This is a genomic window from Actinocrispum wychmicini, from assembly GCF_004345645.1.
Classification (GTDB): Bacteria; Actinomycetota; Actinomycetes; order Mycobacteriales; family Pseudonocardiaceae; genus Kibdelosporangium; species Kibdelosporangium wychmicini.
Genome location: NZ_SLWS01000005.1, coordinates 573858 through 630815 on the forward strand (window position 1 = coordinate 573858; position 56958 = coordinate 630815).

Sequence of the window (56958 nt, forward strand, 5' to 3'; positions counted from 1 at the left end):
AGTTCATATCTGTGAAACGACACAGAGACGAACTGCCCGTTCTCATGTCCGCCACCCGTTGTCCACACAATCGGCGATCAACCGAAAACGCTCCGTATTGTTCTCACGGAGCGCACATATACGACGACTCGACGTATTCATGTCGCGCAAATTATTCCGAAACGTTATCTGACCACTCACGGTCCGGTCATCGGATGCCTGACCCGGGCAGATGTGCCACGCTGGACCGGTGGCCAACGGCAACGACATCCCTGACAGCCCTGACGTGATCGCACTCGCCAACCGCGCCTTCGCCGCGGCCCGCGCCGGCCGGGCCGACGAGATCACCGCGCTGCTCGACGCCGGCGTTCCAGTCAACCTGTGCAACGAGTCCGGCGACACCCTGGTGATGCTGGCGTCGTACCACGGCCATCTGGCCACGGTGAAGACGCTGATCGACCGGGGCGCGGACGCCGGCCGCGCCAACGACCGCGGCCAGACCCCGATCGCGGGCGCGGTGTTCAAGGCCGAGGACGAGATCGTGGCGGCCCTCCTGGACGGCGGCGCGGACCCGTTCGCCGGCCAGCCCTCCGCGGTCGACACGGCCCGCATGTTCGGCCGCCACGAACTCCTGGCCCTGTTCGAGCGCAACGGTTGATGCCCCCGTGCGTGGTTTGCCGCGTTGGAACACAACGAACTACTCACGACCCCTGACCAGGGCGGGAACTCCGGGCCGGGTACGCGCGACTATGTAGGTATGGACTGTGGGACGTGCACGGAGGCCTTGTCCGCCCGGCTGGACGGGGAACCGGAGCCGGTGCCCGCCGCCGAGGTGGACGAGCACCTGGCGACGTGTCCGAAATGCCAGGCATGGCAGGCGGACGCGGTCTTGCTGCACCGGCGTGTCCGCGTACGCGCGGTGACGCCGACGCCGGACCTCGTCGGTGCCGTGCTCGCGCAGACCCGGCCGCGCCGCAAACCCCTGCTGCGCATGGCGCTCGGCGCGATCGGACTCCTGCAGCTGCTGCTGGGCGTGGCCCAACTGTTCGGCCCTGACCCGCACGTGCACAACGGCGGTGAGGTGCTGACAGGTCACCTGGTCAACGAGAGCGCGGCCTGGAACCTTGCCCTCGGCCTGGCGATGCTCGCCGTCGCGTGGCAGCCAAGGCGGGCTGCCGGGCTGTTGCCCGCCGTGGCCGTGTTCGTGGGCGTGCTCAGTGTCCTGTCCCTCGTGGACGTGGCCACGGTCGGTGTCCCCGGCACGCGCCTGTTGTCGCACGTCCCGCTGCTGTTCGGGCTGGCGTTGCTCTACCTCGTGCACCGCGAACACCGGCAGGGCCGGGATCCGGCCCCCACCGAGCGCGCCGGCGACGACATCACGCACGCCGTCGAACCCGACGAACCCGGCGAGGACCGTCGCGCCAAGTCGACCCGGCCCTGGCTACGCCCCGCCAGCCACCGCCGCGCGGCGTGACGCGATCGCCCGCTGGATCCACCAGACCGCTTCCACCAGCACGACTCCGATGGCGGCCCAGAGGATCGCCGTCCACGTGTAGCCCGCGTCACTCGTGTCCAGCTCGAAGAACTTCCGCGCGAACGGCAACACGAACAGCAGCACCGACCCCAGCGTCATCACGCCGATCAGCCCGATCTTCCACCACTTGTACGGCCGGGCCACGATCGCCAGCACCCACAACCCCACGATCATCAAGGTGATCAGCGCGGTCGTCCCTGCCTGCTGCGGTGTCGCCTTGCCGTGCACGAGCATGTACGACACGAATGTGACGGTCGCGATGACCGCCCCGGACGGGATGGCCAGTCTCAGCACTCGGCTCACGAAGCCGGTGCGGGCGCGTTCGTTGTTGGGGGCCAAGGAAAGGACGAACGCCGGGATGCCGATGGTGAACCACGCGATCACGGTCACGTGCCGCGGCAGGAACGGGTAATTGACCTGCGCGATGCCGACCATCAGGGCGAGCAGCACCGAGTAGACCGTCTTGGTGAGGAACAGGTTCGAGACCCGCTCGATGTTCCCGATCACCCGCCGGCCCTCGCCGACCACGTGCGGCAGGGTGGCGAACTTGTTGTCCAGCAACACGATCTGCGCCACCGACCGGGTGGCCGGGCTGCCCGCGCCCATCGCCACACCGATGTCCGCGTCCTTCAACGCGAGCACGTCGTTCACGCCGTCGCCTGTCATCGCGACCGTGTGTCCGCGTGACTGCAACGCGCCGACCATCGCGCGCTTCTGGGCCGGCGTGACCCGGCCGAACACCCCGCCGTTCTCGACGGTGTCGGCGAGTTCCTCAGAGGTTTCCGGGAGTGTCCGGGCGTCGACCGGGTTCTGCGCGTTCGGCAGGTCGAGCGACGCCGCGACCGCGCCGACCGAGACCGCGTTGTCGCCGGAGATCACCTTGACGGTCACGCCCTGCGAGTCGAAGTACTCGATCGTGCCCTTGGCGTCCGGCCGGACCTTCTGTTCCAGCATGACCAGGGCTTTCGGGGTGACGTTCCCGGGCGCGTCCGGGCTGTCGACCTGGACGTCGGTGTGCCCGAGCAGCAGCACTCGCAGCCCCTGCGCGCCGATCCGCTCGGCTTCGGCGCGTTCCGTGCTGTCCGGCGGCAGCAGCACGTCCGGCGCGCCCAGCACCCAGTGATCCCCGCCGAAGCTCGCGCCGCTCCATTTGCGCGCGGACGAGAACGGCGCCACGGCGGTCGCGGTCCAGCCTGGGTCCTCGGGGTACGCCTCGGCGATCGCCTGCAGGCTCGCGTTCGGCCGCGCCTCGGTCCGGGCCAGTGCGGCAAGCGCTTGCGAGACGTCTCCGTCGAACTGCCGGACCTCGGCCAGCCGCATCCCGTTCTCGGTCAACGTGCCGGTCTTGTCCGCGCACACCACGTCCACCCGGGCCAGGCCCTCGATCGCGGGCAGCTCCTGGACCAGGCACTGCCGGCGGCCGAGCCGCACGACGCCGACCGCGAAGGCCACGCTGGTCAGCAGGACCAGGCCCTCCGGGACCATCGGCACCAGGGCCGCGACCATCCCGCGCACCGCGTCCGCCCACGGCGCGTTGACGTTGAACAGCTGGTTGTAGATGGTCAGCGCGCCCGCCGGGATCAGCATCCAGGTGATGTACTTCAGGATCTTGTCGATCCCGGACCGCAGTTCGGACTTGACCAGGGTGAACTTGCTGGCCTCGTCGGCGAGCTTGGCGGCGTAGGCGTCCTTGCCGACCTTGGTGGCCCGGTACGCGCCGCCGCCGGCGACCACGAAGCTGCCGGACAGCACCTGGTCGCCGGGGTGCTTGACGACCGGGTCGGACTCGCCGGTGAGCAGCGACTCGTCCACTTCGAGACTGTCCGCGGCCAGCGTCTCGCCGTCGACCACGATCTGGTCGCCCGGCCCCAGTTCGATCACGTCGTCCAGGACGACCTCGTTCGGCGGCAGGTCACTGGCCACGCCGTCGCGCCGGACCCGGGGGCGCGCCTGCCCGACGATCGCCAGCTGCTCCAGCGTCCGCTTGGCGCGCAGCTCCTGGATCATGCCTATGCCGCTGTTGAAGATGATGAGCAGACCGAACAGGCCGTCCACGAAGTACCCGGTGGACAGGATGATCGCGAACAGCACGCCGAAGATCGCGTTGATCCTGGTGAACACGTTCGCCCGGACGATCTGGCCGACGGTTCGGCTGGCGCGGGCCGGCACGTCGTTGGTCTGTCCGGCCGCGACCCGCTGGGCCACGTCCGCGGCGGACAAACCGTTCTCGATAACGTCGTTTTGGGCGTTTACCGGCATGCCTCGACCTTATGTTGCCTGGTCGTGGCCCCGCGTCACCCCATGGGTTGACAGATCGATCAGGCCTTGGTCTTGACCGCGCGCGGGTTCGTACGACGTGAGATGGACCCGATGAGCATCAGGAGTACTCCGGCCGCCGCGTCCCAGAAGCCCTGCTTGAACTGGGACGCCAGCGCCTCGCTGTGCAACTGCTGCCCCAGGAAGACCGAGATGACGGCCAGCGCGACGAGCGTGCCGATCGCCATCACCCACTTCCGGCCGATGATCAACCCGAACAGCAGCAGCAGGACGGCGAGCAGCGTGCCCACGAACAGCGAGCCGAACATCCCGGTTGTGTTGGTGGTCACGCCGTTCCAGAGGTCCGACAGCGGGATCTGCCTGCCTTCCCGGTCCCGGTACCAGGGCTGGAACATGCCGTACATGACCGCGGCCGAACCCGCCACGGAGGCCAGAATCGCGATCAAGGTACGCATGGGACTTAGCATGCCAGGGTGGCGGAGTACCGGATCGACGACTTGGCCCAGGTGAGTGGAGTTTCCGTCCGCAACATCCGGGTGTACCAGGATCGCGGCCTGCTGCCGGCGCCGCTGCGGTCCGGCCGGGCCGCGATCTACACCGACGCCCACCTGTCCCGGTTGCGCCTGGTCACCAACATGCTCGGCCGCGGCTACGCGTTCGCCCAGATCGCCGAGATGCTCGCGGCCTGGGAGTCCGGCCGGAGCCTGGCGGACGTGCTCGGCCTCGAAGAGGCGATGGGCGCGTCGTGGTCGGCGGACCTGCCCACCCAGGTCAGCATCCGTGAGCTGCGGCAGATGTTCGGCGCGCAGCTCACCCCGGCCACCACCAGGAAGGCGTTGGACCTGGGGCTGTTGCGCCGGCAGGGCCTGGGGTTCGTGGTGCCCAGCCCGCAGCTGCTCGCGGCCGGGCGTGAGCTGGTTCGGCTGGGGGTGCCGCTCGCGGAGGTCCTCGATCTGGCCGCCGAGTTGCAGCGCGAGGTCGACCACGTGGCCGCGTTGCTGGTCGGTCTGGTGCGTCGGTACGTGCTCGACCCGAAGGGCCCGGACTGGCTGCCGACCGGGGACGAGGTGCCGTATTTCGCCGACGTGCTGCGCCGGCTGCCGCCCGTGGTGACGTCGGCGCTGACCGCGGCGGCGGCCCGGTCCACGGCCAGGGTGATCCCCGAGATGATGGGCGACCGGCTGGAGGCCCTACTCAAAGTAACCCCATTTGACCAGGCATAACATTCCTTGGCCATTGCACGATGACAATGCCGGTTGTAACGTTCGTTGCGGTCAGCGACGACGGGAGCGGCGATGCGGGTCGAGTCTGGAGACGTTTCTCTGGCCGTGTACGAGCACGGAGATCCGGCGAACCCGACCGTCCTGCTGATCCACGGCTACCCCGACGACCACGCCATGTGGGACGGCGTCGTCGACGCCCTGATCTCGCGCTATCACGTCGTCACGTACGACGTCCGCGGCGCCGGCGACTCAAGCCACCCGCGCGCGGTGTCCCAGTACCGGTTGGAGCACCTGGCGAACGACTTCTTCGCGGTCGCGGACGCGGTCAGCCCGGCCAAGCCGGTGCACGTGGTCGCGCACGACTGGGGGTCGATCCAGGGGTGGGAGGCGGTCACCGACCCGCGGGCGCCGGCCCGGGTGGCCTCGTACACCACGATCTCCGGGCCGAGCCTCGACCACATCGGGATGTGGATCCGTCGCCGGATGGCCAAGCCGTCGCCGCGGCACGTCGGGCAGTTGCTGAACCAGCAGCTGCACTCGTGGTACATCCTGTTCTTCCACACGCCCGTCGTGTCGGAACTGGTTTGGCGGCTGGGCGCCGGGAAGGTCGTCGCCCGGATCGAGGGCCTGAAGCACGCGCCTCGCGTCAAGAACGCCGTGCACGGCATGAAGTTGTACCGTGCCAATATCTTCCAGCGTGTCCGGGCGCCCAGGGAGCGGTCGACGGACGTGCCGGTGCAGGTGATCGCCCCGACCGGCGACCGGTACGTGACTCCGGCCCTGCTTGAGGATCTGCATCTGTGGGCGTCGCGGCTGTGGCGGCGGAAGGTGATCGGCCGGCACTGGGTGGCGACCGCCAAACCGGGAGTGATCGCGCGGATGGTGGACGAGTTCGTGTCCCATGTGTCCGGTTCGCCGGCGACGCATGCGTTGGAGCGGGCCAAATCCGGGCGTTCGCTCGTGGTGATCACCGGCGCCGGGAGCGGGATCGGGCGGGCGACCGCGCAGGAGTTCGCCGCACAGGGCGATTTCGTCATCGCCACGGACATCGACCTGGCCACCGCCCGGGAAACGGCCGACCAGATCGGCGGGGTGGCCTACCAGCTGGACGTGGCGGACGAGGCGGCGGTGAACGACCTCGCGAACCGGATCGCGGCCGAGCACGGTGTGCCGGACGTGGTGGTGAACAACGCGGGGATCGCCGTGGCCGGGCCGTTCATGGATACGTCCACAAAGGACTGGCAGCGGGTGCTGGACGTGAACCTGCTCGGCGTGATCCACGGCTGCCAGGCGTTCGGCCGGCTGATGATCGACGCGGCCGAAGGCGGCCACATCGTGAACATCTCCTCCGCGGCCGCCTACACACCGACAAGGTCCCTGCCCGCGTACGCGTCCTCCAAAGCCGCTGTGCTGATGCTGTCGGAGTGTCTGCGCGCGGAGTTGGCGCCGCAGGGGATCGGGGTGAGCGCCATCTGCCCCGGGATCGTCAACACACCCATCACCCGCGCGACCACGTTCGTGTCCGGGAACCAGGAACAGTTGCGGGAACGTACGGCCCGTGCCTACCAGCGGCGGAACTTCCCGGCCTCTGGTGTGGCCCGCGAGATCGTGGCGGCGGTCCGTTCGAACCGGGCGGTCGTCCCCGTGACGATCGAGGCAAAGGCCGGCCTGTGGGGCTCCCGCCTCACACCGGGAGTAATGCGCCGCTTGGCCAGAATCGGGGTGGGACAATGAACGTGAACTACGAACGCCGTGGTTCCGGCACGCCGTTGGTGTTGCTGCACGGGATCGGACACCGTTGGCAGGCTTGGGAACCAGTGCTGGACAAGCTGGCCGAGCACCACGACGTGATCGCGGTGGACCTCCCCGGCTTCGGTGAGTCACCGTCGCTGCCTGAGCCCTACTCGGTGCAGGCGGCCATCGACGCCACAGTGGACCTGTTCGGCGAGTTCGGCCTGAACCGCCCGCACCTGGCCGGCAACTCGCTCGGCGGCATGCTCGCCCTCGAACTGGCCTCCGCCGGCCACGCCAGCTCGGTGACGGCGTTGTCGCCGGCAGGCTTCTGGGCGACGGCGAAAGGCCGCAACTGGGCCCTGCGAACCCTGTCGATGATCCGCGCGACCGGCCGGATGTCCGAACGCACCAGAGCCGCAGTGATGAACACGAAGCCGCTCCGCCTGGTCAGCGGCAGTCTCCTGTTCGGCCACCCCTCCCGGGTGCCGGTGTCGGCGATGCTCGACGACCTGACCGCGATGGCCGCCGCGCCCGGCTTCGACGCGGTGGCCCGAGCGGGCCGCGACTACTTCTTCACCAGCCCGCCGCCCACGGTTCCGGCCACCATCGCCTGGGGCACCAGGGACCGGATCCTCTGGCCGGTCCAGGCCCGCCGCGCCGCCCAACTCCTCCCGGCGGCCCGCCACGTCACCCTGCCCAAGTGCGGCCACGTGCCGATGCACGACGAACCGGACCTGATCGTCCGAACGATCCTGGAAACCTCCGCCCTCGCCTCGGCGAAACCCGCGAAGGAAACCGCCTGATCGCTAGGAACCCGGCTTTCCGGTGATGATGTCGGCCTCGGTGTCCAATGGCTCCAACAGGTTGCTGCTCTTGCTCAGCAGGTCGCCGGTTTCCCGGAGGCGGGCCGACACGCGTTGCCGGAGCGTGGTCAGCTGGTTCACCTTCTGGTCCGCTTCGGCTGTTCTGCGGTTGGCGTCGGCGGTGGCGTCCGCGACCAGCTTGGCCGCTTTCTGTTCGCTCTCCGCTCGGCGGGCCGCCACTTCCTGGTCCAGTGCGGCTTTCCGGGTGGCCATCGACGCCGAGAACTCCTGCTCGACCAGTTGGTGTTGCTTGTCCGCCGCTTCGCCGAAGCGGTGCCGGCGGGCTTCGGCGTCCGCGGTCATCTCGGTGAGTTGGGCGCGCAGGTCCGCCATGGCCGCCGCGTGCTCGGCCTGCATCTGGGCCTGCTGGCTCTCCAGGTCGGCGACCAGGACCTCATAGCGGTTACGGAGGGTCGCGGCGGCCTTCTGCGCCGAGGCGAACGTCTTCTCGGCCGCCTCCTGGGCGCGGCCGGTGATCTGGGCGGCTTCCGCGCGCGTCACGTCGAGCATGGTCCGCAGCTCGGCGTGCACCGACTCGCGGCCGCCGGTCACCGGCATGGTCGCTTCCTGGCGCATCGCGTTCAGCTCACGGGTCAGTGCCGCGATCTCCGCTCTGGCGGCGTCCCGGTCGGCTGTGAGCAGCCGGAGGTTGGACTCCAGGGTGGTGATCTGCTGTTGCACCTGGGCGCGGTCGAAGCCGTGGCGGACCACGTCGAAACCGAGCGGGTGGGGGGCGTCGGCGGAAGCCATGGCGCGACCTTACCGACCGTGTCCAGATTCACCAGTGGAACCCACGGGTGAGCCGCATCAGCGCGGCGGCCGCCGCGGACAGCTGGCGCTCACCCTTGCCCAGCTTGGCCTTTCCGCCGCCGCCCGCCGCCGTGGAGTCCGGGAACACCCGATATCCCTGGTAGGCGACCGCGTCCACCAGACCGGGCGCCAGGGCGTACGCGACCTGGATGATTAACCCGGTCGGGGTGCCGACCTGCTTGGGACGGTCGCGCAGCGCTTCGATCACCATGTCCGCCGCCTGATCGGGTGATTTTGCCGGGAACGCGTCGTAGAGCTTCGTCGGCCGGATCATCGGGGTCCGCACCAGCGGCATGTGAACGGTCGTGAACGTGACCCCCGCGCCGTGCGTCTCCGTCGCCGCGATCCTGCTGAAATAGTCCAAAGCGGCCTTGGACGCGACATAGGCCGAGAACCGTGGCGCGATGCCCTGCACGCCGATGGACGACACGTTCACGATGTGCCCGAACCGCCGTGCGGCCATGTGCGGCAGCAGCGCGAGGATCAGCCGTACGGCGCCGAAGTAGTTGATGGCCATCGCGCGCTCGTAGTCGTGGAAACGGTCGTAGGACAACCTGATCGACCGCCGGATGGACCGGCCCGCGTTGTTGACGAGCATGTCGATCCCGTCGGGATGCTCCTCCAGCATCGCGGTGACCGCTTTGTCCACCGACTCGGCGTCGGTCAGGTCGCACGGGTACACGTACGCGTGCCCACCGGACGCCTGGATCTCCGACCGCAGTTCCTCCAGCTCAGCGGCACGCCTGGCGACGAGCAACGGGATCCCGCCCGCGGCGGCCACCTTGGTCGCGGTCGCCCGTCCGATCCCGGACGACGCCCCGGTGATCACCACCCGGCGCCCGTCCAGCGAGCCGTGCCGGCCGCCCCGACGCGCCCGGAACGGGTCAAGGTGCTCCCGCCAGTACCGCCACAGCACGTCCGCGTACGACTCCAGCTCCGGCACCGCCACCCCGTCCACCGGCGACGGGGTGAACTGGGCCGGGAAGGTCAACGCGGACAGCACGACCGGCGGGATACCCAGCCGGTCCAGCACCGCGTCCCGGGCGAGCGTGAACCCCGGCACGTACTCCGACAGCTTCGCCAACGACACCAACGGCCTGCTGACCCGCGAGTCCAGTTCCCACGTGATCCCGGGCGCGCCCGCGGCCCGCGCGAAGGCGTCGTACACCGACCGCGCCGACTGCGGCTTCGGGTTGACCAGGTGGAACGTCCGCCCGTCCAGGCCCGGCGAGTTCACCAGCCGGGTCAATGCGTCGGCCACATAATCGACCGGCACGATGTTGGTGTCGCCGATGTCCGGTGCCACGACGGGCACGTGCGGCAGCGCGGCGAGCCGGGACAGCGCCGGGAAGAAGTAGTACGGTCCGTCCACTTTGTCCATCTCGCCGGTGACCGAGTGACCGACCACGATCGCCGGCCGGTACACCCGCCACGGCACGGTCTCCTGTTCGCGCACCAACCGCTCGGACTCGAACTTCGTCCGGTGGTACGCGGTGACCAGGCGCTGCCCCACGTCGAACATGTCCGGCGTGAATACGCCCTCGTGATCACCCGCGACCGCGACCGAAGACACGTGGTGCAGGCAGCCCGCCTCGATGTCCTCGGCCAGTTCGATGACGTGCCGGGTCCCGTCGACGTTCGCGGCGACGCTCTCCTCGTCATCGGCCGTGACGTCGTACAACGCCGCCAGGTGCACGATGTGGTCGACGCGCCCGCGCAACGTGCTCAGGTCACGTTCCGAGATGCCCAGGCCGGCCTCGGCGATGTCACCGACGACCATGGTGACCCGCTGCGGCGCCGGCCACGTCCGGACCAGCCTGGCCAGCTTGTCCTGCGATCCGGCCCGGACCACCAGCCAGATCCGTTCCAGGTCGGTGCGGGCCAGCAGCCGCTGGACGAAGTGCCGCCCGATCAGCCCGGTCGCGCCGGTCACCAGATAGGTCGCCATGACCGTGATTGTGCCCCCGATCCGCCGCTTGAGCGGCACACCGGGGGCGGGAAATCAGCAGTCGCGCAGCTCAGGGGACTGGTTGAGGAGCTGCTCGCGCGGTGAGATGAACGCGCGGTAGGCCGCACTGTCCACAGCGGACGGCAGGAACGCGGCCACCCGGTGGCAGTTCTGGAACGTGAGCTTCACGCCGAAGTGCCGTTCGAGGCCGCCGCGGATGGCGTCCGACGCCAGCGCGCGCAGCAACTGGCCGCGCTCGGCCTCGCTGGGCGGCGGCGTGGTGTTGTCGGCGAACTCAGCGGCGCCCTCCTTGGCTCGACCGGCTACCTCGCTGATCAGGTCCCACGCGTACGGCAAGGACACCCGGACGCAGTTGACGAACTCGGCGTCGGTGACCTCGCCCCGCTCCGCCTTCTCCAGCAGCGCGGTTGGCACGTCCAAGGACATGAATACCTCCGTACTGATGCTCGATCCTGCAAGCAGATCTTCGGTGATCTGCGGTGGGGTTCCGTTAGCCAGCCTTGACGCCGGAGCCCGCGAGGGGGACCGCCCCAAGGGTGAACTCCGGGTCGACTTGCTCGGCCAGGTCGCGTCCGGTGCGCTCGTTGGCCCACGCCCGCGCGTTGCGCAGGTGGAACTCGACGGCCTGTGCCTGGTACTTGTCCCAGTCCTTGGCGGTGGCGTCGACAAGTGCGTGCATGGTGCGCAAACTGTCCCGGTTCGCCGGCTCGAAACCGTCGATCGGTCGCACGTCACCCCGTTCGGCGGCGCGTACGTGCTGGGATCGCGTGACCCACGTCAGCAGGTCCGCACCGACCTCGTGCCGCAGGAAGGCCAGGTCCTCGTCGTCGGACACCTTGTTGCCGACCACGGCGACCTGCACGCCGAAGTCCCGCGCGTAGCCCAGGTACTGCCGGTACACGCCGATGCTGCGCACGGTCGGCTCGCAGACCAGGAACGTCACGTCGAACCGGGTGAACAGGCCGGACGCGAACGAGTCCGCGCCCGCGGTCATGTCCACCACGACGTACTCACCCGGGCCGTCGACCATGTGGTTGAGCATCAGCTCGACCGCGCCGACTTTCGAGTGGTAGCACGCGACTCCCAGGTCGTCCTCGCCGAACGGCCCGGTGACGGCCAGCCGGACGCCGTCCACCGCGCGGACACAGGCGTCGTAGATCGGGTTGTCCTCGGTGACGCGCAGCAGGCGGGAGCCCCGGCCGGCCGGGGTCGTCTTGACCATCTCGGCGGTGTCGCCGATCCGCGGGTTGGTGCCGCGCAGGTAGTCCTTGATCAGCGGCAGGTGCTCACCGAGAGTGGGCAGCGTGACGGTCTCCGGCTCGGACGCGCCCAACGCGCCGGCCAGGTGCTGGTTGATGTCGGCGTCCAGGGCGAGCACCGGGCGTTGGGCCTCGGCGAGATGGCGGAGGAACAGCGAGGCCAGCGTCGTCTTCCCGCTGCCTCCCTTACCGACGAAGGCGATCTTCACTCCGACATTGATATCGGTTTTCATTATCCAAGCGCAAGCCAAGTCCCCGAAAAGTGTCATAACCCCAGCTCAAGAGGCCTGAACCGGCAACCGGCCGAGGTGTCGCGGCACCGTCCGCCCGAGCCGTGCCGGTCGGTGCCGACCACTCCATCACCAAGGTGGGCCTCGGGACCTTGCCGGCAGAGCGACCGTAGACGTACAGTATCTTGTACGTCGAAGGGAGGGTGCTGGATGAAGACCATGAGCTACTCCGAGTCTCGCGCGAAGTACGCCGAGACGCTCGACTCTGTGATCAACGATCGAGAAGAAGTCGTGATCACACGCGCCGGACACGAGTCGGTCGTGATCGTGTCCCTGGACGACTACCAGTCGCTGAAGGAGACCGCGTACCTGCTTCGTAGTCCGGAGAACGCGCGGCGTCTGGTCACTGCGATCGAGCGACTGGAGTCCGGTGGCGGAACGCAGCACGAACTCGAGGAATGAAGCTCATCTGGGACGAGTTGGCGTGGGATGACTACGTCTGGTGGCAGTCCGAGGATCGCAAGATCCTCAAGCGCGTCAACGCACTGATCAAGGACATCAGTCGCAACGGCAATGAAGGCATCGGCAAGCCTGAGGCGTTGAAACACGGCTTTCAGGGCTACTGGTCACGGCGCATCACCGACGAGCACCGGTTGGTCTACAAGGTGGCCGGCGATGAGATCCGAATCGCCGCCTGTCGTTACCACTACGCCAGGTAACCGCCGGCAGGCACACAGAAGCCGGGCCCTGACTCGCGGTCGGGACCCGGCTTCGCTTTCGGATAGGGCTTTATCGCTCGTTCAGTGCCCAGAGGAGACGCAGGATCTCCAGGTAGAGCCAGACGAGGGTGGTCATCAGGCCGAAGGCCGCGTACCAGGCCCACTTGGCCGCCATGCCCTGCCGGATCATCTGGTCGGCTTGGTCGAAGTCGAGCAGCAGCATGAACGCGGCGATGCCGATGACCACCAGGCTGAAGATGATCGCCAGCGGGCCGGCGCCGCGGATGCCCATGTTCACGCCGAACAGGCTGAGCACCAGGTTGAGCATCATCAGCAGGATGGCACCGCCGGCCGCGCCGATGATCCACTTGGTGAGCTTGGGGGTGACCTTGACCGCACCGGTCCGGTAGACGACCAGCATGATGCCGAACACCAGTCCGGTGCCGAGCAGCGCCTGCAGGCCGATGCCCTGGGTGGCCTTGAACGACTCGAGCACGCCGGTCAGCGCGCCGAGGAACACACCTTCGGCGGCTGAGTAGGTCAGGATCAGCGCCGGGTTCGGGGTCTGCCGGAAGATCACGATGAGGGACGTGACCAACCCGACAAGGAGCCCGATGATCAGCGGTGGGTAGGGGGAGATGCTGCCGTTCAGCACCATGATCGCCGTGATGATGCCGGTGAGCAGGGCGACGCCCAGCGTCATGGCGGTCTTCATCACCACGTCGTCGACGGTGATCGGCCGGTCGGCCTCGGACGGCGGGGCCTGATACGTGTTGCCGCCACCGTACTGCGGGGGCATGCCCGCCTGCGGGTTGCCGAAACCCGCGTAACCAGCGCCTCCGCGACCGGACAGATTGCGGAACGCGGGGTTGCTCGAAGAACGCACCTGATCCTCCTGGGGCCTGTTGTGGCCTTCACCGGGTACAACGGCCGACCGAGCCCGTAAGTTCCCGTCGGGTAAAGCCGACTTTACTCTTTGGGAATCGCGTGTCGATCCCTGGCCAGCCTAACGAGACGGTCACCTGGTTGAGCGTCTACCTTTTGGGCAATGGGGACACGGCGAGCGAGGAACTTGCGGCCGATCGGGCTGAGCCTGGCACTGGTCGTCACCTTCGTGGTGCTGCTCACCCTCGGCACCCAGCGCCCTGACCAGCAGGAACCCGCCGCGGCCGCGGGGGCGTCGGGCCCGACCGCGGACACCGCCGCGCACCCGCCTGACTGGATGCGCCGGCTCAACCCGGGGGAGAAGCCGCCGCAGTTCGTGCTGTTCTCGTTCGACGGCGCCGGCTCGCACGAGCACTGGCAGAAAATGCTCCGCATCAGCCACGACATCGGCGGCGCCCGGTTCAGCGCCTTCCTGTCCGGCATCTACCTGCTGACCGACGACCAGAAGTCGCAGTACATCGGCCCGGGGCACCCGGCCGGCAAGGCCTCGATCTCGTTCGGGGGGTCGGCCGAAGAGGTGAAAACCCGGATCGACGACCTGAACACCGCGAAGGACCGCGGCATCGAGATCGGCACCCACTACAACGGGCATTTCTGTGCGGGTGCCGAGCCCAGCGTCGGCCACTGGAACGCCCAGCAGTGGCGGCTGGAACTCGACCAGTTCGTCAAGTTCATGGCGCAGGCCCCCGGCCTGAAAGTCGACCCGGCCAGCGTCAAAGGCGGCCGCACACCGTGCCTGGAAGGCCAGTTCAACGCCCTGTTCGACGCCCTGACCAGCCGGAACATGACCTACGACTCCAGCAAGGTGGCCGACGGCGTCGCCTGGCCGACCAAGGACAACGGGATCTGGGAGTTCTGGATGCCCCAGGTCCGCGTCCCGGCCGTCGGCAACAAGAAGGTCGTGATGATGGACTACAACCTCTGGTACGCCTTCAACCGCGTGAAGGACGACAAATCCCGCCGCGACGAGTTCGCCCGCAACACCCTGGACGTCTACCGGGCCGCCTACAACGCCGCCTTCCAAGGCAACCGCGCCCCACTGGTGATCGCCAACCACTTCAACGACTGGGCGGGCGGCGGCTTCACCGACGCCACCGAGGCCTACTTCGCCGAAGTCTGCACCAAGCCGCAAACGGTCTGCGCCACCTATACCGAAGTGATCCAGTGGATGGACCTGCAAACCCCGGCCACCCTGGAAGCCCTGCGCAAACTCCCCAACGCCCAAACCTGATCAGCCGATCAGATCGAACACACACCTGGCGCCGGACGACGCGGCCAGCTTGGCGTCGCAGGTGATGAGCGGACTGTCGAGTCGCTCGGCGAGAGCCACATAGGCGGCGTCGTACGGAGTGATGTTGTCGCGTAGCTCCCACACGCGGTGCAGGAGGGGAGCTATTGGCGTTCGGCGGATGGGCAAGATGGCAAGGTTCTCCAGCGCTCCGGGAACCGACTTCCGGAGTTTCGTGTTCCCCATCGCCATGCCGCGTAGCGCTGAGACGACCTCCACATCCAGGTGGGCGGGCGCGAACAGGGTGTAGCCCGCGGACAGTCGGGCCGCGGTCTGCGGTTGGCGGCTGTCTTCAGACGCGTAGAACGTCGCGAGAACCGAGGCGTCCAGGACGGCACGGCTCACGACGCGTCCCGAACCTTGCGTACTGCCGCGACCGCGTCCTCCATGGAGATACCCGTGCCCCGCGGTGGCTGGTAGGACGCGACATAGTCGGACATGTGGAGGACTTCGGCAGCCTCGGCGAGTCGGTCCACCACAAAGGCGTTCAACGACTGCCGGTTGGCCTCAGCGGCCTCGGCCAGTGCGGTATAGACATCGTCGGGTATGTCACGCAGGTTCATCCGCCTCATGGTGCCATTATGGCGCCAAACACGCAAAACGAGGAGGCGCTGGAAATCCAGCGCCCCAGACGTGGAATTCCGGAAAATCAGCTCAGGCGTTCGAGGATCATGGCCATGCCCTGGCCGCCGCCGACGCACATGGTTTCCAGGCCGAACTGCTTGTCGTGGTGGTGCAGTGAGTTGATCAGGGTGGTGGCGATGCGGGCGCCGGTCATGCCGAAGGGGTGGCCGACCGCGATCGCGCCGCCGTTGACGTTCAGCCGGTCGATGTCGATGCCCAGGTCGCGGTAGGAGGGGATGACCTGGGCGGCGAACGCCTCGTTGATCTCCACCAGGTCGATGTCGCCGATCGCCATGCCCGCCCGAGCAAGTGCTTGCTTCGAAGCCTCGACCGGGCCGAGGCCCATGATCTCCGGCGAAAGCCCGGACACGCCGGTCGCGACGATCCGCGCCAACGGGGTGATGCCCAGTTCGGCGGCCTTGGTGGAGCTCATGACCACCAGGGCCGCGGCGCCGTCGTTCAACGGGCAGCAGTTGCCGGCGGTCACCCGCCCGTCCGGGCGGAACACCGGCTTCAGCTCCGACGTCTTCTCGTAGGTCACGCCGGGGCGGGGGCCGTCGTCGGTCGAGACCACGCGGCCGTCGGGCAGGGTGACCGGGGTGATCTCCTTGGCCCAGAAGCCGTCGGCGATCGCCTTCTCGGCGAGGTTCTGCGACCGGACGCCGAAGTGGTCCATGTCCTCCCGGGACACGTCCTTGAGCAGCGCCAGGTTCTCGGCGGTCTGGCCCATCGCGATGTAGGCGTCCGGGATCAGGTTGTCCTCGCGCGGGTCGTGCCATTCGTCGGCGCCGTGCTCGGCAGTGGCGACCGTGCGCGCCTCCGCGTCCTTGAAGAGAGGATTGTGGGTGTCCGGCCACGAGTCCGAACTGCCTTTGGCGAAGCGGGACACGGTCTCCACGCCCGCGCTGATGAAGACGTCGCCTTCGCCGGCTTTGATGGCGTGGAAGGCCATCCGGGTGGACTGCAGGCTGGAGGCACAGTAACGGGTGACCGTGCAGCCGGGCAGATGGTCGTAGCCGAGTTCGACGGCGAGTACGCGTCCCATGTTGAAGCCCTGCTCGCCGCCGGGCAGGCCGCAGCCGAGGATCAGGTCTTCGATCGACTTCGGATCCAGCTGGGGAACGCGGTCGAGGGCCGCCCGGACGATCTGCCCGGCCAGGTCGTCCGGCCGGATGTCGACGAGGGAACCCTTGCCCGCCCGGCCAATCGGGGACCTGGCGGCTGAGACGATGACGGCCTCGGGCATCACTACGCTCCTTCAGATGAGTTACTCGCCAGTAAGCTTCACACAGGGAAGCCGACCAACGCCACCTCAACGAAGCGCGGCACACAACGGCGCGAGCAAGATGTCCGCCGCGTGCCGGTAGCCGGCGCCGTTCGGATGGAACCGGTCCGGGCTGAACAGCTCCGAGTACCTCGTGTGGAACTCCGGCGACACCAGGTCCGCGATGGGCACCGCGACCCCGCCCGCCCGTTCGACCGCCTCCCGCTGCGCGCGGGCGAGCATCCGCCCCCAGTTACGCAGCACCCACCGCAACGGCTGCGGGACCGGCCGGATCGCGCCGAGGTCGGGGCACGTCCCCACGACCACCCGCGCACCCGTGTTACGCAGCCGCGCCACCTGGATCCGCAGCAGCGCGGCGGACGTCCGGACCCGCATCTTCCCGGTCACGTCGTTGCCGCCGATGATCAGCAGCACCAGGTCCGGTGGGTCGAGGACGGCCCTGTCCACTTGCGCCATCAGGGTTTTCGTGTTCGCCCCGACAACCGCGTACGTGGTCAGCCGCACGGGACGCCCGTACTCCTCCGCCAACCCGCGCGCCAACAACACGCCGGGCAACAGGTCTGTGCTCTCCGCGCCGAGGCCGGCCGCGACGGAATCGCCCAACACCGCGAACTTCAACGGGTTCACCCCGGGCGCCGGATGAAAGCCGTCCGCCTGGTGCGGGTCGTGGGTCGGCCGGCCGATCAACGACCTGGCCCGCTTGCCCTGCCCGCTCAACAGCCCGTACATCGCCCCGGACAGACCACCGACGGTGCCGACGGTCATGGCGGTGACACGAAGGGTACGCAAGACTCCCATGACCACCTCCCCCGGCGAACAGTGATCCAATTAAACACTGATCATGACAGGTGGCGCAGCCGGCATCGACCCCTAAATCGGGTCCCTTAGGGGCAGACCTTCGGACCGTGGGGTGGGTAACCGGAACGTCGGCAGCGGGTGGCGGGCCACGGCGACCTCCAACTCGAACGCGTGGATCCGGTCGATGTGGTGGGACAGCGTGACCTTGCTGAAGAACGGCAACGCGCCCGGCCCGGTGTAGGTCCCGATCGCGTACACGAACCTGGGTTCCCGGAACGGCACGAGCGGCCAGTTCGTCCGGTGCACGGCGGCCAGTTCCGTCCGGCAGTCCGGCCACTCCCGGTACCGCTTCGCGGTCGCGCTGCCACGCGCGAAGGACCGGCCGGTGAACACCAGGTCCATGTCCTCGGTCATCAGATCCGCGTGCCGGGCAAGGGAAACGAGCCGGGTCCGCTGCGCCAGTTCGGCGGTGACGTCCGGGATCCCGGCGAGCGCGCCTTCGAGGTGCTCCAGGTGTGCGCGGTCGACCAGGAACCAGCGGCCCTCGGCCAGCACGTAGAAGTCGCCGCGGTGGCGCAGTTCGTGCGCGTGGTCGGCTTGTTGCAGGCCGGTACGGATCCTGTCCTCGAGCGTGAGATCCAGTTGCGCCACCACGTTCGAGCCGGCCGGGACCGCGTGCAGGATGTCCAGCAACCGCACCTCCTCGCGGTACCGGGTGGCCAGGTAGCGGGAACGTAGCTCCGCCAACAGGTCCGGCACCGGCAGGTGGGTGTCGACGTGCACGATGTGCGACCCGGTCATGCCGCGCACCAGGCCGTCGTGCGCGAGCGCGCGGAACCATTCGTGGTCAAGGCCGATCGACGGCAGATAGCGCGAGTTGGCGGCGACCCGGATGCCGAAGTCCGGGACCAGCAGGTCCCGCCGCGGTGCGAGGCCTGTTTTGGCCGTCAGTGTTTCCTGCAACAGGTGCACGCTCAGTTTCATGCGCATCACCCCTTGTAGTCAAACCGTACGACGGGAACCGCCGGAGGTGAAGATCCAGAAGGGTGAAAGCGCTGGTACGTAAGGGTGCCCTGGGTAGGCTCGAGGTCATGACCGACGTACTGCGCGACTGGCATGCCGAACTCGGGCCGTGGCTGGCCGACTTCTACCGGGACCTGCATCGGCATCCGGAGCTGTCGCTGCGGGAGCATCGGACCGCCGGGAAGATCGCGGAAGCCGTCCAGGGCTTCGAGTTGACCACCGGTGTCGGCGGTACTGGCGTCGTCGGAGTGCTGCGCAACGGCGACGGGCCGACGGTCATGCTCAGGGCCGACATTGACGCGCTGCCAATGGCGGAGAAGACCGGACTTCCTTACGCCAGCACGGATCCCGAGGCGATGCACGCCTGTGGCCACGACATGCACGCGACCTGTCTCCTCGGCGCGGCGACGCTGCTGAACCGGGCAAGGGACACCTGGTCGGGCACGTTGCTCGTGGTGTTCCAGCCGGCCGAGGAGACCGCCCAGGGCGCTCGGGCGATGATCGCCGACGGCCTGTTCGAGCGGTTCGGCAAGCCGGACATCGTGCTGGGGCAGCACGTGGGCCCGCTGCCCGCCGGCATGGTCGGGTACGCCAGTGGACCCACGATGGCCGCGGTGGACGGGCTCAACGTGACCCTGCACGGCCGCGGCGGGCACGGTTCCCGACCACAGTCCACGGTCGACCCGGTCCTGATGGCCGCCCACGTGGTCACCCGGCTGCAGGGCATCGTCGCCCGGGAGGTGACACCGAGTGAGACCGCGGTGCTCACGGTCGGCAAGCTGCACGCCGGCACGAAGGACAACATCATCCCGGACACCGCCGAGTTGGGCGTCAACCTGCGCAGCTACTCCACGGAGACGCGGGACCTGATGCGGGCCGCGGTCGAGCGTGTCGTCCGCGCCGAGGCCGCGGCGAGCGGCGCGGTGAAGGAGCCGGAGTTCGACTGGTACATGTCCGCCCCCGTGGTGGTCAACGACCCCGAGGCGACCGCGACCACGGTGGCCGCCTTCACCGGGCACTTCGGCGCCGAGCGGATGTTGCCGATGCCCGTGGTCACCGGCAGCGAGGACGTGGGCATCTTCGGCGAGGCCGCGGGCGTGCCGACGGTGTTCTGGTTCTGGGGTGGCCTGGAACGCGACATGGTCCTGGCCGCGATCGCGAACAACACGATCAACTCGCTGCCCAGCAACCACACCAGCGACTTCGCCCCGCTGATCGAGCCGACGTTGCAGACCGGAGTGGAGGCGCTCGTCGTCGCCGCGCTGACCTGGCTGGGTAAGGGGTAGCCTGGCCGGGGTTCAGGGCGCCGGTTAAGGAGTTCCGCAGTGGAGTACGTCGAGCACGTCATCGATCTGATCGGCAACACGCCGCTGGTCAAGCTGAACGCGCTCACCGAGGGGCTGGCGCCGACCGTGCTGGCCAAGGTCGAGTACGTCAACCCCGGCGGCAGCGTGAAGGACCGGATCGCGGTCCGGATGATCGAGGCCGCGGAGAAGTCCGGCGAGCTGCTGCCTGGCGGCACGATCGTCGAGCCGACCAGCGGCAACACCGGCGTCGGCCTGGCCATGGTGGCCCAGCGCAGGGGCTACCGGTGTGTGTTCGTGTGCCCGGACAAGGTCAGCGAGGACAAGCGGAACGTGCTCAAGGCGTACGGCGCCGAGGTCGTGGTCTGCCCGACCGCGGTCGCGCCGGAGCACCCCGATTCGTACTACAACGTGTCTGACCGGCTGGTGCGGGAGATCGACGGCGCCTGGAAGCCCAACCAGTACGCCAACCAGCAGAACCCGCGCAGCCACTACGAGACCACCGGTCCCGAGCTGTGGCGCCAGACCGAGGGCCGGATCACCCACTTCGTCGCCGGTGTCGGCACCGGCGGCACGATCTCCGGCACCGGCCGCTACCTCAAGGAGATCTCCGGCGGGCGGGTGCGGATCGTCGGCGCGGACCCGGAGGGCTCGGTGTACTCCGGCGGCACCGGCCGCCCCTATCTGGTGGAAGGCGTCGGCGAGGACTTCTGGCCGGAGACCTACGACCGGGACATCTGCGACGAGGTGATCGAGATCTCCGACGCGGACTCGTTCACCACCACCCGGCGGCTGGCCCGCGAGGAGGCCCTGCTGGTCGGCGGTTCCTGCGGGATGGCCGCGGCCGCCGCCATCCAGTTGGCGCAGCGGTGCGGCCCGGACGACGTGATCGTCGTGCTGCTGCCGGACGGCGGCCGCGGCTACCTGTCGAAGGTGTTCAACGACCAGTGGATGGCGTCGTACGGGTTCCTGCCGCCCGAGCACTCCGGCGCGACCGTCGGCGACGTGCTGCGCCGCAAGAGCGGTGGGATCCCGCAGATGGTGCACGCGCACCCGACCGAGACGGTCGCGGACGCCGTGGCCTACCTGCGGGAGTTCTCGGTCAGCCAGATGCCGGTGGTGAGCGCCGAGCCGCCGGTGATGGCGGCCGAGGTGGTCGGCGCGGTGAACGAACGGGACCTGCTCGACGCGTTGTTCACGGGCAAGGCGGCTTTGGCCGACCGGCTCGACCGACACATGTCGCCGCCGCTGCCGACGATCGGCGCGGGTGAGCAGATCAACGTGGCGATGGCCGCACTGGCCGGCGCGGACGGCGCCCTCGTCCTCGTCGACGGCAAGCCCGCCGGGGTCGTGACCAGGCAGGACCTGCTCGGATACCTGGCCGGGAACTGACCGTCCGGGCGGACTATCGGGAAGGTCCGGACCATCAGAGGTGAGCTCACCGGGGTGGTTTCGGGCGAATCGAATGGCTATCGACTAGCGTTACCCCCGATCGCCTGCTGGGGGTGCGGCCCCGGTAGGGGTTGGAATGTCAAGGTCCAGGCCAAGGGAGTTGTTACCCAATGAGTGCTCCGCAGCCGCCGAACCAGCCATGGCAGGGCGGTCAGCCCCCGCAGGAGCCGGCCGGCCAGCAGGAACCCGAGCGGACCCAGATCCTGCAGCCCGGTCAGACACCGGGGCAACCGGTGCAGGACCAGGGCCCGGAGAGGACCCAGGTCGTCCAGCCCGGCCAGCAGCCGCCCATCGGTGGGCAGCCGCAGCAGGGTGAGGCGACCCAGATGGTCCCACCGGGCTCGATGCCGCCGCCGGCCCCGCAGTACGACCCACCCCCCAGTGCGTCCGACCCGCAGTCACCGCCCGGTGGCTTCCCGGGCGCGCCGCAGTACACCCAGCAGATCGGGCAGCCGCAGCAGTCCCAGTTCGGCCAGCAGCCGCCACAACAGCAGTACGGTCAGCAGCCGCCGCCGGGTTACGGCCCGCCGCCCGGCTACCAGCAGCAGGGTGGGTTCGCCCAGCAGCAGGGCTTCGGCCAGCCGCCGCAGTTCGGCGGCCAGGGCATCAACCCGCAGATGATCCAGTGGGGCATCGCCGGCGCGGCCGGGCTGTTCGGCCTGCTCGCGGCGATCCTCGCGCTGACCGACTTCGGCCTGGTCAGCGACTACAGCACCTACTACAGCGCGCGTGGGGAACTCGCGGGCAGGGTACCGGGTGTGAGTTCCGGGCCGAGCCCGGCGATCCTGTGGATCTCGGTGATCCTGGCCCTCCTCGGTGGCATCGCCGCCGTCGCCGGTGGTGTCTTCATCTACATGAAGAACAAGATGGGGGTCCTGGCCACCGCGGCCGGTGGCGCGGGCATGTTCGTCGGCGGCATCATCATCATGATCTCGTTCTCCGGCAGCGTGCTGGCGGCGACGTACTTCCTGATCGCGGGCCTGATCGTGGGCGCGCTGGGGGCGTTGGGCTACATCCCGGCGACCAAGCACTTCCTGGACCCGGGCGCGTCCGTGCTCGGCGGTGCGGGTGGAGCGCCCGGGTTCGCCCCGCCCGGGTACGGCCAGCAGGCGCCGCCTCCGGGCTACGGTCAGCAGCCGCCCCCCGGATACGGCCAGCAGCCGCCGCCTGGGTACGGCCAGCAGCCGCCTCCCGGCTACGGCCAGCCGCCGCAGCAGCCGCCGTACGGCGGTGGTCAGCAGCCACCGCAACAGTGGTGAGTGACGACTCGAACACGGGGCGCCCCGGCCGATTCGGCCGGGGCGCCCCTTTGTCCGCCCCGGTTGCCCGTTCGGGCTAAACGTGCTGGCCAGCGGCGGTAAGTCCGGGGGAAACCGACCCCTGATGTCCATCGTCTGGGTTACTGTGAGCACTCGAACAGAGCAGTCCACAAACCCGAGCGGTTGGGGGAAAGTCGTGAGCTATCCACAGCAGGGTGGTTACCCGCAGCAGCCATATTCCGGCGGCGGCCACCCCGCGGAAACGGGTGGCGGCACCAATCCCGCCACCGCGATCATCGCCGCGCTGCTCGCCCTCGCGGTGGCCGCCTTCGAGATCGTCTTCCTGGTCAAGACCCTGGACGGGGTCAAGCTCAGCTCCCTCGACGGCAAGTCGTGGGCGGTGATCGGGACCGACGCCGTCGCCGGGCTGCTCCTGCTGCTCGGCGCGATGTTGGCGTTCGGGCGGAAGGTCGCCGGCGCCGCGCTGATCATCATCGGCGCGATCCTGGCGGTTGCCGGGTTCTTCCTGTTCCCGCTGCTGGCCGGTGGCGGCGGTTCGGCGGTCAGCCTGTACCTGGAAGTCGCGTTCAAGTTCGTCGAGACCGCGACCACGTTCCAGGCGTTGACGTTGATCGTCGCGCCGTTGGCGTTCATCTTCGCGGTGATCCCGCCGACCATGCGACACCTGCGCGGTGGTGGCGGCGCCGACTCGTACGCGGCCGAGCAGTACCCGAACTCGGGCGGTTTCCAGCAGCAGGGCTACAACGCGCCGAACTCCGGTGGGTTCCCGCAGCAGGACTACCCGGGCTACCAGCCGCAGCAGGGCCAGGGCGGCTACCCACAGCAGGGGCAGCAAGGGCAGCAGGGCGGCTACCCGCCCCAGCAACAGGGGTGGTGACCCCTGGCGCGTGACAACGGCCACCGGCCGGGTGATCCATCCCAGGATGCGGTCGCCCGGCCGGTTCCACGTAGGCTTGTCGTATGTCAGAAGAGGACTCCCGGCTCGGTTTCGAGACCAGGGCAATCCACGTGGGACAACGGCCTGATCCCCGTACCGGATCGGTGATCCCGCCCATCTACGCGACCTCCACCTTCGCCCAGGACGGCGTCGGCGGGCTGCGGGAGGGCGGTTACGAGTACTCGCGTACGCGTAACCCCACGAGGACCGCGCTGGAGGAGTGTCTGGCCTCGTTGGAGGGCGGCCGGCACGCACAGGCGTTCCCGTCCGGCATGGCCGCGAGCGACGTGGCGATGCGGACGATGCTGCGTCCCGGCGACCACATCGTGATCCCGGACGACGCCTACGGCGGCACGTTCCGGTTGGTGGACAAGGTGTTGTCGCTGTGGGGCATCGAGCACACCCCGGTGCACCAGGCGGACCTGGCGGCGGTGCGCGCGGCCGTTCGCCCGAACACCAAGGTGATCTGGTGTGAGACGCCGACGAACCCGTTGCTGGCCGTCTCGGACGTCAGCGGACTGGCCGCGATCGCGGCGGAGGCGGGCGCGAAACTGGTGGTGGACAACACGTTCGCCACGCCGTACCTGCAGTCGCCGCTCGGCCTCGGCGCGGATGTGGTGCTGCACTCGACCACCAAGTACCTCGGTGGCCACTCCGACGTGGTCGGCGGCGCGCTGATCACCTCGGACGACGAACTGAACGACCAGTTCGCGTTCCTGCGCAACGCGGCGGGCGCGGTGCCCGGTCCGTTCGACGCCTGGCTGACGCTGCGCGGCGTGAAGACGTTGGCGGTCCGGATGGAGCGTCATTCGGACAACGCCGAACGAGTCGTGGAAGCCCTGCTCGGCCACCCGCGCGTGCAGCGCGTGTACTACCCGGGCCTGCTGGAACACCCGGGGCACGAGGTCGCCGCCAAGCAGATGCGCCGGTTCGGCGGCATGGTGTCGTTCACGGTGGCCGGCGGCGAGCAGGCGGCCCAGAACGTCACCGCCCGGACGAAGCTGTTCATCCTGGCCGAGTCGCTGGGCGGCGTCGAGTCGCTGATCGAGCACCCGCACAAGATGACGCACGCCAGCGTGGCAGGCTCGGAGCTGGAGGTGCCGGACAACCTGGTCCGGCTGTCGGTGGGCATCGAGGACGGCACCGACCTGGTACAGGACCTGCTGCAGGCGCTCAGCTGAACAAGGCGGAACGGCCCCCGGCGTCTCGTCGCCGGGGGCTTCTTACTGCTGGAACGAGGACGGCTGGTCGTGCGGGGCCTGGTCCTTGGCCGGGGCCGGCGGCAGCCGCTGCGGGTCGACACAGCCGCCGACCAGTTCGATGTAGCCGTCCCGCTGCACGTACTGGCCTGGGCTGACGCAGCCGGCGCTGGACGCGCTGAACACGGCCACCCCGGCCAGTGCCACGGCGGCGGTGAGCGCGCCGACCAGCGGCATCACCCCGGCTGCCCTGGTCACTGCCATTGGTCACTCGGTCTTTCGTCGACGACTACTCGTTGTTGCCGAGGATACCCGCAGGCCCGGGAGAATGTGTCGGCTCGGCCACAATGACAGGATTCCTTAAGCAACGCACCCGCCGATGTACCGGCGGAATGCTCAGCGCAGTGGCCGGTAGCCGGCGGGCAGGCCGCCGGCGGCGATGATCTCGCGGTACGCCGCCACGGCGTCGGTCGGCCTCCTCACCAGCTCCGGATCGGTCTCGACGTCCACTGTGTACAGTCCGAACCTCGGTCGGTAGCTGCCCCACTCGAAGTTGTCGGTCAGGCTCCAGTAGTTGAAGCCGATCACGTTCACACCTTCACTTCTGGCCCGCAGCACCCAGTAGACGTGGTCGCGCAGATGGTCGGACCTGGTGTACCCGTCCGCGCGGGGTCGGCCGTTGTCCGTGGGCATCCCGTTCTCCACCACGTACAGCGGCAGCTTGGGGAAGCGGCGGGCGTAGCCGCGCAACGCGTGGTAGATGCCCTTGGGTTCGGGGTCGATCCGCCAGAGCTCGCCGGCGGTGGCGTACACGGCGGTGAGGTTGCCGGGGCGCACGTCGTAGTAGTAGTCGATGCCGACGAAGTCAAGGGTGTCCGCGACCCAGGCGAGAAAGGCCAGGTCCGACCCGTGGCTGACCAGCGGCAGGTACGCGGTGTTGCTGGACACCATGGCGTCCGGGTCGTGCGAGTGGATCATCCGGTACGCGCGCCGGTGCGCCCGCACCAGCCGGACGGGCATCCTCGGGTCGAACGAGCCGAGCCGGATCTCCTGCGCCATATAGACGACGGGCTCGTTGAAGGTGATCCACATGCTGCCGTCGCCGGCGTACCGGCCGACCACTTTCTCGGCGTTCGCCAGCCAGTCGGCCAGCATCGTGGCCTGCCGCCAGCCGCCTGCCCACGCCGGGTACACCCAGTGGTCCAAGGTGATCATCGGCCGCATCCCGGCCGCGCGGACGCGGGACATCACGTCGTCGTAGAACGAGAAGTCCCACTTGCCGGGGGTCGGCTGGACGCGGGCCCACTCCACGCACCAGCGGAACACCCGCACGCCGAGGTCCGCGGCCAGCGCGATGTCCTCGGGGTACCGGTGCAGGAAGTCGACGGAGTCGCGGTAGCCGCTCGCGTGCCGGCTCCAGTTGCTGGCCGGCGCCGACCCCTCGGCCTGGTATCCCGACCCGGCCACACCCCACAGGAACATGAATCTGAGGCTACGGGGTGTGACTTCGGGTCACTCGACTGGTTGGTTCCTGACACGGACAGGGAAGAGTCGAGAATTTCTATGCTCCAGGACCCACTCTCGGCTGTCTTATGAGGCGTGACCACCGACTCCGAGACCTTGGCGCTGCTCTGCGTCACCCACCGCGCGCTGGTATTTCGGATCTGCCGCCGGATCCTGGGCAACGACGAGGACGCTGAGGACGCCACCCAGGAGGTCTTCGAACGGGCCGCCCGGTACCTGCAGGACAAGGAGGTCGAGAAGCCGTCGGCGTACCTGACCCAGGTCGCGCACAACACGGCGACCGATGTGTTGACGCGCAAGCTCAAACGGCTTGAGACCGCACCCCTGCCGGACGACCTCGTGCCCGCGCAGGCCACCGCGGGCGACGCGGAGGAACGGTTGGCGCTGCTCGCCGCCGAGCAACTCGCCGAGCAGATGCGGCCGTTCCTGACCGCGAAGCAGGACAAGCGCCTGCGGATCCGGATCGCCGCGGGTCTCGGCCGGATCTCCGACGCCGATGCCGCGGCTGCCTTGGGCATCAAGCAGTCGAGCCTGCAGGCCACCGACGGGCATATGTCCGTGGTGTTCACCGAAGCGGCGGTCGCGGCCCGGATGACGGCCGCGCCGACCTGCGACTTCGTGGCGCGGTTGGTGAGTGACGGGCCGCCGTCGAGGGTGATGTGGAAGCAGATCGAAGCGCACACGGAGAAGTGCGAGGCGTGCGCTGAACGGAAGGCGCGGGAGAAGCGCAAGGTCCGCGAGACCTTCGCCGCGATGCCGGGTTTCCTTGCCGTGCCGACGAAAGCGGGGGCGTTCGCGCTCAGGAAGGGGTTGATCGCGGCCGGTGTCGGTGCGGCCGCCTGCCTGACCGTCGCGGCGATCAACACCAGCCCGTTCTCCACGCCACTGCCACGGACCGATTACGTGGCACCGAAAACGTCAGTGTCCGCAGTGGCCGCGCCGCCCGTCACGTTGCCATCGTCGACGACACACGCTGTGGCGTCGGACGATCCGCCGGCCGCCAGACCCAGCGCGGCCCCCAGTCCGCGCCAGCCGAGCAACGTGCCCGCCGCGCCGCCGGTCCCCTCGGCACCGGCGCCCCGAGCGGACACGCCGTTGGCGATCACCGCCGGGCCGGACGCGATCGAGCACGCCACCATCAGCACCACCGCGTGCGCCGGCCCGACCACATCGGCGATCCGGGTCGGGATCACGTCGTCGCACGATCTCGCCCTGGTCCGGCTTGCCATGCAGCTCAACGGAAAGACGCAGACCGTGCCGATGCGGAACACAGGCGGGTCGACGTGGGTCGGCACAGTGGGGCCGTACCAGGCGGGCACGCCCGGCGGTCCGATCCGGATCGCCGTGGTGGCGATCGACCGGGGTGGCAGCGCCGCGGAGCGGTACGTCGGCACGGTCGTACTTCGGCCGTGCGGCTAGGAACGTGGGGGTGGCTGCTAGGGGCAGCAACCACCCCCACCCCTCATATTCGAGGGACCGCCGTGCAGGCAGCGGCGTTCATGCCCACAATCAGAGACTGCCTCGGCTGTATCGATGGCGCCTCGACGCTAAAGATTGCCTCGGCGCTCTTGTTCCCGCTCAATGGCCTCGAAAAGGGCCTTGAAGTTGCCCTTGCCGAAGCCGAGTGAGCCGTGCCGCTCGATCAGTTCGTAGAACACGGTCGGGCGGTCACCGATCGGCTTGGTGAAGATCTGCAGCAGGTAGCCGTCCTCGTCCCGGTCGACCAGGATGCGGTGCTCCTTGAGCACCTCGATCGGGACGCGCACCTCACCGATCCGGGCCCGCAGCTCGGGGTCGTCGTAGTACGAGTCCGGGGTCTCCAGGAACTCGACCCCGGCCGCGGCCATCACGTTCACCGTGGCGATGATGTCGTTGGTGGCCAGCGCGATGTGCTGCACGCCGGCACCTTCGTAGAACTCCAGATACTCGTCGATCTGCGACTTCTTCTTCGCGATGGCCGGCTCGTTGAGCGGGAACTTGACCCGGTGGTTGCCGTTGGACACCACTTTGGACATCAGAGCCGAGTAGTCGGTGGCGATGTCGTCGCCGACGAACTCCGCCATGTTCACGAAGCCCATCACGCGGTTGTACCACTCGACCCAGTAGTCCATCTTGCCGAGCTCGACGTTGCCCACGCAGTGGTCGACCGCCTGGAACAGCCGTTTCGGCGCGCCTTCGGGGCGTTTGACCGAGCCCTCACGTGCCTCGTACCCCGGGAGGTACGGGCCGGAGTAGCGGGAGCGGTCGACGAGCGTGTGGCGGGTTTCGCCGTACGTCGCGATGGCCGCCAGCCGGACGGTTCCGTGTTCGTCGGAAACGTCGTGCGGCTCCTCCAACACCGTCGCGCCCTGAGCGCGTGCGTGCTCGACGCACTTGTCGACGTCGCCGACTTCCAGCGCGATGTCCACCACGCCGTCGCCGTGCCTGCGGTGGTGGTCAAGCAGCGGGCCGTCAATGGCGACGCCGCCGTTGATCACGAACCGGGCCGAGCCGGACTTGAGCACGAACGACTTGCGATCCCGGCGGCCGGTCTCCGGTCCGGAGTACGCGACCAGGCTCATCCCGAACGCGGCCTGGTAGAACCACGCGGTCTGAGTGGCGTTGCCCACGACGAACACGACGGCGTCCATGGACTTGACCGGGAACGGGTCCTTGGCCGAGTCGTACTCGACCAGTCCCACCAGCTGCTTGAGCTGGTCAAAGCTCACGTCATCCAGCTGTGACTCGGGGCGGGGAAGGATGTCGGTCATAGTCGCCAGGATTGACCGGTAGCGCATGTTGAGCAACAGTCGACTGATTCACTGTACAGATTGTATGGCAACGATCCGAACTTATCCGATATTTTGTGCAACAAGCTCATTGTCACCCTTTCTCAACTTGCATAGCGCGCAAAAAAAGCCGATGCTTGGGTCAGGCAACTAGTTGTAACAACCAACAATCTTTTGGCGGAGAGTGCAGGTCATGGCCGGCCACACACCGAATGTCACGGCACAGGACTCCGAGCTGGCCATCGCCGAGGAACTCGGCTACCAGCTGATCCGCCTGGTGAACATGACCAGCCGGGCCAAGGCACATCTCGCCGGCGTGACGACGGACGGGATCGAGCGGGCGGCGTACGCGTTGCTCGCCCATCTGGTGCGGGTGGGGCCGCAGCGGACCACGGCGTTGGCCGACGCCGTGCACTCCGACACGTCCACTGTCAGCCGTCAGGTCAGCGCGCTCGTCCAGCACGGTCTGGTCGAGCGCACGGCCGACCCGGAGGACGGCCGGGCGTGCCTGCTCGTCGCCACCGACACCGGCCGCCGTACGTTCGACCGCGCCAAGGCCGAGCGGACCGGGTACATCGCGAAGCTGCTGGCCGACTGGTCTCAGACCGACCAGCGCACCCTCGTGATGCTGCTGGACCGCTTCAACGACAACTTTGAGAACCATCACCCACTGGGGGCATCCCGATGACCGAAACCGCCGCCGTCGCCGCGGCGCCGACGATGGCTCCGCCCGGGGGACGGCTGAGCCACCGGCAGATCCTGGTGATCCTGTCCGGACTGATGCTGGGCATGTTCCTGGCCGCGCTGGACCAGACCATCGTCGGTACCTCGATCCGGACGATCGCCGACAACCTCAAGGGCCTGGACCTGCAGGCCTGGGCGACCACCGCCTATCTGATCACCTCGACGATCGCGACGCCGATCTACGGCAAGCTGTCGGACATCTACGGCCGCAAGCCGTTCTACCTGCTGGCCATCACGCTGTTCATCGTCGGCTCGCTGGCCTGCACGTTCTCGCAGACCATGTACCAGCTGGCCGCTTTCCGTGCCCTGCAGGGACTGGGCGCCGGCGGTCTGATGTCGCTGGCGTTCACCATCATCGCCGACATCGTGTCGCCCCGGGAACGCGCCAAGTACCAGGGCTACTTCATGGCCGTGTTCGGCACGTCCAGCGTGCTGGGCCCGGTCCTGGGCGGCTACCTGGCCGGCCAGACGACGATCTGGTTCACCGACGGCTGGCGCTGGGTCTTCCTGGTGAACGTGCCGATCGGCATCATCGCGCTGTTCGTGGTGGCCCGCGTGCTGAACGTCCCGCACGAGCGGCACGACCACAAGATCGACTGGTGGGGCGCGGTCACCCTGGTGGTCGGCGTGGTGCCGCTGCTGCTCGTCGCCGAGCAGGGCCGGGAATGGGGCTGGGGCTCGGACAAGGCACTGCTCTGCTACGGCATCGGCGCGGTCGGGCTCGTGCTCTTCTGTCTGGTCGAGGCGAAGATGAAGGACGCCGCGCTGATCCCGTTGCGGCTGTTCCGGAACTCCACGTTCTCGATGGTGATCGTGGCCGGGGTGATCCTGGGTGTCGGCATGTTCGGCGGGATCACGATGGTGCCGCAGTACCTGCAGATCGTGAAGGGACAGACGCCGACCGAGGCCGGCCTGGCGATGGTGCCGATGATGCTCGGCATCATGATCGCGGCGGCGGTGTCCGGCCAGATCACCTCGCGGACCGGCCGGTACAAGATCTTCCCGATCATCGGCGCGGTGTTCCTGGCCGGCGGCATGGCCCTGTTCCACACCGTCGGAGTGGACAGTCCACTGTGGCAGCCCATGGTCTACATGGGAGTGTTCGGTCTCGGTCTCGGCCTGTCCATGCAGACCCTGACGATCGCGGCGCAGAACGCCGCGCCACAGCGGGACATGGGCGTGTCGACCGCGTCGGCCACGTTCTTCCGGCAGATGGGTGGCACGCTCGGGGTCGCGGTCTTCCTGTCGGTGCTGTTCAGCACGGTCGGCGACAACATCAAGGACGCGTTCACCCGGATCGTGCCGACGCCGGAGTTCCAGGCGGCGATCAACGACCCGGCGGTCCGCGCCGATCCCAACAACGCGCAGGTGTTCCAGGCGTTGCAGAGCGGTGGTGGCGCCGGCAGCGCCCTGCAGGACTCGTCGTTCCTGCAGCGGGCCGACCCGCGACTGGCCAGGCCGTTCCTTGAGGGCTTCACCACGTCCATCCAGCTGGTGTTCCTGATCGCCTTGGGCGTGATGGTCCTGGCGTTCGTGGTCTCCTTGTTCATCAAGGAGATTCCGCTGCGGACGGGCGCGCCGGCGGCCGCGATGATCGAGGGCGGCGAGGCGTTGGTGCCCGACGAGCCCCTGCCGGCCGGCGGCAGGCATGTCCGTTCGGACGAGGACCCAGCGGAGATTACTGGACCGATTCCGGTAACCGGGGCGCTCCCGGTGACCGGGGCGATGATCCACGGGCTGGTGCAGCAAGGCGACGGCGCGGCCATCGGCGACGCGGCGCTGACGTTGATCGACCAGGACGGCCAGCAGGTCGCGCACGGCAACGCCGACGCGGCCGGCCGCTACCACCTGCAGGCGCCGGGCGCCGGGGCGTACGTGCTGATCGCGTCCGCACCGGGTCACCACCCGCACGCGTCCTCGCTGCGGATGGACTCCCAGCCGGTCATGGTCGACGTGACCCTGCCCGGTGCCGGTGAGGTCGCCGGCACGATCTCAGCGGCGGACACGGGCGTCCCGCTGGTTTCGGCGACCGTGACGTTGACCGACCGCTCCGGCCAGGTGATCACCTCGCACACCAGCGGCCCCGACGGCACATACCGGTTCGCGAGCGTCGGCGCGGGCGCGTACACCCTCGTGGTGAGCGTGGAAGGCTTCCGGCCGACCGCGATTCCGCTGGCGGTGCCCGAGGTGGGCGAGGTCCGCCAGGACGTTCCGCTGGCGAGCGGCAGCCAGATCAGCGGGGTGGCCCGCAACCATCGGGGCAACGCCATCGCCGAGGCCAGGATCACCGTGGTCGACGAGCACGGCGAAGTGGTGACCGTGACCATGACCGACGATGAAGGCCGGTTCAAGGTCCCGGACCTGACTGAGGGCGAGTACACCGTGATCGCCAGCGGCTACGCGCCCACGGTCGACCACGTGAAGCTCGGCGACGGCGAGCACGCAGTGCACGACGTGACCCTAGGGTTCGAGGAGTGGAAGTAACCTCGACCCCTGATCCGATCGACGACCTGGACGCCCGGCTGCTGCTCCTGCTCACCGACGAGCCGCGGCTGGGTGTCCTGGAGTGTTCCCGCCGGCTGGGGGTGGCTCGCGGGACCGTGCAGGCCCGGCTGGATCGGCTGGACCGGATCGGCGTGCTGACCGGTTTCCCGCCGGCCCTTGACCTGGCGGCGATGGGCTACGGCCTGACCGCCTTCGCCACCCTGGAGATCGCCCAGGGCCGACGTGGCCTGGTCACCGAAGGGCTGACGGCCATCGACGAGGTCTGCGAGGTGCACGCCACCACCGGCTCGGGCGACCTGATGGTGCGGATGGTCGCCAAGTCCAACGCGGACCTGCAGCGGGTGATCGACGAAGTGGTGAACGTCCCCGGCGTGCAGCGGATGTCCACGTCGATAGCGCTCTCGACCCCGATTCCACCCAGGTTCCGTCCGTTGCTGGAACGGGTCACCCAGGGCTAGCGCGCGCGTCTCGGTGGGTGGGAGCGACGGTCGCCGCTCCCACCCACCGGGTCAGACGTTGAAGGGGACGGCCTTGATCAGGGTGACCTTCTGGGTCGCGCCGCTGGGCAGTTCGTACTGGCGGGTCTCGCCTTCCTTGGCGCCGAGCAGGGCGCGGCCGAGCGGGGATTCGGGGGAGTAGACCTCCAGGTCGCCCTCGGCGCCTTCCTCACGGGTGGCCAGCAGGAACCGCTCTTCGTCGTTGTCACCGTCGTAACGGATCGTGAGCACCTTGCCGGGCTCGGCCAGGCCGTCGTTCGCGGGCGCCTCGCCCACCTTCGCGTTGCGCAGCAGTTCCTGCAGGTGGCGGATCCGGGCCTCGGCTTGGCCCTGCTCCTCGCGGGCCGCGTGGTAGCCGCCGTTCTCCTTCAGGTCGCCTTCTTCCCGGCTCGCGTTGATCTTCGCGGCGATGACCGGGCGGTTCTCAATCGCCTCGTCAAGCTCCTGCTTGAGGCGGTTGTAGGCATCCTGGGTCAGCCAGGTCACCTTGGTATCGCTCACGGTCACCAACTCCTCGTCACCTTCCGGGCCCACAGGCTTGCGGGCCGGCTTTTCCGGCACCCTGAGGTCCCGGAACGGCAAAACACGGCCCGCCAGGGGCCGTGCCGGTGTACGAGGATAACACGATCCGTAGTGATCATGTGTCCACTTCGTCTTATTTGCCGATATCAGGCTTGGGTTTCACTCCGTTGGCGGCGCCCCCGTCGACAGATATGGTGGCACCTGGTAAGTGCACCCGAAGACGTCCGCGGTGACCGGTTCGCCCGAGCTTCTGATGACCGCGGAAATCCTGGTCGAGCTCCCACCAGGTGGGATGAAGACCTCCCGCCTGCCGCCCTCCGTGCCGTCCCGCATCACCGCTCGGACCACGCATTCGGCGGGTTTTCCCGGCGAGTCGCGGGTCACGTCGAACGTGATCTTGATCGACGTCGCGTCCAGCGGGCTGTAGCCGGTGCGCTCGGCGTCGATCGGCGGGCTGCCGAGGTTCACGTACCCGAGGTACGCGATCCCGCAGCCGAACAGGACGCCCACCCCGGCGATCACCCACCGGCGGACCCGGCCGCCAGGTCTCGGCCGGGCCGAGCCGTAGCGGCCCGCCGGCAGCTCACGGCCGGTTGCGTCGGCGCGGGTGTCCACGGTCAACGGGTCTCCCGATCGGAAGTGTCGGACCCACCGGGAACAATGTGGGCCTCGTACTCGCTGAGTATCCGTGGACAGGTCCTGCGCCGTGACGTGGGGGTGCGCGGACCCACATTCTCAAGGGAGGGCCACGAAGGTCATGGTGGAGAAACTGCGGCTGATGGCGGTGCACGCACACCCGGACGACGAGTCCAGCAAGGGTGCGGCGACCATGGCGAAGTACGTGGCCGAAGGTCACGACGTGATGGTTGTCACGCTGACCGGGGGAGAGCGCGGCAGCATCCTCAACCCGGCGATGGACCGGCCGGACGTGCTGGAGAACATGACCGAGTTGCGCCGCGAGGAGATGGCCGAGGCCGCGAAGATCCTCGGCGTCCAGCACCGCTGGCTCGGCTACGTCGACTCGGGCCTGCCCGAGGGCGATCCGCTGCCGCCGCTGCCCGAGGGCTGCTTCGCACTGGTCCCGCTGGAAGAATCGACCGAGAAGCTGGTCGAGGTGATCCGGGACTTCAAACCGCACGTGATCGTCACGTACGACGAGAACGGCGGCTACCCGCACCCCGACCACATCCGTTGCCACGAGGTGTCGGTGGCGGCGTTCGACAGTGCGGGCGATCCCGAGCGCTTCCCCGACGCGGGCGACCCCTGGAGTCCGCTGAAGCTGTACTACACCCATGGCTTCTCCCGGAAGCGCCTGGTGGTGACGCACGAGGCCCTGGAGGCGCGCGGCATGGAGTCGCCGTTCAAGGAGTGGCTGTCGAGGTGGGACGAGGGCAAGGGGGACGTGGCCGACCGGGTGACGTCGCGGATCGAGTGCGGGGAGTATTTTCCAGTGCGGGACGACGCGCTGCGGGCCCACGCCACCCAGATCGATCCGAACAGCCGCTGGTTCTTCATCCCGCTGGAGCTGCAGCAGGAGATCTGGCCGTGGGAGGACTACGAGCTGGCGCGCTCGCTCGTGGACACCACGCTGCCGGAGGATGACCTGTTCGCCGGCATCAGGGAGAAGGTGAATGTATGACCACTGTCGCGATGGTGGCGCAACCCACGCCACCGCCAGGACCGGACGACCCGGGCGGCCGGGGCGAGGACTTCGGCAAGTCCTCCCCGGTGGGCCTGCTGGTGCTGCTGGTGTTCCTGGTCGCGGTGGTGTTCCTGGCCCGTTCGATGACCAAGCACCTCAAGCGGGTGCCGGCGAGCTTCGACCCGCCCGAGGAGGAGACCGAGACCCCGGCCGAGGAGAGGCCCGCCGACCCCAAGCCGGAGGCACGCAACGGCGCTGAGTGAGCGCGGTCACAGGCGCGGATCGACTGGTTCAGACTCGAGTGCCAGCACGGCGAACACGCACTCGTGTACGCGCCACAACGGCTCGCCGCGAGCGACCCGGTCCAGCGCCTCGATGCCCAGTGCGTACTCGCGGCCTGCGAGCGAGCGCTTGCGGCCCAACCCACGCTTGCGCAGGCGGTTGAGATGCTGCGGCTCGGTGTAGTCGGGCCCGTAGATGATCCGCAGGTACTCCCGCCCGCGGACCTTTACACCCGGCTGCACCAACCCCTTCGCGCCCCTGGTCAGGTTCGCCATCGGCTTGACGACCATGCCTTCGCCGCCCGCCGCGGTCAGCTCGTCCCACCACGTGACGCCGGCTTCGATGTCGTTCTCGCTGGTGGTGTCGACCAGCAGGCGTTTGGTGGGCGCGAACAGCGTCGGGTCCGCCGCCACCAGGCGGTCGGCGATGGCCAGGTGCCAGGAGTGCGGCCGGGTGGCGAACGACTGGCCTTCGGCCGCGAGCACCTGGAACGGCGCGAGCTTGATACCCGCCAGCCCGTCGGTCGGCCAGCAGTAGCGGCGGTACGCCTCGCGGTAGGCCGCCGCGTTGCCGGCCCGGGACCGAGTCCTGGTCAGCAACTCCGTCACGTCGACACCACGGGAGTCCGCTGTGGACAGTGCGTCGATCGACGCCGCCAATGCGGCCTCGGCGGACGCGCCGACCGGGGCGTACTGGTGCTCGATCAGCCCGCCGGCCTTGGCGCTCCACGGCATCAGCTCGGCGTCCAGCAGCACCCAGTCCGTGTTCAGCTCGTCCCACAGCACACTTACACCGGCCCGCACGCGCTCCAGGAGCCGCTCGGTCAGTTCGGGGCCGAAGAACGACCGGCCGGTCCGCGTGTACACGGCGCCGCCGCCGTCGATCCCGAACCGCGCGGCCCCGGATTCCCGGCACACCAGGACGACCGCCCGTGAACCCATGTGCTTCTCTTCGCACACAACGGCTTCCACGCCGTCGGCGCGGTAGCCGGCGAACGCCTCACGCGGGTGCTCCAGGACGTCCGGCAGGGTCGACGTCCCGGTCGGGCTCATCGTCGGCGGCAGGTACAACAGCCAACGCGGGTCCACGGCGAACCGGCTCATCACCTCCAGCGCCGCCGCGGCCTGCTCGGTCCGGACCGAGATCCGCCCGTGGTGCTGGGTCTCGACGATCCGCCGGCCGGACACGTCGTCCAGGTCGAGCACGTCCGGATCACGTCGCCCGGTCAGCTCGGTGGCCGCCGGCGCCTCGGGCACCAGCGGCCGGACCGGCTCGTACCAGACCTGGTGTGCCTGGACCGACACCACTTCCTTCTCCGGGTAGCGCAGTGCGGTCAACCGACCGCCGAACACGACACCGGTGTCCAGGCACATCGTCCCGTTGACCCACTCCGCGACCGGGGTCGGCGTGTGTCCATAGAGGACCATCGCACGGCCGCGGTAGTCGTTCGCCCACGGGTAACGCACCGGAAGCCCGTACTCGTCGGTTTCACCCGTGGTGTCGCCGTACAGCGCGAAACTGCGAACCGTGCCCGACGCGCGACCGTGGTACGCCTCCGGCAGGCCCGCGTGCGAGACGACGAGTTTGCCGCCGTCCAGGACGTAGTGCGCGATCAGGCCGCCGCAGAACTCCTCCACCTTCTTGCGGAAGTCCGCCGGCTCCGCGCCCAACTGGTCCAGGGACTCCGCGAGCCCATGGGTGACCCGCACGTTCCGGCCTCGCAGGGCGCGGACGAGCTTCTGTTCGTGGTTGCCGCAGACGCAGAACGCGGTGCCGTTCTCGACCATGCCCATGACCAGCCGCAGCACGCCCGGTGTGTCCGGGCCGCGGTCGACCAGGTCGCCCACGAACACCGCCCGGCGACCCTCCGGATGCGCGGCGCCCACCGGTCGGCCGCTGTCGTCGCGATCCAGCACGTAGCCCAGGGATTCGAGGAGTTCCACCAGTTCGGCGCGGCAGCCGTGGATATCGCCGATCACGTCGAACGGGCCGGTCTCGTGCCGCTTGTCGTTCAGCAACGGCTCGATCTCGATCTCCGCCGCCTCGACGTCCTCGGGCGTACGCAGCACGTACACGCGACGGAAGCCTTCCTTCTCCAACGACCGAAGCGACCGCCGAAGATCGTTGCGGTGCCTACGGATCACGTGCGCGCCGAAGTCACGGTCAGGGCGCGCGGCGTTCCGCTCGACGCACAGTGCTTCGGGCATGTCCAGCACGATCGCCACGGGCAGCACGTTGTGCTTCTTGGCCATCTCCACGAGGCTCTTGCGCGGCTCCCGCTGCACGTTCGTGGCGTCGATGACCGTTACGCGGCCGGCTTCCAGCCGCTTGGCGGCTACGTAGTGCAGCGCGTCGAACGCCGCAGCCGACACCGTCTGGTCGTTCTCGTCGTCGGACACCAGGCCACGGAAGAAGTCGCTCGAAAGGATCTGCGTGCTCTTGAAGTGCTTGCGCGCGAACGTCGACTTGCCGGCACCAGACGCTCCCACGAGAGCGACCAGAGCCATGTCAGGGATAAGGAGTTTCATGCCGCCACCTCGAAGACCGCGAGCTGGGTCGGCGGGCCGACCTCGGGGTCGTCCTGGCCGACGGGCAGATACCGGACCGCGTAGCCGTTTCGTTCCGCCACGCCGTCCGCCCATGTCCGGAACTGGGCCCGTGTCCATTCGAAACGGTGGTCCGGGTGCCGGCTCTTGCCCGCCGGCAGCGTCGGGAACCGCACGTTGTACTCCACGTTGGGTGTGGTGACGATGACTGTAATCGGTCGTGCGGCGCCGAAAACGCTGTGCTCCAACGCTGGCAGGCGCGACTCGTCCACGTGCTCGATCACCTCCATCAACACGGCCGCGTCGTAGCCGGCCAGCGACCGGTCCACGTACGTCAACGCCGACTGCCGAAGCGTGAGGCGCTGACGGACCCGCTCCGGCGTGCGCTCGAACCGGCGGGCAGCGACCTCCAGAGCCCGCGCGGACACGTCCACACCCAGGATCTCGGTGAAGTCCTTCTCCTTGATCAGGTCACGCAGCAACGCGCCACCGCCGCAGCCCAGATCGAGGATCCGGCGGGCACCGACCGACTTCAGGACGGCGATCACACTTCCCCGGCGCTGCACGGCAAGCGGCTCGGGCCGGTCCGGCTCCTCGGCCACGACCGGCTCGGCCAGCGCGTTGTCCAGGTCCTCCGCGTCGGTCTCGTCCGCCTCGGCCAGCCGGGCTCAACGCGAACCGGACGTAGGCCTTGCGGTGCGCGAGGTACCGGCGGCTGATGAACTCGCGTTCGGGATGCTCGGCCAGCCAGCCCTCGCCGGCCCGAAGCAGCTTGGTGACCTCCTCCTCGGTCACCCAGTAGTGCTTCGCGTTGTCCAGCACGGGCAGCAGCACGTACAGGTGACGCAGCGCCTCCCCGAGCCGCAACGTGCCGGTCAGTCGCAGGTCGACGTACGGCGACTGGCCCCACTCCGGGAACGCCGGGTCCATCGGCAAGCTCGTCGCCCCGACGTCCCAGCCGAGCGGCTCGAACAACCTGGTGACCAGGTCGGCGCCGCCGCGCGCGGGCAGCGCCGGGACGTGTACGTGCAGCGGGATGGCCTGGTCGGCCAGGTCCTGGTAGCTGCCGGCGATGCCGTTCATCGCGGTCCGGAAGACCGAGCCAAGCGCGACCGCGAGCATCGACCCGGCCGCGTACGGGCGGTCGTTGACGTACTGGCCGAGAGTGAACGCGCTGTCATGGCGGCCGCGGACGAGTTCGATCGGGTCGATGTCGACCAACAGCGCGGCCGTGCACTCGTCCGGTGTGGCGACCGGGTAGAACACGTGCGCGGTGCCGGCCGCGACCGTGAAGGACTGCGCCCGTTCAGGATGCTTGTGCAGCAGGAATCCCAAGTCGGTGGCCGGCCGGTGGGTGGTGGTCAACGTCAGTAGCACGACGCAGAGTGTCCACCATCGGCTCGGCCTTCATCATCCGGTTTACGTCACTAGGGTGAGGGGCATGGCGAACCGACTGGCCGAGTCCACCAGCCCCTACCTGCTTCAGCACGCCGACAACCCGGTCGACTGGTGGCCGTGGTCGCCGGCGGCGTTCGCGGAGGCGGCCAGCCGGGACGTGCCCGTGCTGCTCTCAGTCGGCTACGCGGCGTGTCACTGGTGCCATGTGATGGCCCATGAGTCGTTCGAGGACGCCGAAACAGCCGCCCTGATGAACAAGCATTTCGTGAACATCAAGGTGGACCGCGAGGAACGGCCGGACGTTGACGCTGTCTACATGACCGCGACGCAGGCCATGACCGGCCAGGGCGGCTGGCCGATGACGTGCTTCCTCACGCCGGCCGGTGAACCGTTCCACTGTGGCACCTACTATCCGCCGACGCCTCGCGGTGGGATGCCGTCGTTCAAGCAGCTGCTGGCGGCCGTGGTGGAGGCGTGGACCGAGCGTTCCGACGAGGTCCGTACCGCCGCCGGCAAGCTGGTAGCGTCGCTCGCCACGCACTCGTCGCCGCTGCCGCAGTCCACTGTGGATCTGGATGGCGCGGTCACGTCCCTGCTCGGCGACTTCGACCGTCGGCACGGCGGCTTCGGTGGGGCGCCGAAGTTCCCGCCGTCGATGGTCCTGGAGTTCCTGATCCGCCACCACGAACGGACCGGCTCGGTCGAGGCATTGTCTATTGTGGAGGCAACGGCCGAGGCGATGGCCGGCGGCGGGATCTACGACCAGCTCGCCGGCGGCTTCGCCCGGTACAGCGTCGACGCCGGATGGGTCGTGCCGCATTTCGAGAAGATGTTGTACGACAACGCTTTGCTGCTTGGCGTGTACACGCATCTGGCCAGGGTGACCGCGGCGCCGACGGTATCGCGGGTCGCCCGCGAGACAGCCGAGTTCCTGGTGCGCGATCTGGGTACGGCCGAGGGCGGGTTCGCCTCCGCCCTGGACGCGGACACCGAAGGCGTGGAAGGGCTGACCTACGTGTGGAAGCCCCAGCAACTCGTCGACGTGCTGGGCAAGGAGGACGGTGCCTGGGCGAACACACTGTTCGGCGTGACCGACGAGGGCACGTTCGAATACGGCACGTCCACCCTGCGCCTGCTGGCCGAACCGTCGGACTTCAGCCGGTACGAGCAGGTACGGGCGCGGTTGTGGGCCTTCCGCACGCAGCGGCCGCAGCCCGCGCGGGACGACAAGGTCGTGGCGGCGTGGAACGGGTTGGCCATCGAGGCGTTGGCGCAGGCCGGACGCGTCTTCGAGGAGCCGTCGTGGATCGCCGCGGCCATCCGGGCCGCGGTGTTGCTGATCGACGTGCACATGGTCGACGGACGGCTGCGCCGGACCTCGCGGGACGGCACGGTCGGGCCTTCGTTCGGTGTCCTGGAGGACTACTCATGCGTGGCCGCTGGACTGCTGGCGCTGTATCAGGCGTCTGGTGAGGCGCGTTGGCTTTCCGAGGCCGTGTCGTTGCTCGACCTGGCCCTGGCCCGGTTCGCCGACCCGGCCACCCCAGGCGCCTATTTCGACACCGCGGACGACGCCGAGGCCCTGGTCCACCGGCCGTCCGACCCGGGTGACAACGCGACCCCGTCCGGCGCGTCGGCCTTGGCGTCCGCGCTGCTCACGGCGTCCTTGTTGGTCGGCGCCGACCGCGCCGGTGCTTACCGACAGGCCGCTGAGGAGGCTGTGGCGCGCGCGGGCGTGCTGGCGAGCAGGGCGCCGCGCTTCGCCGGTCACTGGCTGTCCGTGGCCTCCGCGCTCGCTCTGGGCCCGGTGCAGGTGGCCGTCTCGGGGTCGTCGCCCGCCCTGGTCGACGCGGCCGTGGCGAACGTGCATGGGGGCGCGGTCGTCGTGTCCGGCGCCCCCGACTCGTCGCCGCTGCTCGCCGACCGGCCGCTCGTGGACGGCCGGCCCGCCGCGTACGTGTGTCGTGGGTACGTGTGCGATCGGCCGGTGACCACGGTCGACGACCTGGTCACGGCGCTTAGCCGAGAGTGAACACGCGAGCATTGCACGTTCTACAGGCGTAGCTTGAGTAGTGATGTAATGATGTAATCAAGCGACGGAGAACGTGATGTTGGGAGTGGGTCACATGGGACGCGGAGGCTGGCAAGGCGCACGCGGTCGTGGACGAGGCGGCTGGCAGCAGGCGGACCTGCCGTCCGCGGACGACGCGGGCGCCTGGCTCACCGGCCGCCTGCCCGACGGCTGGTTCACCGAGCCGCCGACGGTGTCGGTGGACCGCGAGGAGATCATCATCGTCGGCGAGCTGCCGCCCCTCGAGGGCGAGTTCGAGGACGACGCGGCCCGCGCGGCGGCCGAGTCCGGCCGGATCAGCCGCTGGCGCGAGGACACCAGGGACGAGCGGATCGAGATCGCCCGGCAGGCCGAGCACCGCTACGCCCGTAAGGTCGCGTGGGGCGCCAAGCTCGGCTCGACCGAGGAACTGTTCACCACGATCTCCGCGCCGGTGATGACGCGCCTGCGTCAGCCGGAGCGGCTGATCCTGGACACCCTGGTCGACGCGGGTGTCGCGCGGTCGCGGTCGGAAGCCCTCGCCTGGGCCGTCCGCCTGGTCGGCGAGCACGCCGACACCTGGCTCGGTGAGCTCCGCGAAGCGATGTCCAAAGTGGACGACCTGCGGGCGAAAGGCCCTGAGCTGTGAGAAAAGGGGTGGGCGCGCCCCCCGATGCGCGCCCACCCCGCCCGGCCTAGGTCAAGGTGAAGGCCGGGTCGGTCAGCAGGGCGATGAGCTGCTGTTCGTTGAGCGGGAACGGCCGTACGCCGGGCTGAACCGAGCCGGTCGAGGTGGCGGCGAAGTTGGTTTGAATGATGTTGACCGAAGTGCCGTCCCGCCGGTAGTGAACGGCGGTCTGATCACCCGGCCGCCTGCCGTCGGTCTTGCCTGTCCTGATGATCACCAAGCTGCCGTCCGGCTGCGGGCGACGCACACACCCGTCGAAGCACTCGTCGTCCGGCAACCGCACCAGATACTTGCTGGAATACCCGCCGTTGACGGTCAGATTGAACGAGGCAGAGCCGTTGGCGTCCTGGAACCGTTTGGTCAAGGTCATCGAGTCCAGTTGCGTGTACTGCTGCCCGCTGGCGTTCTGGACGTCGGTCGCACCAGGCACGACGGACGGGAACACAGCGTCCATGTGACCGTTGATCCTCGCTACTTGCGCGGTCTCGTCGAAGGGCGGTTGTGCGGTCGGCGATGGTGTCCACGGCACAGTCGTGGGGGGTGTGTTCGCCTCGGTCACCGGGACCGCGGTGGCACCGCCGCCGCGGAACACGGCAATGGCCGCCGCGGTCACCACGACCACCACAGCCGCTCCACCTAGCGCGATGAAAGTGGCGCGCCGAGTGCGCTGCAGCTTGGCCGCGCGCGTGACAACCTCGTCGGGGTCGAAACCCAGGTCGGGTTCCACCAGAGTGAGGCTGCGCAGCCCCGATTCGATCTCATGGTCGTTCATGTCTGGTTGCTCCTGTCGGTCAGGTCCAGCCGGTCCACGATCTGACGCAAGGTGGTCAGACCACGGGAGGTCTGGCTTTTGACGGTTCCTTCGGAGCAGCGCATGGCGGCGGCGACCTCGGCGATCGAGAGGTCATCGCAGTAGCGCATGACGACTGCGGCGCGTTGTTTCGACGGTAGCTTGGCGAGCGCGTCCACCAGGATGTCCGAGATGCCAGGGATCCGGTCGACATGCTCGGTCTCGGGCACGATCCCGTCCCGGTTCTCCCGCCTGCGCCACGGCCGCCGTCTCTCGTCCAACCAACACCGGAGCAGAACCCGCCGCATGTAGTTGTCGAAGCCCGCGCTGTCCTTCACCCGGGGCCACGCCCGGTAGAGCTTGAACAACGCGGTCTGGACCAGATCCTCAGCCAGGTGCCAGTCCCCACACAGCAGGTACGCGGTTCGGCGCATGGACAGCGTCCGGGCGCGGGCGAAGTCCCGGAATCCTGTGTCGTCCTCAGCCTTCATTCGGCCTCCTCGCCTTGTCCCGTCATTACCTACGGACGGCGATCCGGCCGAAGTTGCCTCATCCGAGCAGAACCTTCACTCCCGAGCCCCATCCCGCACCGGTCGAAGAACCACCCACCCACATCGACCTGCAAGCCGGCTGAGACACGCGGTGCGCCTTATGTCACCCGTTGGGGCGGTTCAACCGGGTGCGTGTGCGGTAAGAAACAGCTATGGGCGGCAAGCGGTTCGTGGCGCCACTGGCGGTGGGTATCGTCGCCGTGGTCGCGTTCGCAACAATGCATGGCACGGCGGAGCGGACCTACCCACCTGCATCGGGACCAACACCACCGTCAAGGTTCACGTGCAGCTGGCCATCGTCGATGTCGAGCCTGTCCGGAACGGTATCGGCGGGCCGCACGTGGTCTGGCTGCGTTGCCTCGCCTGATCCAGAAGGGTGAAACCCCAGCTAGGGGTACATGGCCAGCCAGATCGCGATGTAGTGGCAGATCGCGGCCAGGATGGTCGCCGCGTGGAAGAACTCGTGGTGCCCGAAGTGGCCGGGCCAGGGGTTGGGCCACTTTGTGGCGTAGAAGACCGCGCCGACCGTGTAGAACAGGCCGCCGGCCAGGATCAGGACCAGGGCTGCCGCGCCGGCGTGCGAGAGCAGGTCCGGCAGCACGAAGATGGCCACCCAGCCCAGTGCGATGTAGATCGGGGTGCCGAGCCAGCGGGGGGCGTGCGGCCAGATGAGTTTCAGTGCCGTGCCCGCCAGGGCGCCGCCCCAGACCACCGAGAGGACGACCATGCCGGTGGCGTGGGGCATCGCCAGTAGGCAGAAGGGGGTGTACGTGCCCGCGATGAACACGAAGATCATCGAGTGGTCCAGGCGTTTCATCCATGCCCGGCGCCGCTCGGTTTCCCACCAGGTCCGGTGGTAGACCGCGCTCACGCCGAACAGGCCGAGCACCGTGGCACCGTAAATCGAGGTCGCGAGGGCCGCCGTTCCGGACACCGTCGACGCCGCCAGCGAGATGAGTACGGCGCCGGTGGCGATCGAGACGAAGAAGGACCAGAAGTGAAGCTTCCCCCGCATGCTCGGTTTGTCGGCAGGTGTGGGCCGTTCGAGTGTCGCTGCGGTCACGCTGTGAGGCTACGGGACCGTAAGTTGGCTTTGTAGACCGCCGGGCGGAGTCCACAGGGTCTTCACAGGTTCGAAACGTTTTTGTTCCCGGTGGGCTCAGTCGATGCCGGCCAACCGCCCGGATGTGGGTACGCTGTTCGGACGTGGCTCGCAGTTGGATTCGCAAACGCGGCGCGGACGTGGTCTACGGACTCTACGAGCGCCGGCTGTCCTGGCAGGTCAAGGGCCTGCCGCGGCCGCGGCATGTGGGGGTCATGCTGGACGGCAACCGCCGGTGGGCACGTGAGGCCGGCTTCACCGACGTCGCCGACGGGCACCGGGTGGGTGGTCGTCGGATCCATGACCTGTTGCAGTGGTGCGCCGAGTCGGGGGTGGAGGTCGTCACGCTGTGGCTGCTGTCCACGGACAACGTCAATCGGCCCGAGTCGGAGCTGGTCCCGCTGTTGGAGATCATCGGCGACGTCGTGGACGAATTGGCCGAACCCGGCCTGCCATGGCAGCTGAAGATCCTCGGCGCGCTCGACGTCTTACCGCAGGAGACCTCTGACCGGCTCAGTGCCGCGGCTGCGCGCACGAAAGGCCGGACGGGGCTGCAGGTCAACGCCGCGGTGGGGTACGGCGGCAGGCGCGAGATCGCCGACGCCGTGCGCAAGCTCCTGCTCCAGCACGCCGAGGTCGGCACCACGATCGAGGAACTGGCCGAGGTGCTGAGCGTCGACCACATCGCCGAGCACCTGTACACCTCCGGGCAACCCGACCCGGACCTGGTCATCCGCACGTCCGGGGAGCAGCGGATGTCCGGGTTCCTGCTGTGGCAGTCGGCGTACTCGGAGATCTGGTTCTGTGAGGCCTACTGGCCGGACTTCCGACGTACCGACTTCCTGCGGGCGCTGCGGGACTTCGCCATCCGCCACCGCCGGTTCGGTTCCTGACCCGGATCGACGGCAAAGCGCCGGGAACCAGTGGTTCCCGGCGCTCCGACACCTGTCGGGTGTCAGTGCTCGTTCTGGCTCCCGATGCCGCCGCTGGCGCAGTTGTTGACGATCGAGGGGGACAGGATCGGCACCGCCGCGCCCAGCACGCCCACGTTGTTGCCGCACACACCGGCGATCACGTTGAGGTTGATGTTCTTGGCGATGTCGATGTCGTTCAGGTTCACGAGGCCGACCTGGCCGTTGTGCGCGTCGTTGATGCTACGGACGTGGTGGCTCTGACCGGCGAAAGCCGGCCCACCGAGCATCAACAGTCCCGCCGCCGCGGCGGCAATCACACCAGCCTTCTTCAACACTTCAGCACACTCCTCGAGTCGGGGGGATTGTGGAGACGGTGGGAATCCCGTTGCTCCTATGCGCAGAGAACCTACTCTGTAGGTGGCCGGCCACCTGCCCGAATTCCCCGATCGTGTGACCCGGTCGGCGGCAGAATTCCCCATTCCGGTGATATTCACGCCGATCGGCGTGTCGGTGGTTTCGTTCTGTCACGGGGTACGAAAAACGCGAGGGGTACCGGCGAACCGGACACCCCTCGCGCTGGCTTGACCAGGAAGGACCAGGTCAGTCTTCGTTGTCGCTCATGATGCCACCGGAGGCGCAGTTGCCGGTGATGGACGGCGACAGGATCGGCACCGCCGCGCCCAGGACGCCCACGTTGTTCCCACACGCACCGACGACGGCGTTGAGGTTGATGTTCTTGATGATGTCGATGTCGTTCAGGTTCACCAGACCGACCTGGCCGTTCGCGGCGTTGTTGATGCCGTGCGCGTGGCCGTAGTTGTGGTGGCCATCGCCCATGCCGTCATTGCCACCGGCGAAAGCCGGTCCGCCGAGCATCAGCAGTCCGGCCGCGGCGGCGGCGATCACACCAGCCTTCTTCAACACTTTCTCCACACTCCTGAACTCGGGGATATGTCGAGAACCAGCGAGGATTCCCGGTAGTTCTCCGGGGCCGAAACTACTCGAATCCGCGGCATCTCACCGGGCGGATCCACGATTGTGTGATGCCTTGATGGCGAACACCAACTGATCCGGTGGTCTTTGTTTTTCCCGAATTCGTCGGCGAGTCGCCTTGTCCTCGTCGTCGTCGCTGCTACGCAGGGCAATGGTCGGTGACCCGGCGACCACGGTCGGCGCTATCGGTCCAGGTGATCAACTACGCGCTGTGATCAACATCCCCCGCAAGGAGGATGTTGAACGGGTGAACCGAAGTCGGCGTCACATCCCGGACTACCGCTCTGAACTGGGCGTTTGTCCCTCCGGTTCGGACCTTCGGATGAGTCCGGCGCGTGTCGGACCGGTGACGACTTGGCGAATCACCTGTGTGGCAGCCTGCGAAGCGCGCCCGAACGCAGGTAACTTCCGAAGTGACGGGCCGTGCGCATGCGACCCGTCCCGGGAGGCCCTGGTCGTGGCATTGATGAGCGCGAAGGGGTCGGTACCCGGCCCTTGTCGGTGGCCCGTCTAGCTGGGCGAACCACCGAGCCAGGGGCCAGTACCGGCCCATCGAGGAAAGCGGACGCGGTGCCGCGTTCGCCAGGGAGTTGCCGTGACCGCACCGCGTTCGGCCAGGCGTTCCACCGCCGGCCAAGGTTCTTCCCGCAGTTCCTCCCGCGGCGCCTCGCGTCGTACCACCCCCACCCGGCACACCTACGTGCTCGACACCTCCGTGCTGCTCTCCGACCCCTGGGCGATGACCAGGTTCGCCGAGCACAGCGTGGTGCTCCCGCTCGTGGTGATCAGTGAACTGGAGGGAAAGCGACACCACCCCGAACTGGGCTGGTTCGCCCGCACCGCCCTGCGCATGCTGGACGATCTGCGGCTGCGGCACGGCAGGCTCGACACGCCGGTCCCGATCGGGGACAGCGGCGGCACACTGCACGTGGAGCTCAACCACCAGGACCCGGCGGTGCTCCCCGCCGGGTTCCGGACCGACTCGAACGACGCGCGGATCCTGGCGTGCGCGCTGAACATCGCCGCCGAGGACACCGCGAGCGTGATCACCCTCGTCACCAAGGACATCCCACTCCGGGTGAAGGCCGCGGCCGTCGGCCTCAACGCGGACGAGTACCGCGCCCAGGAGGTCATCCCGTCCGGCTGGACCGGCATGACCGATGTTGAGGTGTCCCAGGACGCGGTGGACGCGCTGTACGCCGAGAACGTGGTCGACCTGGTCGACTTCGGCGTGGACGCGGCCGCCGAGATGCCCTGCAACACGGGCCTGCGGCTGCTGGCGGGCACGTCCAGCGCGCTGGGTCGGGTCACTCAGGACAAGCAGGTCCGCCTGGTCCGCGGCGACCGTGAGGTCTTCGGGCTGCACGGCCGGTCAGCGGAGCAACGGATCGCCCTCGACCTGCTGATGGACCCGGATGTCGGGATCGTCTCCCTGGGCGGCCGGGCCGGCACCGGCAAGTCCGCGCTGGCGCTGTGCGCCGGGCTGGAGTCCGTGATGGAACGCGGCCTGCACCGCAAGGTGGTCGTGTTCCGGCCGGTGTACGCGGTCGGCGGCCAGGAACTGGGCTACCTGCCCGGTTCGGAGAGCGAGAAGATGCAGCCCTGGGCGCAGGCCGTGTTCGACACGCTCGGCGCGCTGGTGAGCCCACCGGTGATCGAGGAGGTCCTTGACCGCGGCATGCTGGAAGTGCTGCCGCTGACACACATCCGCGGACGTTCGCTGCACGACTCGTTCGTGATCGTGGACGAGGCCCAGTCCTTGGAACGCAACGTGCTGCTCACCGTGCTGTCCCGGCTCGGCACCGGCTCACGCGTGGTGCTCACGCACGACGTCGCCCAACGCGACAACCTGCGTGTCGGCCGGCACGACGGTGTCGCCGCGGTCATCGAGAAACTGAAAGGGCACCCGCTCTTCGCGCACGTCACGCTGACGCGGTCGGAGCGTTCCCCGATCGCCGCCCTCGTCACCGAGATGCTGGAGGACTACCCCGGCTGACCGTTCGGCCGCCCGGAAGGTCGTTGCGACGCACCTGGCCCGGCCAGCACGGTGTCCCCCCGGCTTGTGTCCAAGGGGGGACACCGCGCCGTCCGGCCGGGCCAGGTCACGTCCCGGTCAGGTCACACCTGTTCGCCCGTTCGGACGGCACTTCCGGTCATTGCGGGCCAGTTGGTTTCTTACGCACGATGTCGCCAAAGGACACGGGGATTGGGGACATCATGCGCAGGACGCTGCTCGGCGTCACCGGGTTGGTCGCGGCTGTTCTGCTGACGGCGTGTGGCAGTTCAGGAACTTCGCCCGGCGCGTCCGGGCCGGCGGCCACCGACACCGGCAGTGCCGACTCCGCCGAGGGACCGACCACATTGGTCCGGTTCGTGGTGGTGCAGACCACCGACGGCAAGCCGGTCGACATCGTCAACCTCGGTGACCCGAAGAAGAAGTACGTGACCGGGTTGAAGCCCGGTGATGTCAGCGACTACGTCAAGGTTCCCGTCGCGATCGCCCAGATGGACTCCGGCGGCAAGCTGCTGGCGGCGTCGTTGCCGGGAGTCGACACGGCCAGCCCGCGCAACACCATGGTGGTCGGCCAGGGCCTGGACGGTCCGCGTGGCGAGTGGTTCCGGGAGAAGAACGGCAGGATCGACACGTATCAGGCCGTCCCACCGGGCAAGGCGGTCCTGGTGAGCAGCGGGTACGGGTTCGGCAAGGGCAGCCCGGCCAAGGGAATCACCCTGGGCACGGGCGGGAAGTGCGTCAACGACGTCGGCCCGTCGAACGGCGGTACCGGCGGCACCGAAGGGTCGGGCGCCATTCCCACGTGGTCCGTCGCGGACCCGGGCTCGCTGGACCTGACCTGGTACAGCGACCCGGAGTGCAAGAAGGCCGTGACCACAGGTCTGAAGGCCAAGGTCGACGCCGACCATTTCGCGTACGTGCTGCCGATGTTGGTCGACGCCACGCATTTCCGGACCGTGTTCGTCCCGGTCAACGCCAACGGCTCAGGTAAGGACGGCGTGGTCGTGGGCGAGGTCGGCCCGGCGTACGCCGCCCCCGACAGCGGCGGCTCCCAATCCTCCACTTCGGACACCAAGTCGAGCAGCCCCGACTCGTCGGAGCAGGACGACACCAGCACCGAGGAAACGCCGTCGAACTAGGACCGAACTCGCCCACGACATCGCGGCGAAATCCACCGCCCCAGCGGCGATCCCGACCACCCTGGCAGACCTCGCTGCCTGGCGGACCCCGCTGCCTGGCGATCCCGATCCAGCTGGCAATCCTGATCCACCTGGCGATCCACGCCCACATCGGCGTTTCCGCCCGCCCGTCGATCCGCATCTCCAGTGATCCCGACCGCTCTGGCGATCCGCACCTCGGTCGATCCCGACCGCTCCGGCGAATCCGCCGCCCAGTCAATCCCACCACCGTGTGAATCCACTGCCTTGGCGAACCCCGCTCCCGTAATCTTGACCGCCCTCCGCCCTCCGCCCTCCGCCCTCCGCCCTCCGCCCTCCGCCCTCCCCAGCGATCCCCATCTGCCCGGCGATCCCGCCCACTCCGGTGATCCGCGACCACGCCATCGCGATGGTCACAGCCCCCAGGTCAGCCACTGTTTTCCCGTTTTTGTCGGTGGTCGGGTGCACTATGTCCCCATGCTGCTCTCAGACGTTGTCACCACCTCGGCCGCGGTCGCCGCGACGCGGTCGAGGCTGGCCAAGGTCCGGGCACTGGCCGGCCTGATCGCCCAGGCCGGCCCGGGTGAGATCGAGCCCGCCGTCGCGTTCCTGTCCGGCGCCCCGCGCCAAGGCCGGACAGGTACCGGGTACCGGACCTTGTGGGACTTGAAGATCTCGCCGGCGGCAGAGCCGTCCCTCACGGTCGAACAGACCGACGGCGTCCTGGAGGAACTGTCCACAACGGGCGGGAAGGGCTCGGCGCAGCGACGGGTGGAGCTGCTGACCGGGCTGTTCGGCGCGGCGACCGCGGCGGAGCAGGAGTTCCTCATCAGGTTGTTGACGGGGGAGTTGCGGCAGGGCGCCCTGGAGGGCGTGATGCTGGACGCGATCGCCGCGGCGGCCGAAGTGCCGGCTGAGCCGGTGCGGCGCGCGTTCATGCTCTCCGGACGCCTGCCCGTCACGGCCGTGGCAGCGCTCTCGGGCGGGGAAGCGGCGTTGGGCGAGTTCCGGTTGGAGGTCGGCCGTCCGGTCCGGCCGATGCTGGCCTCGCCCGCGCCGTCCCTGCCGGAGGCGTTGACCGAACTGGGATCGTGTGCCGTCGAGTACAAAATGGACGGTGCGCGGATCCAGGTGCACAAACAGGGCGACAGTGTGCGGATCTTCACCCGGACGCTGCGTGAGATCACCAAGAGTGTGCCCGAGCTCGTTGAGCTTGTCCGCGGCCTGCCCTGCGGTTCGGTCGTGCTCGACGGTGAGACCCTCGCCCTGACCGACGACGGGAAACCACGGCCGTTCCAGGAGACCATGAGCCGGTTCGGCGCGACCAGCGAGCGGGAACTGTTGCTGCGGCCGTATTTCTTCGACTGTCTGCACCTGGACGGCGTCGACCTGTTGGACACGTCGTTGGGCGAGCGGCACGCCGCGCTGCTGAAAGCCGTGGGGGAGCACGTGATCCCCGGCGCGGTGGCGCCTTCGGCCGACGAGGCTGAGCGAATCCTCGCGGACTCGCTTGAAGCCGGGCACGAAGGCGTGATGGTGAAGGCGCTCGACTCCGTCTACGCGGCCGGGCGGAGAGGCAAAGCGTGGCAGAAGGTGAAACCCGAGCACACGCTCGACTTGGTCGTGCTGGCCGCGGAGTGGGGCCATGGCCGGCGCACCGGGTACCTGTCGAACCTTCATCTCGGCGCCCGCGACCCGGACGGCGGTCCGCCGATCATGGTCGGCAAGACGTTCAAGGGCATGACCGACGAGTTGCTCGCCTGGCAGACCCAGGAGCTGCAGCGGATCGAGTCACACCGGGACAGCTGGGTGGTGTTCGTCCGCCCGGAGTTCGTCGTGGAGATCGAACTCGACGGCGCCCAGGTCAGTCCCAGATACCCAGGGGGCGTCGCGTTGCGTTTCGCCCGGGTCCTGCGTTACCGCCCGGACAAGGACCCGGCCGAAGCCGACACCATCGACGCCGTCCGAGCCCTGCTACCAGGAAAGGGGGCTGCCGACGCGCCGGAAAAACACAACTGAAAAGTGCGCGCGCCGGTTACGGTGCCCCGGTGATGGGCAAGCTGCAGTGCGTGGTCCTGGACTGTCCGGATGTGATGGAACTCGCGCGGTTCTATCAGGTGCTTCTGGGCGGTGAGGTCAACCGGCCGGACCCGAGGTGGTCCACCGGCCGAGGGTGGGCGACGTTACACACCGAGACGGGTGTCCTCTGCTTCCAACGGGCGAAGGACTACCAGGCCCCGCAGTGGCCGGACCCTGCGTATCCGCAGCAGTTCCACCTGGACATCGAGGTTCCGGACCTGGCCGAGGCTCGCGAGCGGGTCGAGGCCATGGGTGGGACGTTGCTGCGGAAGGCCGGGTGGCTGGTCATGGCCGACCCGGCGGGACACCCGTTCTGCTTGCTGCGGTCGTAGGCTGGCAGGCGTGGAGTTCCTGAACGGGGTGAGGCCGGGGTACGACCTGACCTACGACGACGTGTTCCTGGTGCCCAACCGGTCGGCGGTGGCGTCCCGGTTCGACGTGGACCTGTCCACTTCGGACGGCACGGGCGCGACGATCCCGATCGTGGTGGCCAACATGACCGCGGTCGCTGGGCGGCGGATGGCCGAGACGGTCGCGCGTCGTGGCGGACTGGTCGTGCTGCCCCAGGACGTCGATCCGCGCGCGGTGGCCGAGATCGTGTCGTGGGTGAAGTCGCGGCACCCGATCTGGGACACGCCGCTGGTGCTGACCGGCGAGGACTCGGTCGCGGACGCGCTGAACCTGCTGCCGAAGCGGTCGCACGGAGCGGTGGTCGTGGTCGACGGGGACGGTCGTCCGGTCGGCGTGGTCGACGAGTACGCCTGTGCCGGAGTGGACCGGTTCACCCGGATCAGGGACGTGGCCGACCCGGACGTGCCCACGTTTCCGCTGGACACCGCGCCACGCAAGGTGTTCGAGCAGCTCCACGGGCGCACCGCGCGAATCGCCGTCGGCGTGGACGCCGAGGGGCGGCTGGCGGGCGTGCTCACCGAGTTGGGTGCGTTGCGGGCCGAGCTGTACACGCCAGCGGTGGACGCGGCGGGTCAACTGAGCGTCGCGACCGCGATCGGGGTGAACGGCGACGTGGCCGCGCGGGCTCGTGAGCTGCTCGCTGCCGGGGTGGACGCGCTCGTCGTGGACACCGCGCACGGGCATCAGGACAAGATGCTGTCCGCGCTGCAGTCGGTGCGCGCGCTGGAACCTGGTGTGCCGCTGGTGGCTGGCAACGTCGTCACCGCCGAAGGTGTCCGTGACCTGGTCGACGCGGGTGCGGACGTGCTCAAGGTCGGTGTCGGGCCGGGCGCGATGTGCACGACGCGGATGATGACCGGGGTCGGCCGGCCGCAGTTCTCGGCTGTGCTGGAGTGCGCCGAGCAGGCTCGTGCGCTGGGCAAACACGTGTGGGCGGACGGCGGCGTCCGGTATCCCCGCGACGTGGCGCTGGCGCTCGCCGCCGGGGCGGCCAGCGTGATGGTCGGGTCGTGGTTCGCCGGCACTTACGAGTCGCCCGGGGACCTGCGGCACGACGAGTCGGGCCAGCCGTACAAGGAGTCGTTCGGCATGGCGTCGAAACGGGCTGTGTCCGCGCGTACCCGCACGGACAACGCGTTCGACCGCGCCCGGAAGGCCCTGTTCGAGGAGGGGATCTCGACCTCGCGGATGCGCCTCGATCCGATGCGTCCCGGTGTGGAGGACCTGCTCGACGGCATCTGCTCGGGTGTGCGGTCGGCGTGCACCTACGCGGGCGCTGGTTCGCTTGAGGAGTTCCACGCGCGGGCTGTCGTGGGCATCCAGTCAGTTGCCGGCTTCGCTGAGGGCAGGCCGCTCCCCGGCGGTTGGTGAGTCGACGGGCCCACGCAGCAAGTGCCGGCCCAGGGCAACACAGGCGGCGAACGCGACGAGACCGCTGACACCGAGCCAGCCGAGCGCGGTGTACGCGTGGACGCCGAGCCAGGACCCCACGGTCCCGCCCACGAACGAGCACGTCATGTACGCCGTGTTGACCCGGCTGCGGGCGTCTGGTCGTAGGGCGAAGATCCGTGCCTGGTTGGCGACCTGGCCCGACTGGACAGCTGTGTCCAGCAGGAGCAGCCCGAAGGCCAGCACAACGAGGCCGACCACACCGCCGATCACACCGAAGGCCAGGATCCCGGCAGCGGCGACGGCGGCGACGATGCACATGAGGTTCATTGGATCCGAGCCGCGCCGGTCGATCCACCGCCCGGCGATCGGCGTGATGAACACACTCGCCGCGCCCACCAACGCCAGCAGGCCGACCGTGCGCGCGGTCAGGTTGTACGTCGGCCCGCTGATCAGCAGGGACAGGCTTGTCCACGCGGCGCTGAAGCCGCCGAACAACGTCGCCTGGTACAGCCCGGACCGGCGAAGGTCACGTTCGGCCCAGAACAGCTTGACGGACGCGCCGAGCAAGGCCGGATAACTCTGCTTCGACGAGGGCGTGGTCCTGGGCACGACAAACGCCAGCAGGACGGCCAACAGCAGGGCCAAACCGGCCGCGATCATGTACGGCGCGCGCCACCCAAGCCACTCACCGACCGTGCCGCCAAAGGCGCGGGCCAGCAGGATCCCGCCCAGCAGTCCGCCCAGCAGGGTTCCGGTGACCGCACCGCGACGCCGCGGATCCACCAAGCCCACGGTCATCGGGATGATGATCTGCGGCACGATCGTGGTCAGCCCGACCGCGACGCTCGCGACAGTCAGCACAGCCAGCGTCGGTGCGAAGCTCGCGGCCAACAAACCTAGGCCGGTGAGCGTCAGCAGGGTGAGGATCAGTGGCCGGTTCGCCAGCCGGTCGCCCAGCGGGACCAGCAGGAAAACGCCGCCCGCATACCCAAGCTGGGCCGCGGTCGCCACCAACGCGGCGGAGTCCGTCGACACGTGCAAGTCGCTGGCGATGAGCGGGCTGATGGCCTGCGGGAAGTAAATGTTGGCCACTGCGACGCCACAAGCGAGCGCCAGGAGCAGGAGCGGCTGACCACTGGCCGTGGGCCCGGGCAGCCCACGTTCGACTCGGTCGGCAACCGGACGGGTGTGGCGGGCACTCCGGCGCCGACCACGCCCCGCATCGGGCATTGAATCGCGGGCCGGGTGCTGCGGCGTCGTGTCGGACACCACACTGCGGGCCGGATGTTGCGGTGCAGCTCTGGGCGTTCGGCCTTGGACCGGGTGCTGCGGCGTCAGGTCGGGCATCGCATCGCTGGGCGGGTCAGGTGGTGTCGTGCTGGGCGTCATATTGCTGGGTGGGTCAGGTGGTGTCGTGTCGGGCGTCGTATTGCTGGCTGGGCGTTGTGGCGTTGAGTCGGGCATTGCATCGCTGGGTGGGTGTTGTGGTGTCGCCTCACCCGCCGCGCCGCCGGCCGGGTACTGCGCTGTCCCGCGTCGGCGTATCTGCCTGGCACCTCTTCGCATTCCGGGCGTCCGCCTCTCCTTCCGAACGAACTAACTGGTTCGAAAATAGCCTGAGCAGTGCCGCGCGTCAAACGAACTGGTTCGTTACCCTGGTCGGCATGCCGTACGACTCGAACGCCACCAAAGAGCGGATCCTGGCGGCGGCCACCACGGAGTTCGCCGAGTTTGGCGTGGCCGGCGCCCGCATCGACCGGATCGCGGCGAACGCCGAGGCCAACAAGCGAGCCATCTACGACTACTTCGGCGACAAGGACGCTCTGTTCGCGGCCGTCCTGGAACGTCAGATGGTTCAGTGCGCCGAGGTCGTGCCGGTCAACGGTGGCGACATGGCCGACTATGCCCGCCGGCTGATGGACTACCACGCCGCTCACCCTGAGGCGTTGCGGCTCCTGCTGTGGGAGGCTCTGGAGTTCCGGGGCGAGCAGGTTCCGGCCGAGGAGACCCGCCGGGCCAAGTACGGCAAGCGGGTGGCGGCCATCGGCGAAACCGGCGGTATCGACCCGCGGGTGCTCATGTTCTTCACCCTGGGCCTGGTGAACTGGGGCTCAGCCGTGCCGCAGCTCCGCCGGATGATCCTGGGCGACGACCACGCCGCGAACAGCCTCCAGGACGCCGTGGCGGCGGCGGTCCGGGTGTTGCAACACGTCCGGATCACCCCGGGTTGATCGCGGTGGGCAGCGCCATGGGCGAGCGTGAGCCGAGGTCCGCAGGTTCCGGTGCGCAGGCGAGTGTCCGACTTTGGTCGGATACCAGGCGGTACCTGAGACGAATGGTCGTGGTCCTCAGGTCGCGGCATAGTGAGAAGTGTGAGTCAAGCGATCGCCCCCAAGCTGCAGTTGCGCATGCGTCAGCCGGCCAACCAGGTGCATCCGAAGGCCGTGTTCTGGTGGACGTTGCACGGGGTCATCTTCTGGGGTGTGCTGGTGGTCGGTCTCGCGGTGGGCCGGTACTTCGCCGACAGTCCGGTGTGGATGACGTGGGTTCTGGTCGGGCTGGTCGTGGTGGCGTTGGTCGACATTCTCGTTGAGCCGAGGCTGCAGTACCGGCTGCATCGGTGGGAGGTCACCGACCAGGCGGTGTACGTGCAGTCCGGGGTGCTCGTGCGGGAGTGGCGCGTCGCTCCGTTGTCGCGGGTGCAGACTGTGGACAGTGCGCGGGGGCCGCTGCAACAGTCGTTGGGGTTGGCGACCGTGACGGTCACCACTGCGTCGGCGTCCGGTCCGCTGAAGATCAAGGGGCTCGGTCATCAGGAGGCGGCCGAGTTGGTCGATCGGCTGACCGCGATCACCGAGGCCACGCCCGGGGACGCCACATGAGCGAGGTGTACGAGGCCGCGCCGCCGCTCGCGGAGATCACCGAGGACTGGCAGCGGCTGGATCGCCGGACGATCTTCGTGGCGCCGCTGATGCCGATGCTGTCGGTCCTCGGCGCGGTCGCGTTGATCGTCGTGGTGCGTGGCTGGGCGAAGGTGAGTTTCTGGGAACCGGCGATCACCGGGGGTATCGCCGTGGCCCTGTTCATCCACAGCGCATGGCGGTGGAAGACGACGAGATACCGCGTCACTGACACGCATGTCGAGATGCACAGTGGTGTGGTGACGCGCAAACGTCGCTCGGTGACCAGGGACCGGGTGCGCGCGGTCGACATCTCGGCGAACGTCTTCCACCGCGTGTTCGGGATATCTGTGGTCACCGTCGGCACCGGGCGGCACGTCAGTGACGCCGGCGACGAGATCAAGCTCGACTCAGTGTCCACAGTGGAGGTCGAGCACCTCCGTCGGATGCTGATGCGCCGGACCACGAGCGGTCCGCTCGTTCAGGACGGCCGACTGACGAAGTTCACCACCGAATGGCTGCGGTACGCGCCGCTGACGGTCATCGGGTTCGTGGCGGTCCTCGTCGCGGTCGGTGGTCTCACCCAGCTCGGCCGGACTGTCGGCATCAAGCTCTGGGACACCAAGTTCTCCCACACGATCTACGACTGGTACGCACGGGAGCCGTTGCCGCTCACGATCCTGGTCACCGCCGCGATCGTGTTGGTGTTGAGCATGATCCTCTCGGTGGCGGTGTACGCGGTCATCTACTGGGGCTT

At 68.5% G+C, this 56958-nt stretch carries 54 protein-coding genes and 1 pseudogene (1 of these 55 cut by a window edge); 30 read left to right on the forward strand and 25 right to left on the reverse strand.

Translation table 11 applies throughout. From position 1 onward, the window contains the following. The first annotated feature begins 229 nt into the window (after positions 1-229). On the forward strand, positions 230-637 hold the full coding sequence (locus EV192_RS24655) for an ankyrin repeat domain-containing protein (RefSeq protein WP_243727044.1): 408 nt from the start codon (positions 230-232) through the stop codon (positions 635-637). Between the two features lie 99 nt (positions 638-736). Next, positions 737-1453: a zf-HC2 domain-containing protein gene (locus tag EV192_RS24660; RefSeq protein ID WP_132119233.1), complete on the forward strand. Its 717-nt coding sequence runs from the start codon at positions 737-739 to the stop codon at positions 1451-1453. On the opposite strand, the gene EV192_RS24665 is transcribed toward EV192_RS24660, so the two are convergent. Both EV192_RS24665 and EV192_RS24670 read right to left on the reverse strand, forming a co-directional pair. Then, positions 1421-3772, reverse strand: a complete 2352-nt coding sequence (locus EV192_RS24665; protein ID WP_132119235.1) for a cation-translocating P-type ATPase — start codon at positions 3770-3772, stop codon at positions 1421-1423. The genes EV192_RS24660 and EV192_RS24665 overlap by 33 nt on opposite strands. Before the next feature lie 59 nt (positions 3773-3831). Further along, entirely contained in the window at positions 3832-4245 is a 414-nt protein-coding gene (locus tag EV192_RS24670; RefSeq protein WP_132119237.1) for a hypothetical protein, read from the reverse strand. Positions 4246-4263: 18 nt separating this feature from the next. On the opposite strand from EV192_RS24670, the gene EV192_RS24675 reads away from it, so the two are divergent. The 3 genes from EV192_RS24675 (at position 4264) to EV192_RS24685 (ending at position 7550) form a co-directional block, all read left to right on the forward strand. Then, the gene (locus EV192_RS24675; protein ID WP_132119239.1) at positions 4264-5013 is read left to right on the forward strand and encodes a MerR family transcriptional regulator; all 750 of its coding nucleotides are present in this window, start codon (positions 4264-4266) and stop codon (positions 5011-5013) included. A 72-nt stretch (positions 5014-5085) separates the two neighbouring features. Then, on the forward strand, positions 5086-6747 hold the full coding sequence (locus tag EV192_RS24680) for an SDR family oxidoreductase (protein ID WP_132119241.1): 1662 nt from the start codon (positions 5086-5088) through the stop codon (positions 6745-6747). After that, a complete protein-coding gene (locus EV192_RS24685; protein ID WP_132119243.1) occupies positions 6744-7550 on the forward strand; it encodes an alpha/beta fold hydrolase in 807 nt (268 codons plus the stop codon). Before EV192_RS24680 ends, EV192_RS24685 begins: the two co-directional genes overlap by 4 nt. 3 nt (positions 7551-7553) lie before the next feature. On the opposite strand, the gene EV192_RS24690 is transcribed toward EV192_RS24685, so the two are convergent. The 4 genes from EV192_RS24690 to EV192_RS24705 form a co-directional block, all read right to left on the reverse strand. After that, entirely contained in the window at positions 7554-8360 is an 807-nt protein-coding gene (locus EV192_RS24690; protein WP_132119245.1) for a coiled-coil domain-containing protein, read from the reverse strand. A gap of 28 nt (positions 8361-8388) precedes the next feature. Next, the gene (locus tag EV192_RS24695; protein ID WP_132119247.1) at positions 8389-10368 is read right to left on the reverse strand and encodes an SDR family oxidoreductase; all 1980 of its coding nucleotides are present in this window, start codon (positions 10366-10368) and stop codon (positions 8389-8391) included. 54 nt (positions 10369-10422) lie between these two features. Then, positions 10423-10815, reverse strand: a complete 393-nt coding sequence (locus EV192_RS24700; protein ID WP_132119249.1) for an SCO5389 family protein — start codon at positions 10813-10815, stop codon at positions 10423-10425. A gap of 64 nt (positions 10816-10879) precedes the next feature. Beyond that, entirely contained in the window at positions 10880-11857 is a 978-nt protein-coding gene (locus EV192_RS24705) for an ATP-binding protein (RefSeq protein WP_132119251.1), read from the reverse strand. 231 nt (positions 11858-12088) lie between these two features. On the opposite strand from EV192_RS24705, the gene EV192_RS24710 reads away from it, so the two are divergent. Both EV192_RS24710 and EV192_RS24715 read left to right on the forward strand, forming a co-directional pair. Then, on the forward strand, positions 12089-12340 hold the full coding sequence (locus EV192_RS24710) for a type II toxin-antitoxin system Phd/YefM family antitoxin (protein ID WP_132119253.1): 252 nt from the start codon (positions 12089-12091) through the stop codon (positions 12338-12340). Continuing rightward, a complete protein-coding gene (locus tag EV192_RS24715; RefSeq protein WP_132119255.1) occupies positions 12337-12597 on the forward strand; it encodes a Txe/YoeB family addiction module toxin in 261 nt (86 codons plus the stop codon). The genes EV192_RS24710 and EV192_RS24715 overlap by 4 nt, the downstream gene beginning before the upstream one ends. A gap of 70 nt (positions 12598-12667) precedes the next feature. Here EV192_RS24715 and EV192_RS24720 read toward each other — a convergent pair whose 3' ends face one another. Further along, positions 12668-13483, reverse strand: coding sequence for a Bax inhibitor-1/YccA family protein (locus EV192_RS24720; protein ID WP_132119257.1), 816 nt, complete (start codon positions 13481-13483; stop codon positions 12668-12670). Positions 13484-13645: 162 nt separating this feature from the next. On the opposite strand from EV192_RS24720, the gene EV192_RS24725 reads away from it, so the two are divergent. Then, positions 13646-14773 carry a polysaccharide deacetylase family protein gene (locus tag EV192_RS24725; RefSeq protein WP_132119259.1) on the forward strand — a complete coding sequence of 376 codons (1128 nt, stop codon included), beginning with the start codon at positions 13646-13648 and terminating at the stop codon, positions 14771-14773. On the opposite strand, the gene EV192_RS24730 is transcribed toward EV192_RS24725, so the two are convergent. The 5 genes from EV192_RS24730 to EV192_RS24750 all read right to left on the reverse strand — a co-directional run bounded on the left by EV192_RS24730 (position 14774) and on the right by EV192_RS24750 (position 18521). Further along, positions 14774-15175, reverse strand: a complete 402-nt coding sequence (locus EV192_RS24730; RefSeq protein ID WP_132119261.1) for a type II toxin-antitoxin system VapC family toxin — start codon at positions 15173-15175, stop codon at positions 14774-14776. Beyond that, positions 15172-15393 (reverse strand): hypothetical protein, encoded by a 222-nt coding sequence (locus EV192_RS24735; RefSeq protein WP_132119263.1) that lies wholly within the window; start codon positions 15391-15393, stop codon positions 15172-15174. The genes EV192_RS24730 and EV192_RS24735 overlap by 4 nt, the downstream gene beginning before the upstream one ends. An 86-nt stretch (positions 15394-15479) precedes the next feature. Continuing rightward, positions 15480-16700 (reverse strand): acetyl-CoA C-acetyltransferase, encoded by a 1221-nt coding sequence (locus tag EV192_RS24740; protein ID WP_132119265.1) that lies wholly within the window; start codon positions 16698-16700, stop codon positions 15480-15482. Positions 16701-16766: 66 nt separating this feature from the next. After that, positions 16767-17537 carry an SGNH/GDSL hydrolase family protein gene (locus tag EV192_RS24745; protein WP_132119267.1) on the reverse strand — a complete coding sequence of 257 codons (771 nt, stop codon included), beginning with the start codon at positions 17535-17537 and terminating at the stop codon, positions 16767-16769. Positions 17538-17609: 72 nt separating this feature from the next. Then, positions 17610-18521, reverse strand: a complete 912-nt coding sequence (locus tag EV192_RS24750) for a hypothetical protein (protein ID WP_132119269.1) — start codon at positions 18519-18521, stop codon at positions 17610-17612. 107 nt (positions 18522-18628) lie between these two features. Between EV192_RS24750 and EV192_RS24755 the strand changes: the two genes are divergently transcribed. The 5 genes from EV192_RS24755 to EV192_RS24775 all read left to right on the forward strand — a co-directional run bounded on the left by EV192_RS24755 (position 18629) and on the right by EV192_RS24775 (position 24714). Further along, the gene (locus EV192_RS24755; RefSeq protein ID WP_132119271.1) at positions 18629-19846 is read left to right on the forward strand and encodes an amidohydrolase; all 1218 of its coding nucleotides are present in this window, start codon (positions 18629-18631) and stop codon (positions 19844-19846) included. A gap of 39 nt (positions 19847-19885) precedes the next feature. Next, positions 19886-21256: a cystathionine beta-synthase gene (locus tag EV192_RS24760; RefSeq protein ID WP_132119273.1), complete on the forward strand. Its 1371-nt coding sequence runs from the start codon at positions 19886-19888 to the stop codon at positions 21254-21256. A 170-nt stretch (positions 21257-21426) separates the two neighbouring features. Then, positions 21427-22575 (forward strand): tetraspanin family protein, encoded by a 1149-nt coding sequence (locus EV192_RS24765; RefSeq protein ID WP_132119275.1) that lies wholly within the window; start codon positions 21427-21429, stop codon positions 22573-22575. A gap of 196 nt (positions 22576-22771) precedes the next feature. Then, positions 22772-23473: a hypothetical protein gene (locus EV192_RS24770; RefSeq protein ID WP_132119277.1), complete on the forward strand. Its 702-nt coding sequence runs from the start codon at positions 22772-22774 to the stop codon at positions 23471-23473. A gap of 83 nt (positions 23474-23556) precedes the next feature. Next, a complete protein-coding gene (locus EV192_RS24775) occupies positions 23557-24714 on the forward strand; it encodes a cystathionine gamma-synthase (RefSeq protein WP_132119279.1) in 1158 nt (385 codons plus the stop codon). A gap of 42 nt (positions 24715-24756) precedes the next feature. Here EV192_RS24775 and EV192_RS24780 read toward each other — a convergent pair whose 3' ends face one another. Together EV192_RS24780 and EV192_RS24785 are read right to left on the reverse strand one after the other, a co-directional pair. Next, positions 24757-24996 carry a hypothetical protein gene (locus EV192_RS24780; protein WP_132119281.1) on the reverse strand — a complete coding sequence of 80 codons (240 nt, stop codon included), beginning with the start codon at positions 24994-24996 and terminating at the stop codon, positions 24757-24759. A gap of 132 nt (positions 24997-25128) precedes the next feature. Next, the gene (locus EV192_RS24785; RefSeq protein ID WP_132119283.1) at positions 25129-26214 is read right to left on the reverse strand and encodes a family 1 glycosylhydrolase; all 1086 of its coding nucleotides are present in this window, start codon (positions 26212-26214) and stop codon (positions 25129-25131) included. A 117-nt stretch (positions 26215-26331) separates the two neighbouring features. On the opposite strand from EV192_RS24785, the gene EV192_RS24790 reads away from it, so the two are divergent. Beyond that, a complete protein-coding gene (locus EV192_RS24790; protein WP_132119285.1) occupies positions 26332-27675 on the forward strand; it encodes an RNA polymerase sigma factor in 1344 nt (447 codons plus the stop codon). Positions 27676-27803: 128 nt separating this feature from the next. Here the strand turns inward: EV192_RS24790 and hppD are convergent, their stop codons facing one another. Then, on the reverse strand, positions 27804-29006 hold the full coding sequence (hppD, locus tag EV192_RS24795) for a 4-hydroxyphenylpyruvate dioxygenase (protein ID WP_132119287.1): 1203 nt from the start codon (positions 29004-29006) through the stop codon (positions 27804-27806). 211 nt (positions 29007-29217) lie between these two features. Here hppD and EV192_RS24800 point away from each other — a divergent pair, with 211 nt between their 5' ends. Genes EV192_RS24800 through EV192_RS24810 form a run of 3 tightly spaced genes read left to right on the forward strand, consistent with a single transcriptional unit; the run spans position 29218 to position 32731 of the window. Then, on the forward strand, positions 29218-29712 hold the full coding sequence (locus tag EV192_RS24800; RefSeq protein ID WP_132119289.1) for a MarR family winged helix-turn-helix transcriptional regulator: 495 nt from the start codon (positions 29218-29220) through the stop codon (positions 29710-29712). Beyond that, complete coding sequence (locus EV192_RS24805; RefSeq protein ID WP_132119291.1) at positions 29709-32252, forward strand: MFS transporter; 2544 nt, start codon at positions 29709-29711, stop codon at positions 32250-32252. The genes EV192_RS24800 and EV192_RS24805 overlap by 4 nt, the downstream gene beginning before the upstream one ends. Next, complete coding sequence (locus tag EV192_RS24810) at positions 32243-32731, forward strand: Lrp/AsnC family transcriptional regulator (RefSeq protein WP_243727045.1); 489 nt, start codon at positions 32243-32245, stop codon at positions 32729-32731. Before EV192_RS24805 ends, EV192_RS24810 begins: the two co-directional genes overlap by 10 nt. Positions 32732-32782: 51 nt before the next feature. Here the strand turns inward: EV192_RS24810 and greA are convergent, their stop codons facing one another. Continuing rightward, positions 32783-33280 (reverse strand): transcription elongation factor GreA, encoded by a 498-nt coding sequence (gene greA, locus EV192_RS24815; RefSeq protein WP_132119826.1) that lies wholly within the window; start codon positions 33278-33280, stop codon positions 32783-32785. A gap of 171 nt (positions 33281-33451) precedes the next feature. Beyond that, on the reverse strand, positions 33452-33907 hold the full coding sequence (locus EV192_RS24820; RefSeq protein ID WP_132119828.1) for a DUF4307 domain-containing protein: 456 nt from the start codon (positions 33905-33907) through the stop codon (positions 33452-33454). A 142-nt stretch (positions 33908-34049) separates the two neighbouring features. Here EV192_RS24820 and mca point away from each other — a divergent pair, with 142 nt between their 5' ends. Together mca and EV192_RS24830 are read left to right on the forward strand one after the other, a co-directional pair. After that, positions 34050-34931 (forward strand): mycothiol conjugate amidase Mca, encoded by an 882-nt coding sequence (gene mca, locus EV192_RS24825; protein ID WP_132119293.1) that lies wholly within the window; start codon positions 34050-34052, stop codon positions 34929-34931. After that, positions 34928-35197 carry a hypothetical protein gene (locus tag EV192_RS24830; RefSeq protein WP_132119295.1) on the forward strand — a complete coding sequence of 90 codons (270 nt, stop codon included), beginning with the start codon at positions 34928-34930 and terminating at the stop codon, positions 35195-35197. Before mca ends, EV192_RS24830 begins: the two co-directional genes overlap by 4 nt. A 6-nt stretch (positions 35198-35203) precedes the next feature. On the opposite strand, the gene EV192_RS24835 is transcribed toward EV192_RS24830, so the two are convergent. Together EV192_RS24835 and EV192_RS24840 are read right to left on the reverse strand one after the other, a co-directional pair. Then, on the reverse strand, positions 35204-37744 hold the full coding sequence (locus EV192_RS24835) for a polynucleotide kinase-phosphatase (RefSeq protein WP_132119297.1): 2541 nt from the start codon (positions 37742-37744) through the stop codon (positions 35204-35206). Then, positions 37741-39139, reverse strand: a pseudogene (locus EV192_RS24840) (3' terminal RNA ribose 2'-O-methyltransferase Hen1). The gene EV192_RS24835 and the pseudogene EV192_RS24840 overlap by 4 nt, the downstream one beginning before the upstream one ends. Before the next feature lie 64 nt (positions 39140-39203). On the opposite strand from EV192_RS24840, the gene EV192_RS24845 reads away from it, so the two are divergent. Beyond that, a complete protein-coding gene (locus EV192_RS24845; protein WP_132119299.1) occupies positions 39204-41192 on the forward strand; it encodes a thioredoxin domain-containing protein in 1989 nt (662 codons plus the stop codon). A 94-nt stretch (positions 41193-41286) separates the two neighbouring features. Continuing rightward, positions 41287-41859, forward strand: a complete 573-nt coding sequence (locus EV192_RS24850; RefSeq protein WP_132119301.1) for a hypothetical protein — start codon at positions 41287-41289, stop codon at positions 41857-41859. 46 nt (positions 41860-41905) lie between these two features. On the opposite strand, the gene EV192_RS24855 is transcribed toward EV192_RS24850, so the two are convergent. The 3 genes from EV192_RS24855 to trhA form a co-directional block, all read right to left on the reverse strand. Continuing rightward, entirely contained in the window at positions 41906-42670 is a 765-nt protein-coding gene (locus EV192_RS24855; RefSeq protein ID WP_132119303.1) for a hypothetical protein, read from the reverse strand. Beyond that, the gene (locus EV192_RS24860) at positions 42667-43179 is read right to left on the reverse strand and encodes a SigE family RNA polymerase sigma factor (protein ID WP_132119305.1); all 513 of its coding nucleotides are present in this window, start codon (positions 43177-43179) and stop codon (positions 42667-42669) included. Before EV192_RS24860 ends, EV192_RS24855 begins: the two co-directional genes overlap by 4 nt. 448 nt (positions 43180-43627) lie before the next feature. Then, a complete protein-coding gene (gene trhA, locus EV192_RS24865) occupies positions 43628-44254 on the reverse strand; it encodes a PAQR family membrane homeostasis protein TrhA (RefSeq protein ID WP_132119830.1) in 627 nt (208 codons plus the stop codon). A gap of 191 nt (positions 44255-44445) precedes the next feature. Here trhA and EV192_RS24870 point away from each other — a divergent pair, with 191 nt between their 5' ends. Beyond that, complete coding sequence (locus tag EV192_RS24870) at positions 44446-45234, forward strand: isoprenyl transferase (RefSeq protein WP_243727046.1); 789 nt, start codon at positions 44446-44448, stop codon at positions 45232-45234. Between the two features lie 62 nt (positions 45235-45296). On the opposite strand, the gene EV192_RS24875 is transcribed toward EV192_RS24870, so the two are convergent. Further along, positions 45297-45590: a hypothetical protein gene (locus EV192_RS24875; RefSeq protein WP_132119309.1), complete on the reverse strand. Its 294-nt coding sequence runs from the start codon at positions 45588-45590 to the stop codon at positions 45297-45299. Positions 45591-45855: 265 nt separating this feature from the next. Then, positions 45856-46161, reverse strand: coding sequence for a hypothetical protein (locus EV192_RS24880; RefSeq protein ID WP_243727047.1), 306 nt, complete (start codon positions 46159-46161; stop codon positions 45856-45858). 826 nt (positions 46162-46987) lie between these two features. Between EV192_RS24880 and EV192_RS24885 the strand changes: the two genes are divergently transcribed. From EV192_RS24885 to EV192_RS24905, 5 genes are all read left to right on the forward strand, one after another. Beyond that, on the forward strand, positions 46988-48244 hold the full coding sequence (locus EV192_RS24885; RefSeq protein WP_243727076.1) for an RNA 5'-3' helicase PhoH2: 1257 nt from the start codon (positions 46988-46990) through the stop codon (positions 48242-48244). Positions 48245-48465: 221 nt separating this feature from the next. Then, positions 48466-49401: a substrate-binding domain-containing protein gene (locus EV192_RS24890; protein ID WP_132119315.1), complete on the forward strand. Its 936-nt coding sequence runs from the start codon at positions 48466-48468 to the stop codon at positions 49399-49401. A 495-nt stretch (positions 49402-49896) separates the two neighbouring features. Further along, positions 49897-51438, forward strand: coding sequence for an ATP-dependent DNA ligase (locus EV192_RS24895; protein ID WP_132119317.1), 1542 nt, complete (start codon positions 49897-49899; stop codon positions 51436-51438). A 32-nt stretch (positions 51439-51470) separates the two neighbouring features. After that, entirely contained in the window at positions 51471-51830 is a 360-nt protein-coding gene (locus EV192_RS24900; RefSeq protein WP_424923381.1) for a VOC family protein, read from the forward strand. 10 nt (positions 51831-51840) lie between these two features. Beyond that, positions 51841-53280 (forward strand): GuaB1 family IMP dehydrogenase-related protein, encoded by a 1440-nt coding sequence (locus EV192_RS24905; RefSeq protein WP_132119321.1) that lies wholly within the window; start codon positions 51841-51843, stop codon positions 53278-53280. On the opposite strand, the gene EV192_RS24910 is transcribed toward EV192_RS24905, so the two are convergent. Continuing rightward, complete coding sequence (locus EV192_RS24910) at positions 53233-54456, reverse strand: MFS transporter (protein WP_279494153.1); 1224 nt, start codon at positions 54454-54456, stop codon at positions 53233-53235. The genes EV192_RS24905 and EV192_RS24910 overlap by 48 nt on opposite strands. A gap of 509 nt (positions 54457-54965) precedes the next feature. On the opposite strand from EV192_RS24910, the gene EV192_RS24915 reads away from it, so the two are divergent. The 3 genes from EV192_RS24915 to EV192_RS24925 all read left to right on the forward strand — a co-directional run. Beyond that, entirely contained in the window at positions 54966-55532 is a 567-nt protein-coding gene (locus EV192_RS24915) for a TetR/AcrR family transcriptional regulator (protein ID WP_132119325.1), read from the forward strand. 141 nt (positions 55533-55673) lie between these two features. Then, a complete protein-coding gene (locus EV192_RS24920; RefSeq protein ID WP_243727049.1) occupies positions 55674-56183 on the forward strand; it encodes a PH domain-containing protein in 510 nt (169 codons plus the stop codon). Further along, positions 56180-56958 carry the 5' portion of a PH domain-containing protein gene (locus EV192_RS24925; RefSeq protein ID WP_132119327.1) on the forward strand. Its footprint extends 745 nt past the window's final position, so 779 of the gene's 1524 nt are visible here — the first part of the coding sequence; the start codon lies at positions 56180-56182; the stop codon falls past the right edge of the window. Before EV192_RS24920 ends, EV192_RS24925 begins: the two co-directional genes overlap by 4 nt.

Excerpts from the sequence above, each read along its gene's own strand:
- EV192_RS24895 (WP_132119317.1), top strand. The coding sequence starts at position 49,897 with ATGCTGCTCTCAGACGTTGTCACCACCTCGGCCGCGGTCGCCGCGACG.
- EV192_RS24855 (WP_132119303.1), bottom strand. The coding sequence starts at position 42,670 with ATGAACGACCATGAGATCGAATCGGGGCTGCGCAGCCTCACTCTGGTG.
- EV192_RS24860 (WP_132119305.1), bottom strand. The coding sequence starts at position 43,179 with ATGAAGGCTGAGGACGACACAGGATTCCGGGACTTCGCCCGCGCCCGG.
- EV192_RS24845 (WP_132119299.1), top strand. The coding sequence starts at position 39,204 with ATGGCGAACCGACTGGCCGAGTCCACCAGCCCCTACCTGCTTCAGCAC.
- EV192_RS24775 (WP_132119279.1), top strand. The coding sequence starts at position 23,557 with ATGTCAGAAGAGGACTCCCGGCTCGGTTTCGAGACCAGGGCAATCCAC.
- EV192_RS24800 (WP_132119289.1), top strand. The coding sequence starts at position 29,218 with ATGGCCGGCCACACACCGAATGTCACGGCACAGGACTCCGAGCTGGCC.
- mca (WP_132119293.1), top strand. The coding sequence starts at position 34,050 with ATGGTGGAGAAACTGCGGCTGATGGCGGTGCACGCACACCCGGACGAC.
- EV192_RS24710 (WP_132119253.1), top strand. The coding sequence starts at position 12,089 with ATGAAGACCATGAGCTACTCCGAGTCTCGCGCGAAGTACGCCGAGACG.
- EV192_RS24740 (WP_132119265.1), bottom strand. The coding sequence starts at position 16,700 with ATGCCCGAGGCCGTCATCGTCTCAGCCGCCAGGTCCCCGATTGGCCGG.
- EV192_RS24745 (WP_132119267.1), bottom strand. The coding sequence starts at position 17,537 with ATGGGAGTCTTGCGTACCCTTCGTGTCACCGCCATGACCGTCGGCACC.
- EV192_RS24685 (WP_132119243.1), top strand. The coding sequence starts at position 6,744 with ATGAACGTGAACTACGAACGCCGTGGTTCCGGCACGCCGTTGGTGTTG.
- EV192_RS24665 (WP_132119235.1), bottom strand. The coding sequence starts at position 3,772 with ATGCCGGTAAACGCCCAAAACGACGTTATCGAGAACGGTTTGTCCGCC.
- EV192_RS24765 (WP_132119275.1), top strand. The coding sequence starts at position 21,427 with ATGAGTGCTCCGCAGCCGCCGAACCAGCCATGGCAGGGCGGTCAGCCC.
- EV192_RS24695 (WP_132119247.1), bottom strand. The coding sequence starts at position 10,368 with ATGGCGACCTATCTGGTGACCGGCGCGACCGGGCTGATCGGGCGGCAC.
- EV192_RS24835 (WP_132119297.1), bottom strand. The coding sequence starts at position 37,744 with ATGAAACTCCTTATCCCTGACATGGCTCTGGTCGCTCTCGTGGGAGCG.
- EV192_RS24915 (WP_132119325.1), top strand. The coding sequence starts at position 54,966 with ATGCCGTACGACTCGAACGCCACCAAAGAGCGGATCCTGGCGGCGGCC.
- EV192_RS24690 (WP_132119245.1), bottom strand. The coding sequence starts at position 8,360 with ATGGCTTCCGCCGACGCCCCCCACCCGCTCGGTTTCGACGTGGTCCGC.
- EV192_RS24785 (WP_132119283.1), bottom strand. The coding sequence starts at position 26,214 with ATGTTCCTGTGGGGTGTGGCCGGGTCGGGATACCAGGCCGAGGGGTCG.
- EV192_RS24890 (WP_132119315.1), top strand. The coding sequence starts at position 48,466 with ATGCGCAGGACGCTGCTCGGCGTCACCGGGTTGGTCGCGGCTGTTCTG.
- EV192_RS24715 (WP_132119255.1), top strand. The coding sequence starts at position 12,337 with ATGAAGCTCATCTGGGACGAGTTGGCGTGGGATGACTACGTCTGGTGG.
- EV192_RS24750 (WP_132119269.1), bottom strand. The coding sequence starts at position 18,521 with ATGAAACTGAGCGTGCACCTGTTGCAGGAAACACTGACGGCCAAAACA.
- EV192_RS24805 (WP_132119291.1), top strand. The coding sequence starts at position 29,709 with ATGACCGAAACCGCCGCCGTCGCCGCGGCGCCGACGATGGCTCCGCCC.
- EV192_RS24830 (WP_132119295.1), top strand. The coding sequence starts at position 34,928 with ATGACCACTGTCGCGATGGTGGCGCAACCCACGCCACCGCCAGGACCG.
- EV192_RS24780 (WP_132119281.1), bottom strand. The coding sequence starts at position 24,996 with ATGGCAGTGACCAGGGCAGCCGGGGTGATGCCGCTGGTCGGCGCGCTC.
- trhA (WP_132119830.1), bottom strand. The coding sequence starts at position 44,254 with ATGCGGGGGAAGCTTCACTTCTGGTCCTTCTTCGTCTCGATCGCCACC.
- EV192_RS24660 (WP_132119233.1), top strand. The coding sequence starts at position 737 with ATGGACTGTGGGACGTGCACGGAGGCCTTGTCCGCCCGGCTGGACGGG.
- EV192_RS24700 (WP_132119249.1), bottom strand. The coding sequence starts at position 10,815 with ATGTCCTTGGACGTGCCAACCGCGCTGCTGGAGAAGGCGGAGCGGGGC.
- EV192_RS24755 (WP_132119271.1), top strand. The coding sequence starts at position 18,629 with ATGACCGACGTACTGCGCGACTGGCATGCCGAACTCGGGCCGTGGCTG.
- EV192_RS24885 (WP_243727076.1), top strand. The coding sequence starts at position 46,988 with ATGACCAGGTTCGCCGAGCACAGCGTGGTGCTCCCGCTCGTGGTGATC.
- EV192_RS24680 (WP_132119241.1), top strand. The coding sequence starts at position 5,086 with ATGCGGGTCGAGTCTGGAGACGTTTCTCTGGCCGTGTACGAGCACGGA.
- EV192_RS24725 (WP_132119259.1), top strand. The coding sequence starts at position 13,646 with ATGGGGACACGGCGAGCGAGGAACTTGCGGCCGATCGGGCTGAGCCTG.
- hppD (WP_132119287.1), bottom strand. The coding sequence starts at position 29,006 with ATGACCGACATCCTTCCCCGCCCCGAGTCACAGCTGGATGACGTGAGC.
- EV192_RS24735 (WP_132119263.1), bottom strand. The coding sequence starts at position 15,393 with ATGAACCTGCGTGACATACCCGACGATGTCTATACCGCACTGGCCGAG.
- EV192_RS24670 (WP_132119237.1), bottom strand. The coding sequence starts at position 4,245 with ATGCGTACCTTGATCGCGATTCTGGCCTCCGTGGCGGGTTCGGCCGCG.
- EV192_RS24900 (WP_424923381.1), top strand. The coding sequence starts at position 51,471 with ATGGGCAAGCTGCAGTGCGTGGTCCTGGACTGTCCGGATGTGATGGAA.
- EV192_RS24850 (WP_132119301.1), top strand. The coding sequence starts at position 41,287 with ATGGGACGCGGAGGCTGGCAAGGCGCACGCGGTCGTGGACGAGGCGGC.